This is a genomic window from Stenotrophomonas sp. PAMC25021 (assembly GCF_004795795.1).
GTDB classification, from domain to species: domain Bacteria; phylum Pseudomonadota; class Gammaproteobacteria; order Xanthomonadales; family Xanthomonadaceae; genus Stenotrophomonas; species Stenotrophomonas muris.
In genome coordinates this window covers 2,483,292-2,539,995 of sequence record NZ_CP039255.1, presented here as the reverse complement: position 1 = coordinate 2,539,995, position 56,704 = coordinate 2,483,292, and the positions used below count along the sequence as shown (strand labels likewise).

The 56,704-nt window shown below is 66.7% G+C and carries 54 protein-coding genes and 2 tRNA genes (2 of these 56 only partly in view); 26 read left to right on the top strand and 30 right to left on the bottom strand.

What is annotated here, in order from left to right; all coding sequences use genetic code 11:
- From E5790_RS11930 to queF, 5 genes are all read right to left on the bottom strand, one after another.
- Positions 1–1,821, bottom strand: the 5' portion of a protein-coding gene (locus E5790_RS11930; protein WP_046432822.1) for an NADP-dependent isocitrate dehydrogenase. Its footprint begins 402 nt before the window's first position; the window shows 1,821 of its 2,223 coding nt (coding positions 1–1,821); its start codon is at positions 1,819–1,821; its stop codon lies off the left edge, out of view.
- An 806-nt stretch (positions 1,822–2,627) separates the two neighbouring features.
- Entirely contained in the window at positions 2,628–3,497 is an 870-nt protein-coding gene (locus E5790_RS11920; protein ID WP_111205610.1) for an RHS repeat-associated core domain-containing protein, read from the bottom strand.
- A gap of 134 nt (positions 3,498–3,631) precedes the next feature.
- Positions 3,632–4,144, bottom strand: a complete 513-nt coding sequence (locus tag E5790_RS11915) for a hypothetical protein (RefSeq protein WP_014648644.1) — start codon at positions 4,142–4,144, stop codon at positions 3,632–3,634.
- 45 nt (positions 4,145–4,189) lie between these two features.
- Positions 4,190–4,483 (bottom strand): LysM peptidoglycan-binding domain-containing protein, encoded by a 294-nt coding sequence (locus tag E5790_RS11910; protein ID WP_005419771.1) that lies wholly within the window; start codon positions 4,481–4,483, stop codon positions 4,190–4,192.
- Between the two features lie 285 nt (positions 4,484–4,768).
- On the bottom strand, positions 4,769–5,587 hold the full coding sequence (gene queF, locus E5790_RS11905) for an NADPH-dependent 7-cyano-7-deazaguanine reductase QueF (RefSeq protein WP_049439336.1): 819 nt from the start codon (positions 5,585–5,587) through the stop codon (positions 4,769–4,771).
- A 220-nt stretch (positions 5,588–5,807) separates the two neighbouring features.
- Here queF and E5790_RS11900 point away from each other — a divergent pair, with 220 nt between their 5' ends.
- Positions 5,808–6,656: a hypothetical protein gene (locus E5790_RS11900; RefSeq protein ID WP_136191755.1), complete on the top strand. Its 849-nt coding sequence runs from the start codon at positions 5,808–5,810 to the stop codon at positions 6,654–6,656.
- Between the two features lie 330 nt (positions 6,657–6,986).
- Here E5790_RS11900 and E5790_RS11895 read toward each other — a convergent pair whose 3' ends face one another.
- Positions 6,987–8,306: a M20 family metallopeptidase gene (locus tag E5790_RS11895; protein WP_046432850.1), complete on the bottom strand. Its 1,320-nt coding sequence runs from the start codon at positions 8,304–8,306 to the stop codon at positions 6,987–6,989.
- 186 nt (positions 8,307–8,492) lie between these two features.
- Between E5790_RS11895 and E5790_RS11890 the strand changes: the two genes are divergently transcribed.
- The 9 genes from E5790_RS11890 to E5790_RS11850 all read left to right on the top strand — a co-directional run bounded on the left by E5790_RS11890 (position 8,493) and on the right by E5790_RS11850 (position 22,766).
- Entirely contained in the window at positions 8,493–9,737 is a 1,245-nt protein-coding gene (locus E5790_RS11890; protein WP_014648647.1) for an efflux RND transporter periplasmic adaptor subunit, read from the top strand.
- A 74-nt stretch (positions 9,738–9,811) separates the two neighbouring features.
- Positions 9,812–13,045 (top strand): efflux RND transporter permease subunit, encoded by a 3,234-nt coding sequence (locus E5790_RS11885; protein ID WP_046432840.1) that lies wholly within the window; start codon positions 9,812–9,814, stop codon positions 13,043–13,045.
- 31 nt (positions 13,046–13,076) lie between these two features.
- Positions 13,077–16,199, top strand: a complete 3,123-nt coding sequence (locus tag E5790_RS11880) for an efflux RND transporter permease subunit (RefSeq protein WP_049403847.1) — start codon at positions 13,077–13,079, stop codon at positions 16,197–16,199.
- Between the two features lie 170 nt (positions 16,200–16,369).
- Positions 16,370–18,547 (top strand): YccS family putative transporter, encoded by a 2,178-nt coding sequence (gene yccS / locus E5790_RS11875; RefSeq protein ID WP_111205613.1) that lies wholly within the window; start codon positions 16,370–16,372, stop codon positions 18,545–18,547.
- Positions 18,548–18,690: 143 nt separating this feature from the next.
- Positions 18,691–19,485 carry an SDR family oxidoreductase gene (locus tag E5790_RS11870; protein WP_111205614.1) on the top strand — a complete coding sequence of 265 codons (795 nt, stop codon included), beginning with the start codon at positions 18,691–18,693 and terminating at the stop codon, positions 19,483–19,485.
- Between the two features lie 98 nt (positions 19,486–19,583).
- Entirely contained in the window at positions 19,584–21,473 is a 1,890-nt protein-coding gene (locus tag E5790_RS11865) for an MFS transporter (protein ID WP_111205615.1), read from the top strand.
- Positions 21,474–21,695: 222 nt separating this feature from the next.
- The gene (locus E5790_RS11860) at positions 21,696–21,983 is read left to right on the top strand and encodes a CD225/dispanin family protein (protein ID WP_005419784.1); all 288 of its coding nucleotides are present in this window, start codon (positions 21,696–21,698) and stop codon (positions 21,981–21,983) included.
- 34 nt (positions 21,984–22,017) lie between these two features.
- Entirely contained in the window at positions 22,018–22,296 is a 279-nt protein-coding gene (locus tag E5790_RS11855) for a CD225/dispanin family protein (protein ID WP_014648653.1), read from the top strand.
- A 44-nt stretch (positions 22,297–22,340) separates the two neighbouring features.
- Positions 22,341–22,766 carry a DUF2752 domain-containing protein gene (locus tag E5790_RS11850; RefSeq protein WP_014038725.1) on the top strand — a complete coding sequence of 142 codons (426 nt, stop codon included), beginning with the start codon at positions 22,341–22,343 and terminating at the stop codon, positions 22,764–22,766.
- Between the two features lie 478 nt (positions 22,767–23,244).
- Here the strand turns inward: E5790_RS11850 and ampE are convergent, their stop codons facing one another.
- The 5 genes from ampE to E5790_RS11825 form a co-directional block, all read right to left on the bottom strand.
- The gene (gene ampE / locus E5790_RS11845; protein WP_014648654.1) at positions 23,245–24,132 is read right to left on the bottom strand and encodes a regulatory signaling modulator protein AmpE; all 888 of its coding nucleotides are present in this window, start codon (positions 24,130–24,132) and stop codon (positions 23,245–23,247) included.
- A gap of 134 nt (positions 24,133–24,266) precedes the next feature.
- Positions 24,267–25,172 (bottom strand): NAD(+) diphosphatase, encoded by a 906-nt coding sequence (nudC, locus tag E5790_RS11840; RefSeq protein WP_014648655.1) that lies wholly within the window; start codon positions 25,170–25,172, stop codon positions 24,267–24,269.
- Between the two features lie 153 nt (positions 25,173–25,325).
- Positions 25,326–25,718, bottom strand: coding sequence for an iron-sulfur cluster insertion protein ErpA (gene erpA / locus E5790_RS11835; RefSeq protein ID WP_005419789.1), 393 nt, complete (start codon positions 25,716–25,718; stop codon positions 25,326–25,328).
- A gap of 31 nt (positions 25,719–25,749) precedes the next feature.
- Positions 25,750–26,214 carry a polymer-forming cytoskeletal protein gene (locus E5790_RS11830; protein WP_049440055.1) on the bottom strand — a complete coding sequence of 155 codons (465 nt, stop codon included), beginning with the start codon at positions 26,212–26,214 and terminating at the stop codon, positions 25,750–25,752.
- Between the two features lie 4 nt (positions 26,215–26,218).
- The gene (locus E5790_RS11825; RefSeq protein WP_032956752.1) at positions 26,219–26,962 is read right to left on the bottom strand and encodes a DUF6776 family protein; all 744 of its coding nucleotides are present in this window, start codon (positions 26,960–26,962) and stop codon (positions 26,219–26,221) included.
- Positions 26,963–27,141: 179 nt separating this feature from the next.
- Here E5790_RS11825 and E5790_RS11820 point away from each other — a divergent pair, with 179 nt between their 5' ends.
- Genes E5790_RS11820 through E5790_RS11810 form a run of 3 tightly spaced genes read left to right on the top strand, consistent with a single transcriptional unit; the run spans position 27,142 to position 31,935 of the window.
- Positions 27,142–27,759 carry a DUF4126 domain-containing protein gene (locus E5790_RS11820; RefSeq protein ID WP_014648657.1) on the top strand — a complete coding sequence of 206 codons (618 nt, stop codon included), beginning with the start codon at positions 27,142–27,144 and terminating at the stop codon, positions 27,757–27,759.
- A gap of 44 nt (positions 27,760–27,803) precedes the next feature.
- Complete coding sequence (locus tag E5790_RS11815) at positions 27,804–29,693, top strand: EAL domain-containing protein (RefSeq protein WP_111205888.1); 1,890 nt, start codon at positions 27,804–27,806, stop codon at positions 29,691–29,693.
- 1 nt (position 29,694) lies between these two features.
- A complete protein-coding gene (locus E5790_RS11810) occupies positions 29,695–31,935 on the top strand; it encodes an ATP-binding protein (RefSeq protein ID WP_111205887.1) in 2,241 nt (746 codons plus the stop codon).
- A gap of 1 nt (position 31,936) precedes the next feature.
- Here the strand turns inward: E5790_RS11810 and bfr are convergent, their stop codons facing one another.
- The 3 genes from bfr to E5790_RS11795 form a co-directional block, all read right to left on the bottom strand.
- Positions 31,937–32,407 (bottom strand): bacterioferritin, encoded by a 471-nt coding sequence (gene bfr, locus E5790_RS11805; protein WP_005419804.1) that lies wholly within the window; start codon positions 32,405–32,407, stop codon positions 31,937–31,939.
- A 150-nt stretch (positions 32,408–32,557) separates the two neighbouring features.
- The gene (locus E5790_RS11800) at positions 32,558–32,767 is read right to left on the bottom strand and encodes a bacterioferritin-associated ferredoxin (RefSeq protein WP_005411309.1); all 210 of its coding nucleotides are present in this window, start codon (positions 32,765–32,767) and stop codon (positions 32,558–32,560) included.
- A 108-nt stretch (positions 32,768–32,875) separates the two neighbouring features.
- Entirely contained in the window at positions 32,876–33,496 is a 621-nt protein-coding gene (locus tag E5790_RS11795) for an RNA pyrophosphohydrolase (RefSeq protein WP_014648660.1), read from the bottom strand.
- Between the two features lie 121 nt (positions 33,497–33,617).
- Here E5790_RS11795 and E5790_RS11790 point away from each other — a divergent pair.
- Positions 33,618–33,694: transfer RNA gene (locus E5790_RS11790), tRNA-Met, on the top strand.
- Between the two features lie 55 nt (positions 33,695–33,749).
- Positions 33,750–33,824: transfer RNA gene (locus tag E5790_RS11785), tRNA-Gln, on the top strand.
- Positions 33,825–34,147: 323 nt separating this feature from the next.
- Here the strand turns inward: E5790_RS11785 and rpsI are convergent.
- Positions 34,148–34,540, bottom strand: coding sequence for a 30S ribosomal protein S9 (gene rpsI, locus E5790_RS11780; RefSeq protein WP_005411311.1), 393 nt, complete (start codon positions 34,538–34,540; stop codon positions 34,148–34,150).
- Between the two features lie 2 nt (positions 34,541–34,542).
- Positions 34,543–34,971 (bottom strand): 50S ribosomal protein L13, encoded by a 429-nt coding sequence (gene rplM / locus E5790_RS11775; protein WP_005414692.1) that lies wholly within the window; start codon positions 34,969–34,971, stop codon positions 34,543–34,545.
- A gap of 196 nt (positions 34,972–35,167) precedes the next feature.
- On the opposite strand from rplM, the gene coq7 reads away from it, so the two are divergent.
- Positions 35,168–35,812, top strand: a complete 645-nt coding sequence (coq7, locus tag E5790_RS11770; protein ID WP_049440046.1) for a 2-polyprenyl-3-methyl-6-methoxy-1,4-benzoquinone monooxygenase — start codon at positions 35,168–35,170, stop codon at positions 35,810–35,812.
- 82 nt (positions 35,813–35,894) lie between these two features.
- On the opposite strand, the gene sugE is transcribed toward coq7, so the two are convergent.
- Positions 35,895–36,215, bottom strand: a complete 321-nt coding sequence (gene sugE / locus E5790_RS11765) for a quaternary ammonium compound efflux SMR transporter SugE (RefSeq protein ID WP_005419816.1) — start codon at positions 36,213–36,215, stop codon at positions 35,895–35,897.
- Between the two features lie 167 nt (positions 36,216–36,382).
- Positions 36,383–37,177 (bottom strand): adenosylmethionine decarboxylase, encoded by a 795-nt coding sequence (gene speD / locus E5790_RS11760; protein ID WP_014648662.1) that lies wholly within the window; start codon positions 37,175–37,177, stop codon positions 36,383–36,385.
- 149 nt (positions 37,178–37,326) lie between these two features.
- On the opposite strand from speD, the gene crp reads away from it, so the two are divergent.
- On the top strand, positions 37,327–38,016 hold the full coding sequence (gene crp / locus E5790_RS11755) for a cAMP-activated global transcriptional regulator CRP (protein ID WP_010482649.1): 690 nt from the start codon (positions 37,327–37,329) through the stop codon (positions 38,014–38,016).
- Positions 38,017–38,078: 62 nt separating this feature from the next.
- Positions 38,079–38,840, top strand: coding sequence for a sulfite exporter TauE/SafE family protein (locus tag E5790_RS11750; RefSeq protein ID WP_111205886.1), 762 nt, complete (start codon positions 38,079–38,081; stop codon positions 38,838–38,840).
- Positions 38,841–38,952: 112 nt separating this feature from the next.
- On the opposite strand, the gene E5790_RS11745 is transcribed toward E5790_RS11750, so the two are convergent.
- The 10 genes from E5790_RS11745 to E5790_RS11700 form a co-directional block, all read right to left on the bottom strand.
- Positions 38,953–39,669 carry a haloacid dehalogenase-like hydrolase gene (locus tag E5790_RS11745; protein WP_005419826.1) on the bottom strand — a complete coding sequence of 239 codons (717 nt, stop codon included), beginning with the start codon at positions 39,667–39,669 and terminating at the stop codon, positions 38,953–38,955.
- The gene (gene trpC / locus E5790_RS11740; RefSeq protein WP_032960709.1) at positions 39,666–40,460 is read right to left on the bottom strand and encodes an indole-3-glycerol phosphate synthase TrpC; all 795 of its coding nucleotides are present in this window, start codon (positions 40,458–40,460) and stop codon (positions 39,666–39,668) included. Before trpC ends, E5790_RS11745 begins: the two co-directional genes overlap by 4 nt.
- A 74-nt stretch (positions 40,461–40,534) precedes the next feature.
- The gene (gene trpD / locus E5790_RS11735; RefSeq protein ID WP_111205885.1) at positions 40,535–41,566 is read right to left on the bottom strand and encodes an anthranilate phosphoribosyltransferase; all 1,032 of its coding nucleotides are present in this window, start codon (positions 41,564–41,566) and stop codon (positions 40,535–40,537) included.
- A 16-nt stretch (positions 41,567–41,582) separates the two neighbouring features.
- Complete coding sequence (locus E5790_RS11730) at positions 41,583–42,170, bottom strand: aminodeoxychorismate/anthranilate synthase component II (protein WP_014038739.1); 588 nt, start codon at positions 42,168–42,170, stop codon at positions 41,583–41,585.
- Between the two features lie 2 nt (positions 42,171–42,172).
- On the bottom strand, positions 42,173–42,952 hold the full coding sequence (locus E5790_RS11725) for an SIMPL domain-containing protein (protein ID WP_111205884.1): 780 nt from the start codon (positions 42,950–42,952) through the stop codon (positions 42,173–42,175).
- A 67-nt stretch (positions 42,953–43,019) separates the two neighbouring features.
- On the bottom strand, positions 43,020–44,495 hold the full coding sequence (gene trpE / locus E5790_RS11720; RefSeq protein ID WP_014648670.1) for an anthranilate synthase component I: 1,476 nt from the start codon (positions 44,493–44,495) through the stop codon (positions 43,020–43,022).
- A 299-nt stretch (positions 44,496–44,794) separates the two neighbouring features.
- Positions 44,795–45,724 carry a lipid kinase YegS gene (gene yegS, locus E5790_RS11715; protein WP_075076640.1) on the bottom strand — a complete coding sequence of 310 codons (930 nt, stop codon included), beginning with the start codon at positions 45,722–45,724 and terminating at the stop codon, positions 44,795–44,797.
- 223 nt (positions 45,725–45,947) lie between these two features.
- The gene (locus E5790_RS11710) at positions 45,948–46,430 is read right to left on the bottom strand and encodes a GNAT family N-acetyltransferase (protein WP_014648672.1); all 483 of its coding nucleotides are present in this window, start codon (positions 46,428–46,430) and stop codon (positions 45,948–45,950) included.
- Positions 46,431–46,442: 12 nt separating this feature from the next.
- Entirely contained in the window at positions 46,443–47,120 is a 678-nt protein-coding gene (gene rpe / locus E5790_RS11705; RefSeq protein ID WP_006474082.1) for a ribulose-phosphate 3-epimerase, read from the bottom strand.
- A gap of 57 nt (positions 47,121–47,177) precedes the next feature.
- A complete protein-coding gene (locus E5790_RS11700; RefSeq protein WP_005411327.1) occupies positions 47,178–47,507 on the bottom strand; it encodes a DnaJ domain-containing protein in 330 nt (109 codons plus the stop codon).
- Between the two features lie 144 nt (positions 47,508–47,651).
- On the opposite strand from E5790_RS11700, the gene E5790_RS11695 reads away from it, so the two are divergent.
- The 8 genes from E5790_RS11695 to E5790_RS11660 all read left to right on the top strand — a co-directional run bounded on the left by E5790_RS11695 (position 47,652) and on the right by E5790_RS11660 (position 55,466).
- Positions 47,652–48,578: a phosphoribosylaminoimidazolesuccinocarboxamide synthase gene (locus E5790_RS11695; RefSeq protein WP_014648673.1), complete on the top strand. Its 927-nt coding sequence runs from the start codon at positions 47,652–47,654 to the stop codon at positions 48,576–48,578.
- A gap of 146 nt (positions 48,579–48,724) precedes the next feature.
- A complete protein-coding gene (locus E5790_RS11690) occupies positions 48,725–49,210 on the top strand; it encodes an Mpo1-like protein (protein WP_014648674.1) in 486 nt (161 codons plus the stop codon).
- A gap of 333 nt (positions 49,211–49,543) precedes the next feature.
- Complete coding sequence (locus E5790_RS11685; RefSeq protein ID WP_049440037.1) at positions 49,544–52,372, top strand: monovalent cation/H+ antiporter subunit A; 2,829 nt, start codon at positions 49,544–49,546, stop codon at positions 52,370–52,372.
- Complete coding sequence (locus tag E5790_RS11680) at positions 52,372–52,764, top strand: Na+/H+ antiporter subunit C (protein WP_005419863.1); 393 nt, start codon at positions 52,372–52,374, stop codon at positions 52,762–52,764. Before E5790_RS11685 ends, E5790_RS11680 begins: the two co-directional genes overlap by 1 nt.
- Positions 52,761–54,296 carry a monovalent cation/H+ antiporter subunit D gene (locus E5790_RS11675; protein ID WP_111205882.1) on the top strand — a complete coding sequence of 512 codons (1,536 nt, stop codon included), beginning with the start codon at positions 52,761–52,763 and terminating at the stop codon, positions 54,294–54,296. Before E5790_RS11680 ends, E5790_RS11675 begins: the two co-directional genes overlap by 4 nt.
- The gene (locus tag E5790_RS11670; protein WP_032957141.1) at positions 54,293–54,799 is read left to right on the top strand and encodes a Na+/H+ antiporter subunit E; all 507 of its coding nucleotides are present in this window, start codon (positions 54,293–54,295) and stop codon (positions 54,797–54,799) included. Before E5790_RS11675 ends, E5790_RS11670 begins: the two co-directional genes overlap by 4 nt.
- Positions 54,796–55,080, top strand: coding sequence for a K+/H+ antiporter subunit F (locus tag E5790_RS11665; RefSeq protein ID WP_006399171.1), 285 nt, complete (start codon positions 54,796–54,798; stop codon positions 55,078–55,080). The genes E5790_RS11670 and E5790_RS11665 overlap by 4 nt, the downstream gene beginning before the upstream one ends.
- Positions 55,077–55,466, top strand: coding sequence for a Na+/H+ antiporter subunit G (locus tag E5790_RS11660; RefSeq protein WP_014648679.1), 390 nt, complete (start codon positions 55,077–55,079; stop codon positions 55,464–55,466). Before E5790_RS11665 ends, E5790_RS11660 begins: the two co-directional genes overlap by 4 nt.
- Before the next feature lie 74 nt (positions 55,467–55,540).
- Here the strand turns inward: E5790_RS11660 and E5790_RS11655 are convergent, their stop codons facing one another.
- Together E5790_RS11655 and E5790_RS11650 are read right to left on the bottom strand one after the other, a co-directional pair.
- On the bottom strand, positions 55,541–56,500 hold the full coding sequence (locus tag E5790_RS11655) for a sodium:calcium antiporter (RefSeq protein WP_014648680.1): 960 nt from the start codon (positions 56,498–56,500) through the stop codon (positions 55,541–55,543).
- Positions 56,501–56,572: 72 nt separating this feature from the next.
- Positions 56,573–56,704 carry the end of a hypothetical protein gene (locus E5790_RS11650; protein WP_032957138.1) on the bottom strand. The gene runs 525 nt beyond the window's last position, so only the last 132 of its 657 coding nucleotides appear in the window; its start codon lies beyond the right edge, outside the window — the gene reads right to left on this strand; it ends in the stop codon at positions 56,573–56,575.

Here is a 56,704-nt window from a genome sequence, read left to right as displayed (position 1 = left end):
GGCCAGGAACTCACCCAGCGAATCCCAACGCAGGTAGTCCTCTTCAACGAACTGCTGCACGTGCTTCGGGGCCGATCCACCGGCACCGGTCTCGAACAGGCCGCCACCGGCCATCAGCGGCACGATCGACAGCATCTTGGCGCTGGTGCCCAGTTCCATGATCGGGAACAGGTCGGTCAGGTAGTCACGCAGCACGTTGCCGGTCACCGAGATGGTGTCCTCGCCCTTGCGGATGCGGTCCAGCGAGAACGCGGTGGCTTCCACCGGCGGCAGGATGCGGATATCCAAGCCGGTGGTGTCGTGGTCCTTCAGGTACTGCTCGACCTTGGCGATGACCTGCGCGTCGTGGGCGCGGGCGGCGTCCAGCCAGAACACGGCCGGGGTGCTGCTCAGGCGGGCGCGCTCGACGGCCAGCTTGACCCAGTCCTGGATCGGCGCGTCCTTGGTCTGGCACATGCGCCAGATGTCACCGGCTTCCACGGCATGCTCGAACACCACGGCGCCGGCATCATCGGTGACCTTGACCACGCCATCGGCGGCGATCTGGAAGGTCTTGTCGTGCGAGCCGTACTCCTCGGCCTTCTGCGCCATCAGGCCGACGTTCGGCACCGAGCCCATGGTGGCCGGGTCGAAGGCACCGTGCGCCTTGCAGTCGTCGATGACGGCCTGGTACACGCCGGCGTAGCAGCGGTCCGGAATGACCGCCTTGGTGTCCTGCAGCTTGCCTTCGGCATTCCACATCTTGCCCGAGTCGCGGATCATCGCCGGCATCGAGGCGTCGACGATCACGTCGCTCGGCACGTGCAGGTTGGTGATGCCCTTGTCCGAATTGACCATGGCCACGCCCGGGCGCTGCGCGTACTCGGCGGCCAGGTCGGCCTCGATCGCGGCGCGGGTGGCTTCAGGCAGCGACGGCAGGCGCGCAGCCAGGTCACCAATGCCGTTGTTGGCATCGAAACCGGCCTGCTTCAGCACGTCGGCGTGCTTGGTCAGTACGTCCTTGTAGAACTCGTTCACCGCCACGCCGAACATGATCGGGTCGGAGACCTTCATCATGGTCGCCTTCAGGTGCAGCGAGAACAGCACGCCCTGGGCCTTGGCATCGGCAATCTGCTCGCCGATGAACGCGGCCAGTGCCTTGCGGCTCATGACGGCGGCATCGACGATCTCGCCCGCCTTCACTGCGGTCTTTTCCTTCAGCACGACGGCGCTGCCGTCCTTGCCGTGGAAGGTGATCTTCAGCGAACCGGCGTTGGCCAGGGTGGCCGACTTCTCGCTGCCGTAGAAGTCACCGGCGGCCATGTGCGCGACGTGCGACTTCGAATCCGACGCCCAGGCGCCCATGCGGTGCGGATGCTTGCGCGCGTAGTTCTTCACCGACAGCGGTGCACGGCGGTCGGAGTTGCCTTCGCGCAGCACCGGGTTCACCGCACTGCCCTTGACCTTGTCGTAGCGCGCCTTGTAGTCGCGCTGCTGGTCGTCGGCCGGGGTTTCCGGGTAATCCGGCAGCGGATAGCCCTGGTCCTGCAGTTCCTTGATGGCCGCCTTCAGCTGCGGCACCGAGGCGGAGATGTTCGGCAGCTTGATGATGTTGGCGTCCGGGGTGGTCGCCAGCTGGCCCAGCTCGGCCAGGTCGTCGCTGACCTTCTGCGCGTCGCTGAGCAGTTCAGGGAACAGCGACAGGATGCGGCCGGACAGCGAGATGTCACGGGTTTCCACCACGATGCCTGCGGTGGCGGTGTAGGCGCCGACGATCGGCAGCAGCGACTGGGTGGCCAGGAACGGTGCTTCGTCGGTCAGCGTGTAGAGAATCTTGGACATGGGGGACTTGGACTCTGTAGCAGTGCTCAGGGGAAGGCCGGCGCCAGCGCCGGGCCACGTGCAACCGTGTCGCGCGCGGGGCCGGGCCCCACGCTTTCCCCCGTCGCCGTCAGGGTGGGCGCGCGGCGGGGAAACCCCTGCATTGTCGCGTTTTCAGCCGCGCGGGGCAAAGCTGTGCCATACGCGGCGGTACTGGACCGCTGTGTTTCGTCGTTGGCTCGCTTCCGGTCAGGAAGCTGAGGCTTGACGGCTAATTCGACTTCTCGCTCGTTGAGGCACGCATGACCCACTCCGACAATCGCTGCCCCCACTCGGCACGCCTTGGACAGATCAATGTCTGCGAGCGCTTGCTTTGCTGGAAGTTGCAGATTCGGAATCCCCCAACGACGGCGGCCAGGCTGGCGAGTTCATCAGCCGTCGCTGCAGAGCCTCGGATGTGCAGCGAACCGGCACCAGATGATCCGGGTCGAACGTAGACGTCGTACCGGGTGGAAGGTCCTTCCGCCCTTGCATACCCCGACACGACATATCCGCCATCCGTGATGCGCAGATCCGGCGTGCTTCCTGGCACAGGCTTTTCGGGGGCATCTCCCTCGTAGATCAAGGCGACTTCCCTACCATCACGCCTGATGCGGTGCAGACCAAAGTCAACAGGTGCCTCGTAGGTCACGGACATGTCTGTCGGCACCCGCACACAGGCGCCGTATAGGAAGTGGTCGCAACTGTAGCTCCACAGGCTAGATTCCTGGGCCCACGAAGTGAGCGGGAATAAGAAAGCGAAGAAAACCAAAATGCGTGCAAGCATCTCAACGCTCCCGTCTCTGGACTGCCGAATCGCCATCCACAATTCCACCGATGGCATGGCTGTCAACCAAACCGGGAACCCTATTCATGATTCCGTCGCCGCGTGCAGGATTGGGCAGCCCCGTTGTCTTGTCATAGAGATCATCCACACCGCCAAGATGTGACACTTCATGAGGAACAACACCCTTGTCAAATCTATCCAGGACATTGATCTCGCCCTTCTTTCCGCCCAACTCCGCAAAACTCCGCCCGCTGCGGCGGGAGGTTTCCCCGTTGACAAGCTTTATCTCATTACGGGCGGCCCGCGGGGTACTTTTTTCAATGTCAGTGACCTCGACCGTCACGCGCGTCTCCTTCCCGCCAATATCATAGGTTCCTGACATTGAAGCCACCTGCTCTTTGAAGGTCGCTATGTTCTTGGGTGTCGCACCATCCCCTGAAAACTTTGTTGGGAAGCTGATTTTCACCGAACCGTCCTTCATACGCGTAACTACAGGAACTCTGCCGTCCGGATCGACAAAGTTGTAAGGACTGCTATTGGCGTATCGGTACCTGTTGAAGAGGGAAGACTTCCCACCATAGGCAGCGACGGGATCTACACTGAGAAAGGCACCTATTTCGGGAGAGTAATATCGTTGCTGCATGTAATTGAGACCTGTCGTGGAATCAAACACATGGCCTGAGTAACCAGGACCATCTGCCGCGGCGATTCCAACGACAGAGCCATAAGGCTCGTATGCGAATCTCTCGATCACCTTCCCGTTTGAGTCCGTAATAGCCACCGGACTCCCGAGTGCATCCGTATGAACATAGGTGACTACTTCACCGTCCGTCGACGCCATTGCCAGCGTGAGAACAATCCAGTTGAGCATCCCATCTCTCCCACCTTTCCATATCCCGTTCAGCGTACCCGAGTTCCCCCTCGATTGAGTATCGCCCAATAAAAAAGGACGCAGCCTCGCGGCTGCGTCCATCGTGAGCCCTGCCGGGAGAGAGTCGGCAGGACTTACTTGACCTCGAACTCCTGCGGCGTTCCGGCCGCCTTGCCATCGACGGTGACCTCGGCGCGGTACTTGCCGGCCGGCCAGCCCTTTGCATTCTTGAACGTGACGTTGGTGGTTTCCGCACCACTGGTGTTCAGGGTGGCGTTCTGTTCGCCGGCTACCTGGCCGTCCTGATAGGTCAGCTTGGCGCCAACGGTGACGTTGTTGGCAGCGCCGTCGGTCTTGACCGAGACGATGATGTCATCCTTCGGTGCGAACAAAGCCGTCGTCGCAACCGACTTGTCGGCGGCGGCGGTCTTGCCGACGGTGACCGACGAGACGTTGACCGCAGCGGCTTCGGCCATCGGCGGCGGTGCGCCGGTCATCGGCGCGGGAGCTGCGGGTTCGGCCGGGGCGGTCGCTGCCGGAGCGGCGTTGCTGTCGGTCGACTCTTCCTTCTTCTTGCAACCGACCAGGGCAACGCTGCCCAGCAGGGCGGCGATCAGGGCGGTCTGTAGCGGGGTGGTCTTGATCATTCGGGGTTCCTCCCAGGGATTGTCGGACGGCGTTCGATGGCCGGCTTACTTCGGCGGCAGTTTCAGGGTCTGGCCCGGGAAGATCTTGTCCGGGTCATCAAGCACATCGCGGTTGGCTTCGAAGATCTTTTTCCAGGCATTGGCGTCGCCCAGATGCTGCTTGGCGATCTTCGACAGCGAGTCACCCTTCTGCACGGTATAGGTGCCGCCGCTGACAACGTCTGCGGTGCTGTCCACCGAAGCGCTGACGCCGGAGAAGTCCGCCTTCGGCACCTGCTCGGCGGTACTGTCGACACTGCCACTGACGCCGGAGAAATCGGCTTTCTTCTCGGTACTCATCCACAACTCCCGTCTGCATGACTACGTGATTCGCACGGTGCCATGGAGGTTGTTAAATGGGGATGGTGCAGATGTGAAGCCGCCCCCCGGGGCGGCTGAACAATCGGGGGAATGGACGCCCGGTAGTGCCGGCCGCTGGCCGGCTGTGCCAGGGGGATCCGGCCTTGGCCGATTGCCGGCCAGCGGCCGGCTCTACCCGTAACCACCTGCGAATCATGGTAGTGCCGGCCGCTGGCCGGCGCTCGCCGGGCATGGCCCGGCGCAACGGGCAACCGCCTGTGGCGGTTACTGCCGCAGTTCGCGGTAGGTCGCAGCCGGGGCGGCGATGCCCGGGCTGGCACGCCAGGGGTTGATATCCAGGCCGCCACGACGGGTGTAGCGGGCCTCCACTTCCAGCCACTGCGGCTGGCAGCGCGCAGACACCTCGCTGAAGATCCGTTCAACACACTGCTCGTGGAACTCGGCGTGCTCGCGGTAGCTGACCAGGTAACGCAGCAGGCCGGCGCGGTCGATCTTCGGCCCGCGGTAGCGCAGGCTGACCGTGGCCCAGTCCGGCTGGCCGGTAACCGGGCAGTTGGACTTCAGCAGCGCCGAGACCAGGGTTTCCTCCACCACCTCGCCGGCATCAGCGGCGAGGAAGTCTGCCTGCGGCGGGCCGTAGCAGTCGATCTCCAGATCCAGCCCATCGATGGATTCGCCGAGCGGCGTCTCACGCAGGCCCGGCAGGCCGAATTCGACCTCCACCGGCGCACCGGCGCAGGCCGACAGATCCGCCACGATGCGCGCGCGCAGTGCCTCGGCGCTGTCGATACGGGTGCTGTTGAGGGAGTTCAGGTACAGCTTGAACGACTTCGATTCGATCAACCGCGGCGAGGTGCACGGCACCTGCACGGTGGCGACGGCGACCTGCGGCTTGCCACGCGCGTCGAGCCAGCTCAGCTCGAAGGCATGCCAGCGGTCGTGGCCAACGAACGGCAGCGCGGCGTCATCGAGGCCGATCTCGGCGCGGGCGCCGCTGCGGGGGATGGGAAACAGCAGGCCGGGATCGTACTGCGACGGGTAACTGACCTCGCGACCGAGGCTGGAATCCTGTGGGGTGTTCATGGGCGCCATTGTATCGCGTGAGTACTCCTGTCCGGGCTCCCATTTCGGGTCAGCGGCCACATCAATTTCTTTTCGGAACAGACACTTGCAACTTTTGTCGCAAATAACTCTACCTCTCTACATTTGGGCGGAGGAAGCTTCGGACCTTTTGGGGGACTCTATGGTCGGCAGCTCATTCAGGAATCTGCAGCGCAAAGTCTCGACCTGGGCTGCCTGGAGCATGACGGATGCATTGAAACGGGAACTCATCCTCGAAGACGCAGAAGGCAAACTTGAACGGATTGCGATCCAGGCCAGCGAAGACTCTTTGCCTTATCTCTGCCAGAGCCTGGAGGATCTGACTCATTGGCACCTGGTCGATTACCAGCATCGCTCGCTCAACCAGCGCGAGCGGCACCCCGAGTTGCTCGTCGCCGCAGCTGCCCACGCCCGTGCACAGGTGGATGTGGCCAGCCTACTGATTGGAAAGGGTCTAGGGGCCCAGTTCAGCTGCATGATGCTTCCAGACACTGCCGCCGTCTCGCTGGGTCTGTGTCTTCTGGCGGCCCGGCGTGCGGAGGTGAGGGTTCTGTTCCATCAATTGCGCGCAGGGCTGGACACGCAGCTTCTTGATCTGCGTAACGATGGCCGTCCCGGGGCAGGGACGATCTATCGCCACTTCTGGTTCCTGATGCTTCTTTGCGCTGCCGCGTTCAAAGAGCGGATTGATCTGCACAACTACTCGACCCCCACCACCATGGGGCCCTACGCTGATGCACTTGCGAGCTGGGATACCGAGAACGTGGGCCAGGTCGATGACCTGGTTTCGGCCTTGGCGGAGTTTCACGTTCAGCAGGCCCGCAATAGATCCGCGAATGACATCCGCGAGTTCGATAGGGAGGATCGGATGATCTTTCCCTACGAAATCCTTGGATGGCTCCGCCTGCGCGAATGGGCCGGCCGGGCAAATCCATCTGCCTTCTCCCATCCCTTAATGAACCAGCCCTTGGCCTGGCTGCCCGCCGAACCAGTACCAGCCTGGACAACCCCGATGCTTGATCAAGCGCTGGCCGCTGCCAAGGGCTTCTGAAATCGCATCATCAGCGCATCAATCCATACCGATCTTCGATTTCTTCAGACGTTCATGACGTCCGCCGTGTCGACCAAGGTCGACACCCACCAAAGCAGGATGTCGTTCCGACAGCTCGCGGGAAACCGTCGAAGGCGGGGTGGGTCCGGTGGCAGGGGCGTGAGCGCCATGGATGGCGCGACCGAGGCTACAGGGACGTACTTGCGCCGTCCCCTGCCACCGGACCCACCCCGCCATCCCACTGATCGCCCGCTTTTGACCTTGAGGTTGCCGGCCAGCGGCCGGCACTACCGCTTCAGCGGGTGCAGGGCGCAGCCCTGCCGGAAACCCTCACTCCGCCGGGGTGCCGGCACCGTGCAGGTAATCCAGGCTCACCTGCAGCAGCGCGCGGAACCCGACATCCAGCGCCTTCTCATCCAGCAGGAACTTCGGCGAATGGTTGGCCGGCGCCGTTGCCGGATCGATGCCCGCGCTGGTGGAGCCGACGAAGAAGAACATGCCCGGCACTTCCTTGGCGTACAGCGAGAAATCTTCCGCACCCATCTGCAGCGGTGGCTCGTATACGTTGTCCTTGCCCACCACCGCCTGCAGGCTCGGCAGCATCTTCGCGGTCAGTGCCGGGTTGTTCACCGTGGCCGGGTTGCCATCGGCTTCGTAGATCTCGGTCACCGCCTTGGCACCATGCGCGGCGGCGGTGTGCTCGGCCACGTTGCGCAGGTCGGCGAAGATCTGCTGGCGCATGCCTTCGTCGAAGGTGCGGATGGTGCCGACCATCTCCACTTCATCGGGAATGATGTTGTAGCGGATGCCGCCGTTGATCGCGCCGAAGGTCAGCACTGCCGGCTGCTTGGACAGGTTGGCGCGGCGGCTGACGATGGTCTGCGCGGTGCCCACCAGGTCGGCGGTGGCGACGATCGGATCAACCCCGTTCCACGGCGCCGAACCATGCGTCTGGCGGCCGATCACCTTGATCCCGAACCGGTCCGAGGCCGCCATCAACGGGCCACCGCGCACCGCGATCTGACCCACCTGCACGCTGGAGAACACATGCAGGCCGAACACCGCTTCCGGCTTGAAATCGGCGAACAGGCCTTCCTTCAGCATGAGTGCCGCACCACCCTCTTCCGGCGGCGGTGCGCCCTCCTCGGCCGGCTGGAAGATCAGCATCACCTGGCCCGGCAGGTCCTTCTTCATCGACACCAGTGCTTCGGCCACGCCGAGCAGGGTCGCGGTGTGCGCGTCATGGCCACAGGCATGCATCACGCCCACGGTCTGCCCGCGGTACTGGTCAGTGGCCTTGGAGGCGAACGGCAGGCCGGTCTGCTCGGTCACCGGCAGCGCGTCCATGTCGGCGCGCAGGGCGATCTTCGGCCCCGGCTTGCCGCCCTCGATGATCGCAACCACGCCGTGGTGGGCGATGCCGGTCTTCGGCTTCAGGCCCATCGCACGCAGGCGCTTGGCGACCTCGGCCGAGGTGCGCGCCTCGCGGTTGGACAACTCCGGATGCTGGTGGAAATCGCGGCGCCATTCGACCACCTTGGCCTGCAGCCGCTGCGCGGCGGCGGTCACTTCCGGGCGCTGCCCGTCCTGGGCGTGGGCAAGGGCCGGCAGGGCCAGCAGCAGGGCGGACAGCAGCAGCGAACGGCGCATCGCAATCTCCACAGCAGAAGGGTTCCAGCTGAATGTAGGGCAACACCGCCGCCACGGGAACCTCCGGCGCTCGATCCGGTCTTAGCGCCCGTCCCATCCGTCATGCAGGAAACGTGATGTGGCACAGGTATGCTTTGCGCATTGCCCCGGCGTCCCGCCTGGTCCAGCCCTCTCGGAGTCCTCGTAATGTCACGTGTTTGGAAGATCGTGCTGCTGGTCGTGGCAGTGCTGGTGCTGGCCGTGGTCGGCCTGCGCGTCATGGGCGGGGGCAAGGACAAGGCCGGTGGTGCAGCTGCGGGGGCGCGCCAGGGCGGCGAGGATCCGAATGCCGGTCCAGTACCGGTGACCGTGGTGGAGGCCACGCGCCAGGACGTGCCGGTGTATGCCAGCGCGCTGGGCACGGTGACTGCGATGAACACCGTTACCGTCAGCCCGCAGGTCGGCGGCCAGTTGATGAGCCTGAATTTCCGCGAAGGCCAGGAAGTGAAGCAGGGTGACGTGCTGGCGGTGATCGATCCGCGCACGGCCCAGGCCAGCTATGACCAGGCCGCCGCAGCCAAGCGCCAGAACGAAGCCCTGCTGGCCACTGCGCGCTCCAACTTCCAGCGCTCGAACGCGCCTGAGTATCGCCAGTACGTCGCCAAGACCGATCTGGATACACAGCGAAACCAAGTGGCACAGTACGAAAGCGCCGTGGCCGCCAACGAGGCCAGCATGCGTTCGGCGCAGGTGCAGCTGCAGTACACCAAGGTCACCGCACCGATCTCCGGCATCGCCGGCATCCGCGCGGTCGACGCGGGCAACGTGGTCAACGCCGGCACCGCGCTGGTCACGCTGACCCAGATCCATCCGATCCACGTGCTGTTCAACCTGCCCGAGCGCCAGCTCGGCGACGTGCGCCAGGCGCAGGCCGCCGGCACGGTGCCGGTGGCCGCGCTGGACCGTGCCGATTCGCATGTGTTGTCCGGCGACGGCAAGCTCGACGTGGTCGACAACCTGATCAGTGCCGACAGCGGCACGTTCAAGGCGCGCGCGATTTTCGACAACACCGACAACGGCCTGTGGCCGGGCCAGTTCGTCAACGTGCGCATGCAGCTGCGCACGATCGCCGGTGGTGTGGTCATCCCCACCCAGGCGGTGCTGCGTGGCCCGGATGGCGAGTACGTCTACATCGTGCAGGGCGACAACACGGTAAAGATGCAGACCGTGCGCAGCGGCGTGGAAGTGGGCGACAGCCAGGTGCAGATCGCCGAAGGCCTGAAGGGCGGCGAGCGGGTGGTCAGTGAAGGCCAGTTCCGCTTGAAGCCGGGCAGCAAGGTCACCGCGCTGAAGCCGGGGGAGACCCCGGCCGCACCGACCGAGGCCGAACTGAAGGCGGCCGAGCAGAAGAACGCAGGCGGCGGTGGCCGTCGCGGTGGTGGCCCGCGCTGAGCGCAGGCCACTGATCTCCCTCGCGCCGGCATACCCGCCGGCGCCGACATTGAAGTGCCAGCAAGGATCAGTCCGTGGGCTTTTCGACGATCTTCATCCGCCGCCCGATCGCCACCTCGCTGTTGATGGCGGGCCTGTTGCTGCTGGGCATCCTCGGTTACCGCAAGCTGCCGGTGTCGGCGCTGCCGGAAATCGATGCGCCCAGCCTGGTGGTCACCACCCAGTACCCCGGTGCCAACGCCACCACCATGGCTTCGCTGGTCACTACCCCGCTGGAGCGCCAGTTCGGGCAGATTTCCGGGTTGGAGCTGATGACCTCCGACTCGTCGGCCGGGTTGTCGACGATCATCCTGCAGTTCTCGATGGACCGCGACATCGACATCGCCGCGCAGGACGTGCAGGCGGCGATCCGCCAGGCCACCCTGCCCTCGTCGCTTCCCTACCAGCCGGTCTACAACCGGGTGAATCCGGCCGACGCGGCCATCGTCACCCTGAAGCTGACCTCCGACACGCGCCCGCTGCGCGACGTCAACAATTACGCCGACTCGATCCTGGCCCAGCGCCTGTCGCAGGTGCAGGGCGTGGGACTGGTGTCGATCGCCGGCAACGTGCGCCCTGCCGTGCGCATCCAGGTCAATCCGGCGCAGTTGTCGAACATGGGCCTGACCCTGGAGCAGCTGCGCAGCGCACTGACCCAGGCCAACGTCAATGCGCCCAAGGGCTCGTTGAACGGCAAGACGCAGTCCTACAGCATCGGCACCAACGACCAGCTGGCCAGCGCCGCCGAGTACCGCGACACCATCATCAGCTACAAGAACGGCCGCCCGGTGCGGCTGTCGGACGTGGCCGAGGTGATCGATGGCGTGGAGAACGACCAGCTGGCCGCCTGGGCCGATGGAAAGCCGGCGGTGCTGCTGGAAGTCCGGCGCCAGCCTGGTGCCAACATCGTGCAGACCGTCGAGCGCATCCGCGCGATCCTGCCGCAGCTGCAGGGCGTGCTGCCGGCCGACGTGCACCTGGAGATCTTCAACGACCGTACCGAGACCATCCGCGCCTCGGTGCATGAAGTGCAGTTCACCCTGATCCTCACCATCGGCCTGGTGGTGGCGGTGATCTTCGTGTTCCTGCGCCGGTTGTGGGCCACGATCATCCCGTCGGTGGCAGTGCCGTTGTCGCTGGCCGGCACCTTCGCGGTGATGGCGTTCGCCGGCATGTCGCTGGACAACCTCTCGCTGATGGCGCTGGTGGTGGCCACCGGCTTCGTGGTCGACGATGCGATCGTGATGATCGAGAACATCGTGCGCTACATCGAGCAGGGCAAGAGTGGCAAGGAAGCGGCCGAGATCGGCGCGCGCCAGATCGGCTTCACCGTGCTGTCGCTGACCGTCTCGCTGGTGGCGGTGTTCCTGCCGCTGCTGCTGATGCCCGGCGTCACCGGACGCCTGTTCCACGAGTTCGCGTGGGTGCTGAGCATCGCGGTGGTGCTGTCGATGCTGATCTCGCTGACGCTCACCCCGATGATGTGTGCCTACCTGCTCAAGCCCGACGCCCTGCCCGAGGGCGAAGACGCGCATGAGCGCGCGGCAGCGGCCGGCAAGCAGAACCTGTGGACGCGCACCGTCGGCCTGTACGAGCACAGCCTGGACTGGGTGCTGGGCCACCAGCGCCTGACCCTGGCCGTGGCCGGTGGTGCACTGGTGCTGACCGTGCTGCTGTATGTGCTGATTCCCAAGGGCCTGCTGCCCGAACAGGACACCGGCCTGATCACCGGCGTGGTGCAGGCCGACCAGAACATCGCCTTCCCGCAGATGGAACAGCGCACCAAGCAGGTCGCCGAAGCACTGCGCCACGACCCGGATGTGACCGGCGTGTCGGCGTTCATCGGTGCCGGCAGCATGAACCCCACGCTCAACCAGGGCCAGCTGTCGATCGTGCTGAAGGAGCGCAGCCAGCGCGATGGCCTGGAGCAGATCCTGCCGCGCCTGCAGAAGGCGGTGGCCGGAATCCCGGGCGTGGCGCTGTACCTGAAGCCGGTGCAGGACGTGACCCTGGATACCCGCGTGGCCGCCACCGAGTACCAGTACTCGCTGTCGGACGTCGATTCGGCAACGGTGGCGACCCAGGCCACGCGCCTGACCGAAGCGCTGCGCAAGCGCCCGGAACTGGCTGACGTGGACAACAACCTGTCCAACCAGGGCCGCGCCCTGGAGCTGAACATCGACCGCGACAAGGCCAGCGTGCTGGGCGTGCCGATGCAGACCATCGACGACACGCTCTACGATGCGTTCGGCCAGCGCCAGATCTCCACCATCTTCACCGAGCTCAACCAGTATCGCGTGGTGCTGGAAGTGGCGCCGGAGTTCCGCACCAGCACCGCGTTGATGGAGCAGCTGGCGGTGGCCTCCAATGGCGCCGGCGCGCTGACCGGCACCAACGCCACCAGCTTCGGCCAGGTCACCTCGTCCAACTCGTCGACCGCCACCGGCATCGGCGCGCAGAACACCGGCATCACCGTCGGCGCCGGCAACATCATCCCGCTGTCGGCGCTGGCCGAAGGCAAGGTGAGCAGCGCGCCACTGGTGGTCAGCCACCAGCAGCAGCTGCCGGCGGTGACGGTCTCGTTCAACGTGGCGCCGGGCTATTCGCTGTCCGAAGCGGTGCGTGCAATCCAGGAGACCAAGGACAGCCTGGACATGCCCACCCACCTGCATGCCGAGTTCATCGGCAAGGCCGCCGAGTTCACTGGCAGCCAGACGGACGTGGTGTGGCTGCTGCTGGCCTCGCTGGTGGTGATCTACATCGTGCTGGGCGTGCTGTACGAGAGCTACATCCACCCGATCACGATCATCTCCACGCTCCCGCCGGCCGGTGTCGGCGCGCTGCTGGCGCTGATGCTGTGCGGCCTGAGCCTGTCGGTGGATGGCATCGTCGGCATCGTGCTGCTGATCGGCATCGTCAAGAAGAACGGCATCATGATGGTGGACTTCGCGATCGAGGCCCGCCGCGCCGGTGCCAACGCGCACGAAGCAATCCGCCGTGCCTGCCTGCTGCGCTTCCGCCCGATCATGATGACCACCGCCGCGGCCATGCTGGGCGCGCTGCCGCTGGCCCTGGGCACCGGGATCGGCTCGGAGCTGCGCCGCCCGCTGGGCATCGCCATCGTCGGCGGCCTGCTGCTGTCGCAGCTGGTCACGCTGTACACCACGCCGGTGATCTACCTGTACATGGAGCGCTTCTCCGAGTGGCTTGCCCGCCGCCGCGAGCAGCGTGCGTTGCGCGACGGGTCGCTGCAGGAGCCGCAGGCATGATCCACGCCCCGCTGCTGCGGGGGGCCGCGCGATGAACCTGTCCGGCCCCTTCATCCGCCGCCCGATCGGCACCGCGCTGCTGGCCATCGGCCTGTTCATGGTCGGCCTGATCTGCTACCTGCGCCTGGGCGTATCGGCACTGCCGAACATCGAGATCCCGGTGATCTTCGTGCATGCCAGCCAGTCCGGCGCCGATGCGGCGACCATGGCCTCCACGGTTACCGCGCCGCTGGAACGCCATCTCGGCCAGCTGCCGGGCATCGACCGCATGCGCTCGTCGAGCTCGGAAGGCAGCTCGCTGGTGTTCATGATCTTCCAGAGCGGCCACAACATCGATTCGGCCGCGCTGGACGTGCAGACGGCGATCAACTCGGCCCAGGCCGACCTGCCCTCGGGCATGGGGTCGCCGATGTACCAGAAGGCGAACCCGAACGATGACCCGGTGATCGCCATCGCGCTGACCTCGCAGACGCAGTCGGCCGACGAACTGTACAACGTCGCCGATTCACTGCTGGCGCAGCGCATCCGCCAGATCAGCGGCGTTGCCTCGGTCGACATCGCCGGCGCGTCGACGCCAGCGGTGCGCGTGGACGTCAACCTGCGCCTGATGAACGCGCTGGGCCTGACCGCCGATGACCTGCGCAATGCGGTGCGCGCGGCCAACGTGACCTCGCCCACCGGCTTCCTCAGCGACGGCAACACCACCACCGCGATCATCGCCAACGATTCGGTGGCGCGTGCGGCCGACTTCGCCGATCTGGTGGTCAAGACCCAGGGCGATGGCCGGGTGATCCGCCTGAAGGACATCGCCAACGTCTACGACGGCCAGCAGGATGCCTACCAGGCCGCGTGGTTCGACCACAAGCCGGCGGTGGTGATGTACGTGTTCACCCGTGCCGGCGCCAACATCGTGGAGACCGTGGACCGGGTCAAGGCGCAGATCCCGACCCTGCGCGACTACCTGCAGCCCGGCACCACGATGACGCCGTACTTCGACCGTACGCCGACCATCCGCTCGTCGCTGCATGAAGTGCAGATCACGTTGCTGATCAGCCTGGCGATGGTGGTGCTGACCATGGCGCTGTTCCTGCGCCGGCTGGCACCGACGCTGATCGCCGCAGTGACCGTACCGCTGTCGCTGGCCGGTGCCGCGTTGGTGATGTACGTGATGGGCTTCACCCTGAACAACCTGAGCCTGCTGGCGCTGGTGATCGCGATCGGCTTCGTCGTGGACGATGCGATCGTGGTGATCGAGAACATCATGCGCCACCTCGATGAGGGCATGCCGCGCATGCAGGCGGCGCTGACCGGTGCGCGCGAGATCGGCTTCACCATCGTCTCGATCACCGCCTCGCTGGTCGCGGTGTTCATCCCGCTGCTGTTCGCCAGCGGCATGATGGGCGCGTTCTTCCGCGAGTTCACCGTCACCCTGGTGGCGGCCATCGTGGTCTCGATGATCGTTTCGCTGACGTTGACCCCGGCGCTGTGCAGCCGCTTCCTCAGCGCCCATGACCACAGCGCGCCGCCGTCGCGCTTCGGACGCTGGCTGGATGCCGGCCACGAGCGCATGCTGCGCATCTACACCGTGTTCCTGGACTTCTCGCTGCGCCACGCGCTGCTGCTGTCGCTGACGCCGCTGATCCTGATCGGCGTCACCATCTTCCTGTTCGGGGCGGTGAAGAAGGGCGCGTTCCCGCCGCAGGACACCGGCCTGATCTGGGGCCGCGCCAATTCCAGCGCCACCGTCTCCTTCGAGGACATGGTCGCCCGCCAGCGTCGCATCACCGACATGCTGATGGCCGACCCGGCAGTGAAAACCGTGGGTGTGCGCCTCGGCAGCGGCCGTCAGGGCTCCAGTGCACAGTTCAACATCGAGCTGAAGTCACGCAGCGACGGTCGCCGCGAAACCACCGCACATGCGTTGGCGCGACTCAGTGCCAAGGCCGATCGCTACCCCGACCTGCAGTTGCGCCTGCGCGCGATCCAGGACCTGCCCAGCAACGATGGCGGCGGTTCCAGCCAGGGCGCGCAGTACCGCATTTCCCTGCAGGGCAACGACCTGGCTGCTTTGCAGGAATGGCTGCCCAAGCTGCAGGCGGAACTGAAGAAGAACCCGAAGCTGCGTGACGTCGGCACCGACGTGGACAATGCCGGACTGCGCCAGAACATCCAGATCGACCGCGCCAAGGCCGCGCGCCTGGGCATCACTGTCGGCGCCATCGACGGCGCGCTGTACGGTGCGTTCGGCCAGCGCCAGATCTCCACCATCTATTCGGACATCAACCAGTACAGCGTGGTGGTCAACGCCCTGCCCTCGCAGACCGCCACCCCGGCGGCGCTGGATGAGGTGTACGTGCGTGCGCGCAACGGCGACATGGTGCCGATCACCGCGGTGGCCACGCAGATGCCCGGCCTGGCCCCCTCGCAGATCACCCACGAGAACCAGTACACGACGATGGACCTCAGCTACAACCTGGCTCCGAACGTGAGCATGGGTGAGGCCAAGGCGATCATCGATGCCACCGTCGCCGGCATGCGCATGCCTGGCGACATCCGCCTGGCCGACGATGCGGGCTTCGGCTTCAATTCAGATCCCAGCGACATGCTGATCCTGGTGTTTGCCGCGATCCTGACCGTCTACCTGGTGCTGGGCATGCTCTACGAGAGCCTGATCCACCCGGTCACCATCCTGTCCACGCTGCCGGCGGCGGGCGTCGGTGCGCTGCTGGCGTTGTTCGGCACCAACACCGAACTGTCGGTGATCTCGATGATCGCGCTGGTTCTGCTGATCGGCATCGTCAAGAAGAACGCGATCATGATGATCGACTTCGCCCTGGTGGCGCAGCGCGAGCATGGGCTGGCGCCGCGCGACGCCGCACGCGAGGCCAGCATCGTGCGCTTCCGCCCGATCATGATGACCACGATGGTCGCGATCCTGGCCGCCGTGCCGCTGGCGATCGGCCTGGGTGAAGGGTCCGAGCTGCGCCGCCCGCTGGGCATCGCGATGATCGGCGGCCTGCTGTTCTCGCAGAGCCTGACCCTTCTCAGCACGCCGGCGCTGTACGTGATCTTCTCGTGCCTGGCCGAGCGTTGGCGCGCACGCCGCGCACGCAGGCGCGAAGCCAAGCTGCTCAAGCGCGCGCAGCGGGCGTAGAAGGGCCCATCCACGCGCGGCGTGGATCTATGGGTAGAGCCGGCCGCTGGCCGGCTTTCTCCGTACCGCAAATCTGCCGGCCAGCGGCCGGCACTACCGGATTCCTGCGCGGGCTGTCCCCTTCACCCCACACCCGCAATAATGGTCGGAGACCCTTCCGCCGAGCCTGCATGTCCGCCCGACAATCCCGCCTCAGCCGCCTGTGGGCCCACGAGAAGGCCAGTTACGGCCTGCGGGTGTTCATCGCCCTGACCGCGGCGCTGGCGGTGTGCTGGCAGCTGGATGCGCTGACCGCCTTGCCCGGCGTGTTCCTCGGCATCATCGCCAGTGCCATCGCCGAAACCGATGACAACTGGTGGGGCCGGACCAAGGCGGTGGCGCTGTCGCTGTTGTGCTTCTGCATCGCCGCAGCATCGGTCATCTGGCTGTTCCCGTGGCCGTGGATCTTCATCGGCGCGCTGGCGCTGTCCACCTTCGGCCTGACCCTGCTCGGCGCGCTCGGCGAGCGCTATGCGTCCATTGCCCAGGCCACGGTGACGCTGGCGATCTACACCATGATCGGCCTGGAACAGCACGGTGCCAGCGACCTGCACAGTGCGCTGGAAGCGGTCAGCCACCTGCTGGCCGGTGCGGTCTGGTACGGCCTGCTGTCGATCCTGTGGACCGCGCTGTTCGCCAACCGGCCGGTCCGCGAGCGGGTGGCGCGACTGTACGTTGAGCTGGGCCGCTACCTGCAGCTGAAGGCCGCGCTGTTCGAGCCGGTGCGCGAAGCCGACCTGCAACGTCGCCAGCTCGACCTGGCCGAACAGAACCGCCGCGTGGTCGGCGCGCTGAACGAGGCCAAGACCGCGATCCTGGCCCGCTTCGGCCGCTCCGGCCGACCCGGCGTGAACTCCGGCCTTTACCTGCGCCTGTACTACATGGCGCAGGATTTCCACGAGCGCGCCAGTTCCTCGCATTACCCGTACGGCGCGCTGGTGGACGCGTTCTTCCACAGCGACGTGCTGTACCGCTGCCAGCGCCTGCTTGACCTGCAGGGACAGGCCTGTGCCCGCCTGGGCGAGGCAATCCGGCTGCGCCGTCCGTTCGTGTACGGCGAAGGCAACCAGCAGGCCGGGCGCGACCTGGCCGATGCGCTGGCCTACCTGCGCGACCAGCAGCGGCCGCAATGGCAGCGCCTGCTGGGCTCGCTGGACCTGCTGGTGCACAACCTGCGCAGCATCGAACGGCGCCTGCTGGATGCCGAGCGCTCCGAAGCCAGCCTGGACAACGTCGATACCCGCCTGCGCGACAGCAACCCACACACCCTGCGCGAGATGGGCGTGCGCATCCGCCAGCAGCTTACGCCCGGCTCGGTGCTGTTCCGGCATGGGCTGCGCATGGCGCTGGCGCTGATTGTCGGCTTTGCAGCGATCCGCCTGTTCAATGCGCAGAACGGTTCGTGGGTACTGCTGACCATCGTGTTCGTGTGCCGGCCCAACTTCGGCGCCACCCGCCAACGCCTGGCCCAGCGCATCGTCGGCACCCTGGCCGGACTGGTGCTGACCTGGGCGCTGCTGCAGCTGTTCCCGCAGCTGCACGTGCAGCTGCTGATCGCCTTGCTCTCTGCACTTCTGTTCTTCTTCACCCGCACCGACCGCTACCTGGTGGCGTCGGCGGCGATCACGGTGATGGCACTGACCTGCTTCAACCTGATCGGCGACGGCTTCGTGCTGATCGTGCCGCGCATGGTCGATACGGTGCTGGGTTGCGCGATCGCAGCGGCGGCCGCGTTCCTGGTCCTGCCCGACTGGCAGGGCCGGCAGCTGCATCTCGTCCTGGCACGCGTGCTGGACACTGCGGCTCGCTACCTGGATTCGGTGCTGGGCCAGTACCGCAGCGGCATGCGCGACGACCTGGCCTACCGCATCGCGCGGCGCGACATGCACAATGCCGATGCCGCGCTGTCCACCGCACTGTCGAACATGCTGCGTGAGCCCGGCCATGTGCGCCGCAATCTGGATGCCGGCTTCCGCTTCCTGGCGCTGTCCAACACGCTGCTGGGACACCTGTCGGCGCTGGGCGCGCATCGCGACCAGGTGGACAGCTATGCGGGCGACCCGCTGGCATTGGCGGCCGGCGAGCGCGTGCGCAAGGCACTGCAGCAACTGGCCTCGGCGCTGACCGCACGGCAACCGGTCGCCGACGATGACAACGACGCCGACCGCGCGGTGGCCGCCGAGCTGGAGCAGATCGACGAGGCGATGCCGCCGAAACTGCAGCTGATCCGCACGCAGATGGCGCTGGTACTGCGAATGCTGCCGAAGGTGCGGGCAGCGGCCAATGAAGCGGTGACCAGCCTGACCTGACTCCTCATCGCTGATCGGAGATCCCACCCACGCGTGGCATGGGTCAATTGCGCCGTGTGCAACGGCGCGTTGCGCGTGGCGCTGCGGTTCGATCACGCGGCCGCGCGGATACTGGGCAATTCCCCCCGCTCCGGACTATCGCCATGAAAATCGAGCTCAGTGGCCGCACCGCGCTGGTCACCGCCTCCACCGCCGGCATCGGCCGGGCCATCGCCCAAGGACTGGCCAGCGCTGGTGCGCGTGTCATTCTCAATGGCCGCAGCACCGACAGCGTCGAGCGCGCCCGCCGGCACCTGCTCGCCACCGTGCCGGGAGCCGACGTGCTCGGCGTCGCCGCCGATCTCTCTGATGCAGCCGGTGTCGAAACACTGTTGGCCGGCCTGCCCAAGGTCGACATTCTGGTCAACAACGCCGGCATCTTCGGCCCACAGGACTTCTTCGAGACCGATGACGCGACCTGGGAGCGCTACTGGCATACCAACGTGATGTCCGGCGTGCGCCTGTCGCGTGCGCTGCTACCGGCAATGGTCGATGCCGGCTGGGGCCGCGTGCTGTTCATTTCCTCCGAATCAGCGCGCAACATTCCCGCCGACATGATCCATTACGGGGTCAGCAAGACCGCGCAGCTGTCGTTGTCGCGCGGCCTGGCCAAGCGCGTGGCCGGCAGTGGCGTCACCGTCAACGCGGTGCTGCCCGGCCCGACCCTCTCCGATGGTTTTGCGGCGATGTTCGAGGATGAACGCCAGCGCAGCGGCAAGCCGCTGGAGCAGATCGGCCGTGAGTTCGTGATGGCGCACCGGCCGTCCTCGGTGATCCAGCGCACCGCCACGGTCGAGGAAGTGGCCAACATGGTGGTGTACCTGGCCTCGCCGCAGGCATCGGCAACCTCGGGTGCGGCGCTGCGCGTGGATGGCGGCGTGGTCGACGATATCGTCTGAGAGTGCTGGCAGGTGTGCGGACCAACGGTCCGCACCCACAGGTCCGCACCCACAGCAGAGGGGAAGGAATGCTAGGCTGCGCCGGTCAAGGAGGTTCCATGTCCGGTCACAACCAGTTCGCCCTGCTGCGCCAGCGCCGTTTCCTGCCGTTCTTCGTGGTCCAGGCGCTCGGTGCGTTCAACGACAACGTGTACCGGCAGGCGATCATCAGCATGTTGCTGTTCATGGCTGTGCCGGAGGAAGAACTGGGGTTGTACGCCACCCTGGCACCGGCCATCTTCATCCTGCCATATTTCCTGTTCTCGGCGCTGGCCGGGCAGATCGCCGACAAACTGGAAAAATCGCGACTGATCGTGATCACCACCACCATGGAGATCGTGATCATGTCGCTGGCGGCCACCGGCTTCCTCACCCAGAGCCTGCCGGTGCTGCTGGTCGCGCTGTTCTGCACCGGCATGCAGTCCACCCTGTTCGGCCCGGTGAAGTACTCAGTGCTGCCGTCGGTGCTCAGGCCAGAAGAGCTGACCGGCGGCAACGGCCTGGTCGAGATGGGCACCTCGATGTCGATCCTCTCCGGCATGATCGTCGGCGGCCTGGTGTTCACCGTGGCTGGCAGTCACGGCACGGTGGTGGCCGCGTGCGCGATCATCGCCCTGGCGATCTGCGGCAACATCGCCGCCCGCCTGATTCCCAAGGTCGATGCCGGCGACCCGAATCTGAAGATCAACTGGAACCCGTTGCCGGAATCGCTGGCGGTGCTGCGCATGGCGCGCCAGCAGAAAGCCGTACGCAACTCGATCCTGGGCGTGTCCTGGTTCTGGTTCGTCGGCACCGTGCTGACCTCGCAGTTGCCGGCCTATGCGGTGACCAACCTGGGCGGCCAGCCGACCCTGTACATCTTCGCGCTGGCCCTGTTCTCGGTGGGCACCGGCGTCGGCTCGCTGCTGTGCGAGAAGCTGTCAGCACGTACGGTGGAAATCGGCCTGGTACCACTGGGCGCGTTCGGCATGACCGCGTTCCTGCTCGACCTGTACTTCGCCCGCAGCGGCGAAGCGACAGTGCACGGGCTGACCATCGGGCCGTTCCTGCAGCAGCCCGGCAGCATCCGCATCGTCATCGACCTGGTCGGCATCGGCCTGTTCACCGGCATCTTCGTGGTGCCGCTGTTCGCACTGATCCAGAGCCGCACGCCGAAGGCGCAGATGTCGCGCGTGTTCGCCGCACTGAACATCCAGAACTCGGGCTTCATCGTCGCTGCGGCGCTGCTGTCGCTGGCCGCCCACAAGCTGCTGCACTGGACCATTCCGCAGCAGTTCCTGGCGCTGGCCATCGCCAACGCGCTGGTGGCGATCTACATCTTCACCATCGTCCCCGAGTTCCTGATGCGCTTCCTCAGCTGGCTGATGGTGCGCACCCTGTACCGGCTGCGCCCGCACGGCATCGAGGCCAACGTGCCGGACGAAGGCGCCGCACTGCTGGTCTGCAACCACGTCAGCTACATGGACGCGCTGATCCTGTCGGCGACCATCCCGCGCCCGGTGCGCTTCGTCATGTACTACAGGATCTTCAACATCCCGGTGATGCGCTGGATCTTCCGGACCGCCAAGGCGATCCCGATTGCCGGGGCGCGCGAAGACCCGGCGCTGATGCAGCGTGCGTTCGATGAGATCGACGCGGCGCTGGCCGAAGGCGAACTGGTCTGCATCTTCCCCGAGGGCGCGCTGACCCGCGACGGGCAGATGGCGCCGTTCAAGTCCGGCGTCGAGAAGATCCTCGAGCGGCGGCCGGTGCCGGTGGTGCCGATGGCGCTGCGCGGCATGTGGTCGAGCATGTGGAGCCGCCGCGACAGCCGCCTTGGCCGCATGCGGGTGCCGCGTCGTTTCCGCGCCACGGTCGAGGTGGTGGCGGCACCGGCCGTGGATGGCCGCACCACCAGCGCCCCGGTGCTGGAGGCCCAGGTGCGGGCCCTGCGTGGTGATCACGCCTGATCGACCGCACGGACACGGGTAGACCGTCCCAGCGACAAGCCCCCCATCCTCGCCCTCCGATGCATCGCAGAGGTCCGTCAGATGCGTCAGATCAAGGGCCATACCGGCCAGTATCTGACTGTAACCGCATACATGCAGCGCGGGTTGAGGTAGATTACGCACCCACAGGGGGGAGGTTCGGCCGTTTCATCATGGCCGGCCACCAAGGAATGGAGTCTTGCTTTGAATCAACCGCCACCGCTCAGCCGTCCGGTCTACATCCCCAACCATCTGGTCTGGGCGATCCTGACGACGCTGTTCTGCTGCCTGCCGTTGGGCGTGGTGTCGATCGTCTATGCCTCCCAGGTCGATGGCCGCCGCGCCGCCGGCGACCTGCCGGGGGCCTACAGTGCGTCGCGCAAGGCGGGCTGGTGGGCGGTGGCTTCGGCCGTGGCCCTGCCGGTCCTGTTGCTGTTGTGGTTCGGGCTGTTCGGCGGCTTGGCCGTACTGGGCGCTCTTTCCGACCAATGATTCACCACCACCACCCATCAAGGAGCTTGAACCCATGAACACCGCCACTCCGCAGGTCCCGAACAATCTGGTCTGGGCCATCCTGAGCACCCTGTTCTGCTGCCTGCCGGCCGGCATCGTGTCGATCGTCTACGCCGCGCAGGTCAACGGCAAGCTGGCAGCTGGCGACATCGCCGGTGCCCAGGACTCCGCCGCCAAGGCCAAGAAGTGGGCGATCTGGTCGGCCATCGCCGCCGTCGTGGTCGGCGTGCTGTACGGCATCCTGATCGTCGCTGTCGGCGGCATGGGTGCAATGAACAACAGCGGCTACTGATCCGCGTGGACGGATCCGGCGCCTGCGCCGGATCCGTTGCTGCAATGTCCGCACTTCCCGCCCGCTCCCGATTCGCCCGCTGGGCACCGCTGCTGGCCGCCACCGGCCTGGCCGCCGGTGCCGCGGTGGTGCTGCGCAACGTCAATCCGTATGTCGCCGGCAATCCTTTGCCGAGCTGCCCGCTGTACGCGCTGACAGGCCTGTACTGCCCGGGCTGTGGCAGCACCCGCTGCCTGTATTCACTGGTCCATTTCGACCTGCCCGGCGCGATGGCGATGAACCCGCTGCTGGTCATCAGCCTGCCGTTCCTGCTGCTGATGCTGCTGAACGTCGCCGGCATCCGTCCGCGCGTGCTCGACCCGCTGATGCGGGTACTGGCCAATCCCACGTTCTGGCTCTGGGTGCTGCCCGGGTATGCGCTGCTGCGCAACCTGCCGTGGGCACCGTTCACCGCACTGGCACCGATCTAGGTTTTCCAGCCAACGGCGCAGCCCCTCGCGGTGGGCGACGTTTGAAGGCAGAAGCCCTGGGGTTGGCCGGACGGGATGGGTTTGCGGGGGACGCCGTGAATCCGTCCATGGAGTCTTGGCCGCGACATCCATGCCGCGGACACCCCCGCAAACCCATCCCGCCCGGCCACGGACAGTTTCCGTGTGCGTCCACCACGGAAAAGAAAGAGAAGATCAAAAGCAGAAGCGGATCGCTTCGCTGCGCTCGCTCGGAGCCGAGCATGGCTCGGCTCTACAGAACGTCAGTGCGCGGAAAACTGTCGAAGGCGGGGTGGGTCGGATGGCGGGGGTGTGAGCCGCATGGATGCGGCGACCAAGCCTCCATGGACGGATTCACGGCGTCCCCCGCCATCCGACCCACCCCGCCGACCCGCTGCAATCCTGCCGTTGCAGTTGCTGTCGACTCTGCAGGTGCAGGGCTGCAAGCCCTGCAAAGCAACTACGTCACCCAGCCTGCAATCACCAGCAGGGCGAGGACCGCCAGCCACAGCAGCAGCATCCGCCACACCAAGCTCATCGCATCACGCAGGTCCGGCAACCGCTGCCACACCGGCAGCAACCCTGCCTCGGTGTAATCGTGCGCATCCTCACGCAGCTCGGCGTTGACGCTGGCCCGCGCCACCGCGCCAAGGAACCCGATGTTGCCGGCCAGGCGTTCGCCATGGGCCTGGCGCCAGGCCTTCCACGCCGTATCGAAATTGCCCACCAGCGCCATCGAGAAGGCCATCAGCTGCGCCACCGGCCACTCGATCCAGCCCAGCAGGCGCTGCGCCAGCGCCAGCGGCTCCACCGGCACGCGTGCGCGCATCGGGCTCTCCGCCATCAGCGCCAGCAGCCGGTACCCGAGCGCGCCAGCCGGGCCCAGCAACAGGAACCAGAACAGCACCGCGAACCAGCGCCGCAGTGCGTTGAGCACCGTCGCCTCGACCAGTGACGGAATGTCCTCGCGCAGGCTGCCGCCGGCCGACTGCAGGTTGCGCACTGCAGCCTGCCGCGTCGCCGCATCATCGGCATCGATAATGGCCTCGATATCGCGGTCCAGGTCACGCGGGCCCCAGCACCAGGCCAGCACCGCCACGCCCAGCAGCAGCGACGGCAGGCCGAACAGCACCCCGCGCAACAGCCACGCCAGCAGCACCATCAGCAACAGCGGCGGCAGCAGTGCCAAGGCAACGCCGGCCGGTCCCTGCCAGGCCTTGCCACCACGCGCATCCAGCCAGCCCAGCCAACGCCGGAAACCGTCGAAACGGCGCAGCGAGGCAGCAGCGGCCGGAGCAACATGGCCCAGGGCCAGTGCCACCAGCACGGCGGCCAGAGTGGTGAACATGGCAGGTCTCCCTACGAAACAGAACGCTCGGCGCCGCTACCTTACCTGTCGCAGCGGCGCCCTCCGCGATGACCCGCACTGTAACCCGGGCCGTGTTCAGGTGGCGGCAATGCAATCGCCCCAGCCGGCCCGGCTCAGCCCTTCTGCTGCCGGTACCAATGCTCGATCAGGCCGCGCGAAATCGAGATCGGCGGCGACAGGCGGATACCCTGGCCATCGTCCTCCACGTCGCGCGCCAGTGCCGCGCCGACCTCGTCGGCACTGAACCAGCGCGCGTCTTCCAGCTCACCGTCCACGGTCGGCAGGTCATCCTGCGCCTGTGCGCGGAAGCCAACCATCAGCGCACCCGGGAACGGCCAGGGCTGCGAACCGAGGTACTGGCAGGCCGTCACCCGCACCTTGCTCTCTTCATGGACTTCGCGCACCACGGTCTGCTCGAAGGTCTCGCCGGGTTCGACGAAGCCGGCCAGCACCGAGTAGCGACGCGGGGCCCAGTTCGACTGCCGGCCCAGCAGCAGCCGGCCCTGGTTTTCCACGGCGACGATCACCGCCGGGTCGACACGCGGGTAGTGTTCGGTGGAACACTGCCCGCAGCGGCCGACGAAGCCACCACGGGCAAACGCCACGGCGCCGCCGCACACGCCGCAGAAGCGGGTGCGCGAGTGCCAGTACGACATGCCGCGGGCATAGCTGAAGGCGGTCGCATCGGCCATCGACCACAGCAGCGCGGCCTGGCGCAGATCAAGCCGGCGTGGTGCGCTGATGGTGACGTTGGTGGCTTCAACCGAGAACCACGCCTGCTCTCCGCGCAGGCCGAGGAAGATCGCGGCACCCGGGCCGCCGCCGATGTCGGCGCCGGTCAGCGCCAGTGGCTGATCGTCATCGCCGGTGAAGGCGCTGCCGTCCTGATCGAGCACGAGGATGCGCGCGCCCGGCCACAGGCGCGCCAGTGCATCGGCATCTTCGCGCAGGGCATCGGCGCGCTCCAGCGGTTCACCCACGAAGGCGAAACCGGAAAGCGGCGAAGGAGTATTGGGCATCCTGCAAGCGTGCCGCCAATCGATGCGGGTGGCAAGGTCGGCGCTGTGCGCAATCTGCCGTTGTGGATGCAGGAAGGATCATCCACGCATGGCGTGGATCTACCCGCTCTGGCAGGTGCCAACCCTGGTTGGCACATTCCGGCCACAGGCCTCTTACATGCTGAAGCTGCTGCCGCAGCCGCAGGTGGTCTTTGCGTTCGGGTTGCGGATCACGAACTGGGCACCGGTCAGGCTCTCGGTGTAGTCCACCTCGGCGCCCATCAGGTACTGCAGGCTCAGCGGGTCGACCAGCAGGGTCACCCCGCTGGTCTGTACCGCCAGGTCATCCTCGGCACGGTTCTCGTCGAACTCGAACCCGTACTGGAAGCCCGAACAGCCGCCGCCCTCGATGTACACACGCAGGGCCAGGTCGGGGTTGCCCTCTTCCTGGATCAGGGATTTGACCTTGGCGGCCGCCGACTCGGTGAAGTTCAGCGGGCGCTCCAGCGATTGGTAATCGGGCGCGGCAACCGGGGTGGCGCCGGGCAGGGAGACTAGCGTGCTCATGGTGCCAGCATGGGGGTGCCGGGGATGGCTTTCAAGCCATCGCCTCGGCCAGCTTGCGGCGTGCGGCGGTGTCGCCCTTGCTGCCATTGGCCTCATCGCCTTCCGGCGCCGGCAGGGCCGCCATCGGGGCGCTGGCATGGATCAGGCGGCCGTTCAGCTGGGCGCCCGCATTCATCTCCACCACCTGGTAATGGACGTTGCCATTGACCCGTGCGCTGGGGGTCAGCTCGACCTTCTCGGTGGCGTGTACATCGCCGTCCAGACGGCCGCTGATGACCACCACCTGGGCCCGGATCTCACCCTCGATCACGCCATGCTCGGCGACCGTCAGGGTCGCGCCGCTGGCGCCTTCGGTGGCGATCACCTTGCCGTGGATGCGACCTTCCACATACAGGCCACCACTGAATTCCACATCACCGCGGATCACCACCTGGTTGCCGATCAGGGCATCCACCACCAGCTGGCCTTCACGGTTGGATTTGCTGCTTCCGAACATCTGCCTACTCCCCTTTGCTGGCCGGCGCACCGGCTTGTTTCCAGTCGAATACCTGGGTGGTACCCCCCGTACCACTCCCCAATGTCACCCGCACGCGTTGCGGGGTGAAGTCAGCCGGCAGCATCACGCTGCCGGTGAGCTGCTGGAAGTACCGGAACGAGTAATCCTGTCCCGGCACCTTGCTGCGCTGGTGCAGATCATCCCAGCTGATCGTGGCCAGCTTGCCGTTCTTCACGCCTTCCACGGTGAAGCGCATCTGCCCCTGGCTGATGGCGCCGCGGTTGAGGTTCTGGGTCAGCACGGCGGTGTACTGCCAGGTGCCGGCCGCTTCCGGGCTGAACTCGATCGAATGGGTGTTCAGGCCCTTGCGCTGGCTGGTCGAACCCACCAGGCGCTCATAGAAGGCAACGTCGGCGCGCAGGCCGGCGATTTCCTCATCGCGCTCGGCCAGCGAGGACTGCACCTCGTTATTGGCGGCGCGGCTGATGCGGTCGGAGGCTTCCAGCGTGGCCTGCTTCTGGCGCAGCTCGGTCAGCTGCGCCTGCAGCGTCTCGGCGCGCTTCTCGGCAGCCTGCAGGCGCTGGCCCTGGGCATCGCGTGGCGTGGCCATCCAGCAGCCACCCAGCACCGCCAGCACCAGGCTGAGCAGCCAGATGCCGCCGATCACCAGCAGGCGGCGACGGTCGGCCGGCGGTTGCGGCGCGCCGGGCAGGCGTACCTGCACGCGCATGGGAGGACGGTTGGTCATGGGTGGTTTCCGGGGTATCGCGAGGGCGACACCGGTACGGCCCCTGTGGCAAACGACGGGCTAGTGTATGACAGGACGGGTGGGTTTCCTGCGCCGTGGCCGGCCACGGTCTGTGGCGTTCAGGCATGCCATCGTCGATAGTGTGGTCCCCTGCACAGTTCCGTCGCCGGAGCATCGCCATGACCGAAGCCCACCTGTTCGTGATCGGCATCCTGCTGGCCTGGCTGGCCGGCATCCGCGTCTACCTCACCGTGTTCGGCGTCGGCCTTGCCGGCCTGCTCGGCTGGGTCGACCTGCCGCCCGCTCTGCAGGCCACCGAATCCTGGTGGGTGCTGGGCACGTCGGCGGCGCTGGCCATCGCCGAGTTCTTCGCCGACAAGATTCCCGGCGTGGACTCGGTCTGGGACCTGGTGCAGACGCTCGCACGCGTGCCGGCCGGCGCGTTCCTCGCAGCGGCTACCCTGTCGCCGGACGGTCAGCTCGGCGCCGGCGCACTCGCCGCCGGTGCCGGCGTCGCCCTCGCCAGCCACGGCCTGAAGGCCGGTACCCGCGCGCTGCTCAATACCTCGCCGGAACCGGCCAGCAACTGGGTCGCCTCCGCCGCCGAGGACACCGTGGTAGTCGGTGGCCTGGCGCTGGCCCTGGCACACCCGTGGATCGCGCTGGTGGTGGTGCTGGCCTGCAGCCTGGCCGGCGCGCTGCTGGTGTGGCTGGTCTGGCGCGCGCTGTGGAAGGGCGTGCGCTGGCTGGCGCGCGGTGCATCGGCAGCACCGCCGGGGCACAGCAGTACCGGTTGAGCACCGGGCTTGTCGCATAATGGACGCGAACACCAGGAGCACCGATGGCCGCAAACGAATCCCCCGCGGGCGCCCGCCCGGGACGCGCTGAAACCCCTCCGGCCGATCATTGGCAGCGCTGGGCGCCCGAGGCGGCAGGCCCCGCTGTGGCCGCACCGACGGCTGCGACCCCGCCGCCCATCGCGACCGATACCCCGGCGCCGGTCAACAGCGCACCGCCGCCGCTGCCCGGCCCGATCGCACTGGCCGAAGCCGGCAACAACGATCTGGCCCCGCCGCCCTCGGACTCGCCCTACCGCGTGCTGATCGTTGAAGACGATCGCGCCCAGGCGCTGTTCGCGCAGAGCGTGCTGCACGGCGCCGGCATGCAGGCGATCGTGCACAGCGATGCCGATGCCGCGCTGCAGGCGATCAAGGAGCACCGCCCCGACCTGATCCTGATGGATCTGCACCTGCCCGGGCTGGACGGCATGCGCCTGACCGCGCTGATCCGCCAGCAGCCCGGCCTGCAGCTGCTGCCGATCGTGTTCCTCAGCGGCGATCCGGATCCAGAGCGCCAGTTCGAAGTGCTCGACAGCGGCGCCGACGACTACCTGAGCAAGCCGATCCGGCCGCGCCACCTGATCGCAGCGGTGGCCAACCGCATCCGCCGCGCACGTGCCCAGGCCGCGACCCTGCCGGGCGCCACCGGCGCACCGGCCACCAGCAATCCGGAAACCGGCCTGCCGACGCGCCACCATGTGCTGCAGCAGCTCAACACCGCACTCGCCCACCGCGACCGGGGCGGCGTGTTCTTCATCGAAGTGGCCAGTGCGCTGGGCCTGCGCGAACGCTATGGCTATGCCGCGTTTGAACGGCTGATGGTGCAGGCCGGGCAGCGCCTGGCCGAAGCCGGCCATCCGCACCTGCTGGCGCGGCTGAACGACAACAGCTTCCTGCTGCTGGCCCGCAACGCCGACGAGGACGCCCTCGAAGGCATCGCCGCGAGCCTGCGCGAGCAGCTGTCGGCCCGCGCCTTCGTGATCCGCGACGACGAATCCGTGCATCTGCGCGGCGTGGTCGGTTATGCGCCGCTGTCGCCGGGCTTCGAGGATGCCAGCAGTGCGCTGGAAGCGGTTGAGCGCACCACCCTGCAGGCGCGCCTGCTCAGCGCCGGCGTGGCAGGCCATGTGCATCGCCAGGCGGTCACCGAACAGGAACACCTGGCGCTGCTGGAGGGCCAGCTGGAACTGGCCTACCAGCCGATCGTCGCCGTGGCAGGCGGCAACACCGCGCAATACCAGTTGCTGCTGCGCCTGCGCCAGGCCGATGGCACGGTGCTGGCGGCCGGCCAGGTGATCCCCGCCGCGGAAGCCGCCGGGCGCATCGCCGACCTCGACCAGCAGGTGATGGACCACGCACTGGGCCTGCTGGATCTGTACCGGCACGCAACGCAGCCGCTGAGCCTGTTCGTCTCGCAGTCGCTGCGCACCCTGCAGCGCGATGCCTTCGCCGACTGGCTGCTGGAATCACTGCAGCAGCGTGACCTGCCTGGCAGTGCGCTGGTGATCGACGTGCGCCTGCCCGACGCACTGATCCACACCGTGCCGCTGCAGCAGTTCTGCCAGCGCATGGCCAGCGCAGGGGTGCGCTTCTGCCTGAGCCAGTTCGAACCCAGCGGCGAGGCCGATGCACTGCTGACCCAGCTGCCGCTGTCGTTCGTGCGCATGGCTGCGCGCTTCTCCAGCAGCCATTCCAATCCGGCCACGCGCGAGGCGCTGCGCAAGACGATCGAACAGGCCCATGCCGCCGGACTGCAGATCATCGGCCAGCAGATCGAGGATCCGCAGGCTGCAGCGGCGATGTGGGTAGGCGGCGTCGACTACATCCAAGGCAACATGGTGCAGTCGGCCGGCAGCGACCTGAACTTCGACTTCCACAACGCGGTGCTCTGACGTGCCGCTGTGGGGCGTGCTGCTGGTTGCCCTTGCTGCGGCCGCCATCGCGCTGCTGCTGTTGGGCCTGCGCCTGCGCGCGCGCAACCATGCGCTGGCCCAGCTGCAGCGCACGCACAGTGCGCTGGCCGCCGAACGCGACCAACTTCGCCATACCACCGAACGCCAGGGCCAGCTGGAGCAACAGCTGCTGCAGGCCAAGCAGGCCGCCGAGGCGGCCGTGCTGGCCAAGGGCGAGTTCCTGGCCACGATGAGCCACGAGATCCGCACCCCGCTCAACGGCATCCTGCCGATGCTGGAGCTGATCGCACGCGGGCCGCTGGGCGAAGACCAGCGGCAGATGCTGGCCACCGCCTCGGCCAGTTCGCAACAGCTGCTGCGCATCGTCGACGACATCCTCGACTACTCCCGGCTGGAAGCGCAGGCGCTGGAACTGGAGATCACCAGCTTCAACCTGCGCGACCTGCTCGATGGCGTGGTACAGCTGATGCAGCGGGCCGCCGACGCCAAGGGCCTGGCCCTGGGCCTGCAACTGGATCCATCGGTGCGCCTGCCGGTGCGCGGCGACCCGGTGCGCCTGCGCCAGGTGCTGAGCAACCTGCTGGCCAACGCCATCAAGTTCACCGCCCGCGGCCAGGTGCAGCTGCGCGTGCTGCGCCTGGGTGAAAGTGCCGCGCAGCACCAGCTGCGCTTCGAGATCATCGATACCGGCATCGGCATCGACGACGCGCTGCAGGCACGCCTGTTCCAGTCCTTCAGCCAGGCCGACGCATCCACCACCCGCATCTATGGCGGCACCGGCCTGGGCCTGGCCATCTGCAAGCGCATCATCGACCTGATGCACGGGCACATCGGCGTGCACTCCACGCCGGGCCAGGGCGCAACCTTCTGGTTCGAGATCCCGCTGCTGAAGGTCGCTGGCGACCTGCCGGCGATGGCGCGCGCACCGGCACCGCTGCTGCTGTTCAGTGCCGATGCAACGCTGCAGGCACGTATCGAGCGCATCGCCGCCCACCATGGGCTGCAGGTGCAGGTGCTGGCACAGCTGGATGCCGTGGTCGAGCGCCTGCGCGCTCCCGCGCGGCCCGGACAACCGGCACCGGCATGGCTGCTGGTCGATGCCCGCGCACGCCGCAACGGTGAGGCCACGCTGCAGCTGGCGCTGAGTGAACGTGGTGACGACGATGCGCTGCAGGTGCTGTGGCTGCAGGAGGGCGCACTTCCACAACGCCAGCGCCAGCGCCAGCTGCCCCCGCACTTCGACGATGCGGCCCTGCATGCACTGCTGGCTGCACCGGTCGCCCCCGCCCGCCCCGCTGCGCTGCTGGCCAGCGCGGACAACGAGCAACCGGCTGCCACGCTGCCGCCGTTGCATCTGCGTGTGCTGCTGGTGGAGGACAATACCGTCAACCGGATGGTCGCCGAACAACTGCTGCGCGTGTTCCAGTGCGAAGTGCGCAACGCCGCCGATGGCGAGCAGGCGCTGGCCGCCCTCCGCGAAGGCGGCGTGGACATCGTGTTGATGGATTGCCAGATGCCGGTGCTGGACGGCTACGCCGCCACGCGCCGCTGGCGCGCCGAAGAAGTGGAGACCGGGCGCGCGCGCCTGCCGATCATCGCCATGACCGCCAACGCCATGGCCGGTGACCGCGAGCGCTGCCTGCAGGCGGGCATGGACGATTACCTGTCCAAGCCGATCGCGCGCGCCACGCTGCATGCGCTGCTGCTGCGTTGGGGTGGCGGCAAAGCTGCATCACCTGGACAATTTTCTGTGGAGCCGTCTGTAGAGCCGAGCCATGCTCGGCTGACGGCCAGTGGCACTCCCACACCATCAGCCGAGCATGGCTCGGCTCTACAGGAGACGACAAGCCAAGCCGCGCCGAAACCGGTGATCGACCGCGACGTGCTGGATGAACTGCACACCGTGATCGGCGACGCTGCCACCCAGATCGTCTTGGTCTTTCTTGAAGATGCGCCGGTGATGGTGCAGCAGTTGCAGCTGGCCGCGCAGAACGGCGATGAGCTGCGCTTGCAGGCCACAGCGCACAGCCTGAAGTCATCGAGTGCAAACGTCGGCGCATTGTCGCTGTCGGCGATCGCGCAGCGGATCGAGCACGAAGCCCGTAGTGGCAGCCTGCAGCGCCCCGCGGTGGCGGTGGCGCTGCTGGTTGCGGAATTCGCCCGGGCGCGCGTTGCACTGACGGGCTACCTGGCACAGCACCGCGCCGGCCAGGGCAGCTGACTCACTCTTCCAGCTTGCTCAGCAGGTACTTCGGCTCGCCGATACGCTCGATCAGGTCCAGCTGGGTTTCCAGCCAGTCGATGTGCTCCTCTTCCGAATCGAGGATCTTCACGAACAGCTGGCGGCTGACGTAGTCGCCAACCGAATCGGAATAGGCCACGGCCTCGCGCAGGGTGACCACGCCATCGCGTTCCAGCGACAGGTCGCACTGCAGGATCTCGGTCGGGTTCTCGCCGATGCGCAGCTTGCCCAACGCCTGGAAATTCGGCAGTCCTTCAAGGAACAGGATGCGGTCGGCGAGCATGTCGGCATGCTTCATCTCGTCGATCGATTCCTTGTACTCGTGTTCGGCCAGTTCCTTGATGCCCCAGTTCTTCAGCATCTTGGCGTGCAGGAAGTACTGGTTGATCGCGGTCAGCTCGTTGTAGAGGACCTTGTTGAGGAATTCGATGACCTTGGTGTCGCCCTTCATGGGGGTGCTCCTGCACGCTGAAAACGCAGGCACTTTAACGCCTCGCGTGCGCTCGTGAAGGAACGCGAATCGTGCGCATTGGCCTGCGCGGCCGAAGGTGAAGGATGCGAAAGCGCGGCGTCAACGCGCCGCGAAAAGGCGATCAGGCGATCAGGCGACCTGCGCCAGGCCCAATACCGGCAGCGGCAGATCGTGGGTCGCACGTGCCTTGGCCAGCAGGTCGCCGGCCATGTCCAGGCAGGAACCGCAGGTGGCACCACAACCGGTACGCATGGTCAGTTCGGCCACCGTGCTGACGCCATGGCTGGCGGCTTCGCGGATCTGGTGGTCGGTGACTCCGTTGCAGATGCAGACGTACACAGGCGGGAACCGGGCTGACAGGCCACAAGCGGCCTGGTGGCTATTCCAATGGAAACGAGAATGGTTGTCAATCAGAGACCTGAACCATTCTCGATACCGTTCAGCCGGTCAGCTGGCCGGGCCGTCGCCCGTGACCTTCTTCGGCCAGTACCCTCGGGTCCGCGGGCGCTTGCGCGGGCGGTCGTGCCCGGCGGTGTGGCCCGGCATCCAGGCCTCGGCGGCGCTCTTGGGCATGGCGGTGACGCCCTGCCCGGCCACGCCGCGCGCCAGTGGCGCCAGGTGTCGCAGGGCACGCGCATAGACGCCGCGTTTGAACATCACCACGTGCTCTACCGGGTACCAGAAGTCGACCCAGCGCCAGTGGTCGAACTCGGGCGAGTCGGTGTGGTCCAGCGTCACGTGGGATTCGTCGCCGGTCAGGCGCAGCAGGAACCAGACCTGTTTCTGGCCGATGCAGACCTGCCGCTCGTTGCGGCGGATGGCCCGCGCCGGCAGCTTGTAGCGCAGCCAGCCGGGCGTGGCCCCGAGCACTTCCACATGCTCAGGCAGCAGGCCGGTCTCTTCCTGCAGTTCACGATACATGGCCTCGACAGGCGTCTCGTCGGTGTTCATGCCACCCTGCGGGAACTGCCAGCCATCCCGGCGCACGCGTCGTGCCCAGAACACCTGGCCGTCCTGCCGCATCAGCACGATGCCGACGTTCGGTCGATAGCCGTCCGGATCGATCACGATGCGGACTCCTAAGAAAATCTACTGGTCGGGACTATCCCATGCCCTCTGTCGGCCCACAAGCACGACACAAAAGTGTTGACAGGGTCGATACACATCCGCAGAATAGCGGGCTCACCAAGGCTATGTAGCTCAGCCGGTTAGAGCACAGCACTCATAATGCTGGGGTCGGTGGTTCGAGTCCACCCATAGCCACCACACTGAAAATCAAGTTGTTTTTCAGTGTGAAAAGTGAGAAAATAGTTGCACGTTTTGCCCCGTCGCCAAGCGGTAAGGCACCTGACTCTGACTCAGGCATTCGGTGGTTCGAATCCATCCGGGGCAGCCAAATTAAAAGCAAAAGGCCAGATCGAAAGATCTGGCCTTTTGCTTTTAATTTGGTCGCGCATCCCACCTTATCCCCGCGCCTGTCGGCGCGCCCCCTTGAACATCAAGGGGGCTCTTCTCCAGAGAGAGGCCCGGGGTCGGATCCTTTTCCAAAGGAAAAGGCTCTGACCCCACCCCTTCCGAGATGCGAAACCCCGGGTAGTGCCGGCCGCTGGCCGGCAACCACGAAATGCCTGACTCCAAAACGACAAAAGCCCGGCCGAAGCCGGGCTTTTGCCTTTCCAACCAGCGGGCTCCCGCAGGAGCCCAACCAGGCGCGGTAGATCAGCGCTTGGAGAACTGGGTGGCGCGGCGGGCCTTGTGCAGACCGACCTTCTTACGCTCGACTTCACGGGCGTCACGGGTCATGAAGCCGGCCTTGCGCAGCTCGGACTTCAGGGTTTCGTCGTACTCGACCAGCGCACGGGCGATGCCCAGGCGGATCGCACCGGCCTGGCCGGTGGTGCCGCCGCCAGCGGCGGTGACCAGGATGTCGAAGCTTTCGGTGTTCTTGGTCAGCTCGAGCGGCTGGCGCACGATCATGCGCGCGGTCTCACGACCGAAGAACTCGTCCAGCGGACGACCATTGACGGTGATGTTGCCCGAACCCTTGCGCAGGAACACGCGAGCGGTGGAGGACTTGCGGCGGCCAGTGCCGTAGTTTTGAGTGATAGCCATGATTAGATATCCAGAACCTGCGGCTGCTGTGCGGCGTGCGGATGCTCAGTGCCGGCGTAGACCTTGAGCTTGCGGTACATCTGGCGACCCAGCGGGCCCTTCGGCAGCATGCCCTTCACGGCGATCTCGATCACGCGCTCCGGGTGGCGCTCCAGCGCCTGGGCCAGGGACTCGGTCTTCAGGTTGCCGATGTAGCCGGTGAAACGGTGATACATCTTGTCCTGCAGCTTCTTGCCGGTGACGGCAATCTTTTCTGCATTGATGACGACCAGGTAGTCGCCGGTATCAACGTGGGGGGTGTAGACCGGCTTGTGCTTGCCGCGCAGACGGCGGGCCAGCTCGGTGGCGAGACGGCCCAGGGTCTTGCCCTCGGCGTCGACGAGGTACCAGTCGCGCTGGACGGTCTCGTTCTTGGCAGTGAAAGTGCTCATGAAGAACTCTAGGTTAGGTCGGGCTCATTGCGGCGAAGGACTCGCCGGAACTCTGCCACGCGTTGTGAAAGGTGAAGCGCAAGAGGCGGGATTGTACGCAGGTCACGCCCTCGGTGCAAGCTGGCCCTGCCCCGGGTTGGCAGGGGAGCGGGGGCGGGCGAGAATCGGCGGGTCTCCCGCCCCACCGCGTGCCGCCATGACCGTGCTCCGCCAGACCACCCCGCTGGACCACCTGCTGACCGAGGCGCAGCGCGCCCTGGACACGGTGTTCGGCAACCCTCCGGCGGCCCGCCCCTACCCGGCCGCAGGCACCGGCGAGCCGGGCATGGGCCGCGCCGAGCGCCGCCACGCCGCGGGGCTGATGCGGATCAACCATGTCGGCGAGGTCTGCGCACAGGGCCTGTACTTCGGCCAGGCGGCCGTGGCCCGCGACCCGGCCACCCGTGAACACCTGCTGGAAGCGGCCCAGGAAGAGACCGATCACCTGGCCTGGTGCGCGACCCGGCTGGATGAACTGGACAGCCGCCCGAGCCTGTTCAATCCGCTGTGGTACGCCGGCAGCTACACCATCGGCACCCTGGCGGGTCTGCGCGGCGACGGCTGGAACCTGGGCTTCGTGGTTGAAACCGAGCGCCAGGTGGAAGCCCATCTGGACGAGCACCTGGTCGACCTGCCGGCCGGCGATCTGCGCAGCCGCGCGGTCATCCAGGTGATGAAGGAGGACGAGGCCCGCCATGCGGAGCACGCCGAACAGGCCGGCGCACGCCGCCTGCCGTTCCCGATCCCGGGCGCGATGGCGCTGGCTTCCAGGGTGATGAAGACCATCGCCTACCGCATTTGAAGGGTCGCCCGCACCAACGGTGCGGGCCTACCAGGAGGTGCGGGGGGCGACGGTGGGGCCCGACCGTTGGTCGGGCCATCAATCAGTTGGGCGAGACCAGCTTCAGGCCGATCACACCGGCTACGATCAGGCCCACGCAGGCCAGGCGGGCCGGCGACGCACTGTCGTTGAACAGATAGATGCCCAGCACCGCCACGCCCATGGCGCCGATGCCGGTCCAGATCGCGTAGGCGGTGCCGACCGGGATGCTCTTCATCGCCTGGCTCATCAGGTACAGGCTGATCAGGGCGGACACCACCGTGGCAACGGTGGGCAGGGGTTTGCTGAAGCCTTCGGAGTACTTCATTCCGAGGGCGAAACCGATCTCGAACAGGCCGGCCAGCAGCAGATAGATCCAGGGCATGGGTGGGGGCTCCTTACCTTTTTGGGAAAAACGAAACGGCCCGGTGTTTTCACACCGGGCCGTGGGTCGGTACATCACCGTGGAACTGTAACGCGTGCGAGGCACTGGTTCCACGGGGCGGGTCGTCCCGCCTGGGCGGCGATGCCTGCGGGCATCGCACATGGGGCTTACTCGGACAGGTTCCGGCCGTGGAACAGCTCTTCGATCTCGCGCTTGAGCAGCGCTTCGATCTTCATGCGTTCCTTGAACGACAGGTTCTTGGCCTTTTCCTCGAACAGGTACTGGTCCAGGTCGAAGTCCTTCAGGTGCATCTTCGTGTGGAAGATGTTTTCCTGGTAGACGTTGACGTCGAACATCTCGTAACGCGACTTGATGTTCTTGGCCAGGAAGTTCTGGATCGAGTTGATCTTGTGATCGATGTAATGCTTCTTGCCCTTCACATCGCGGGTGAAGCCACGGACACGGTAGTCCATGATCACGATGTCCGATTCCAGGCTCTCGATCAGGTAGTTCAGGGCCTTCAGCGGCGAAATGACGCCACAGGTGGCCACGTCGATGTCCGCGCGGAACGTCGCGATGCCTTCCTGCGGATGGGTTTCCGGGTAGGTATGGACAGTGATGTGGCTTTTGTCCATGTGCGCGACCACGGCGTCGGGAATCAGCTCCTTGCCGGCCTGCTTCTTGTCGATCACCGGCTCTTCGGAGATCAGGATGGTCACCGAGGCACCCTGCGGGTCGTAGTCCTGGCGGGCCACGTTCAGGATGTTGGCGCCGATGATCTCGGCGACATCGGTCAAGATTTGAGTCAGCCTGTCGGCGTTGTACTCTTCATCGATGTATTCAATGTAACGCTGACGCTCCTCTTCGGTGCGCGCGTAACACACGTCATAGATGTTGAAGCTCAGCGCCTTGGTGAGGTTGTTGAAACCCTGCAGCCTCAGGCGAGGCAACGGCTTGACCACGGCGGTCGATTCCTGTGTAAGAAGGGAAAGGGGGAATTATGGGGCAAACTGCCCCCGGGGGGAACGTGAAGACGCAAGAGTTCTGGCACACTGTTTGCCCTTAACAATTGCGCTGGTTAAGCTCCGCTATCGACCCCGTGAATCCGTTCATGCGCAGAGGGAGCGCCCCTATCGTGTCAACCGTGCGCCTAGCTAGCAGTCCACTGGCCCTGGATATCGCCACAATCGATCGTTTCCTGGCGCACAGCCACAGGCGGCGATATCCCACCCGTACCGACGTCTTCCGACCCGGTGACCCGGCGGGAACCCTGTATTACGTCATCAGCGGCTCGGTTTCGATCATGGCCGAGGAAGATGACGATCGCGAGCTTGTGCTGGGCTACTTCGGTGCCGGCGAGTTCGTCGGCGAGATGGGCCTGTTCGTCGAATCGGACCGCCGCGAGGTGATCCTGCGGACCCGTACCGCCTGCGAGCTGGCTGAAATCAGCTACGAGCGCCTGCATCAGCTGTTCCTCGGCCCGCTGTCGGCCGACGCCCCGCGCCTGCTGTACGCGCTGGGCCAGCAGATCTCCAAGCGCCTGCTCGACACCAGCCGCAAGGCCAGCCGCCTGGCATTCCTGGACGTTACCGACCGGATCGTGCGCACCCTGCACGACCTGGCGCAGGAACCGGAGGCGATGAGCCATCCGCAGGGCAGCCAGCTGCGCGTCTCCCGCCAGGAGCTGGCACGCCTGGTCGGCTGCTCGCGGGAAATGGCCGGCCGCGTGCTGAAGAAGCTGCAGACCGACGGCCTGCTGCATGCCCGTGGCAAGACCGTGGTGCTGTACGGCACCCGTTGACCGTTGAGCACCCGGTGGGTGCGGACCTTGGTCCGCACTCCTTCGCGCGCTAGGCTCGGGGCATGGAACTGAGCAGCGAATTCTGGTGGTTCATCCTCATCGGCCTGGGCGCACAGCTGGTCGACGGCGCGCTGGGCATGGCGTTCGGCCTGGTGTCTTCGTCGGTGATGCTGAGCATGGGCCTGCCCCCGGCGCAGGTCAGCGCCAGCATCCACACCGCTGAAGTGTTCACCACTGGCGCCTCGGGTGTGTCGCACCTCGCAGCCGGGAATGTCGATAAGCGCCTGTTCCTGCGCCTGGCCCTGCCTGGCGCGGTGGGCGGTGCCGTGGGCGCGTACGTGCTCACGCAGATCCCGGGCGAGATCATCCGGCCACTGATCTACCTGTACCTGCTGGTGCTGGCGATCATCATCCTCGCCCGCGCGGCCGGACGCTGGATGCCCAAGGCCGAGATCCGCCGGGTACCGGTGCTGGGCTTCTTCGCGGGCCTGCTCGACGCCAGCGGTGGCGGCGGCTGGGGGCCGATCGCCACGTCCACCCTGCTCGCCCGGGGTGGCCAGGCGCGCACCACGATCGGCACGGTCAATGCGGCGGAGTTCGTGGTCACGCTGACGGTGTCGGCGACCTTCCTGCTGTCGATGGGGGTGCAGCACCTGCAGATCGTCGCCGGCCTGCTGATCGGCGGCATGATGGCCGCGCCGGTAGCCGCCATCCTGGTCAAGCGGGTGAAGGAGCGCTGGGTGCTGGTGGCCGTCGGCGTGCTGGTGCTGGGGATCAGCCTGTTCCAGATTGGCCACGCGGTGTACGGGCACCTGTACCGCTGAGCGTTTGCCGGCCAGCGGCCGGCACTACCGGGACAGAGAAGCGCCGGCACAACCGCGACGGAGAGGGGTAGTGCCGGCCGCTGGCCGGCAGATCCATCACCGTGCGGCGGGATCAGGCCTTGTCGCCGCCCCGGTCCACGCAACCCCAGTTGAGGATGCGGGTACCCGCCGGCAGCACGCGGCGGAAGAACGCCACCCGGCCCGGCTTCGGGTTCACCACTACCGGCGCCTTGGCCGCCAGCAGCAGCGGCAGGTCGGCGGTGCTGTCGGAATAGGCGATATCGATGTCGCCGTAGCCGCGCTCGCGCAGCATGCGCATCTTCTCTTCATTGTGGCAGTGGCGGGTCGGGCCGACGCCGCCCAGCCGTGGGCCGACCTCGGTGCCGATCACCGGTACGTCCTGGTGGGCCACGAAAGCCAGGATCGCGCGCGCCAGCTCCGGCGGCGCACCTGTGGCAACCACCACGCGGTCGCCCTTGGCGCGGTGCGCGGCGAACACTTCCAGCGCCTGCGGCAGCAGCTTGGCGCGCATCTGCGCCTGGTTGCGCAGCACATAGGCGTCGATCACCTTGTTGAAGTCACGCGCACGGTGCAGGCCGAAGCTGCCGATCCACACATAGACCGAGATGCCCGCGCGACGGGTCGGCAGCATCGCCACCATCGGCCCGGCGATCGGCGTGACCAGCAGCGCCGCCAGCATGCGCAGCGGGTTGCGCTTGATCAGCGAGGCGAACAGGTGGGTGCCCGAATCGCCGTCGTACAGGGTGTGGTCGAAGTCGAAGACCACCAGCGGCGCATCCTCGCGCGGCGTTGGATAGTGCGTTGTCATGCCGCGAAGAATAGCTGACGCAGGCCCTCGCCCGGCTCTTCCACGCGCATGAAGGCTTCGCCGACGAGGAAGGCATGGATGCCGGCGTCACGCATCAGCGCCACGTCCTGCGGGCCAAGGATGCCGCTCTCGGTGACCAGCAGGCGGTCACGCGGCACCGCGTTCTGCATGTCCAGCGTGGTCTGCAGCGACACTTCGAACGTGCGCAGGTTGCGGTTGTTGATGCCGATCATCGGCGCCGGCACCTGCAGCGCACGCTCCAGCTCGTCGATGTCGTGCACTTCCACCAGCACGTCCATGCCCAGCGACAGCGCCAGTTCGGACAGCGTGGCCAGCTGGGTGTCGTCCAGCGCGGCGACGATCAGCAGGATGCAGTCGGCGCCCAGCACGCGTGCCTCGTACACCTGGTAGGCGTCGATGACGAAGTCCTTGCGCAGCACCGGCAGCGTGCACGCCTCGCGCGCCTGCTGCAGGTAGGCGTCGGCGCCCTGGAAGAAGTCCACGTCGGTCAGCACCGACAGGCAGCTGGCGCCGCCGAACTCGTAGCTGACGGCGATGTCGGCCGGGCGGAAGTCCGGGCGGATGACGCCCTTGGACGGGCTGGCCTTCTTCACCTCGGCGATCACCGCTGGATCGCCGTTGGCCACCGCCGCCTGCAAGGCGCGCACAAAGCCACGTACCGGCGGGGCGCCGGCCACGGCGGCCTGCAGCGCCTCGAGCGGGCGCTGGGCGCGGCGCTGGGCCACTTCTTCGGCCTTGCGGGCCAGGATCGTCTGCAGGATGTCGCTCATCGTCTTCGGTTCGGTGCGGGGGCGGTGAGGACGGCCATTATCGGCCATCGACGGGGTCAGGCTGAACCGCGCGCTCAGGCAACCAGCGCGCGGGTGGTCTCAACATACTGCTGCAGGCGCTGGCGGGCACTGCCGTTGGCGATGGCGGCACGGGCGCGGGCCAGGCCGTCGCCGATGTCGCTGGCCACGCCGGCAACGTACAGCGCGGCGCCGGCATTCAACGCAACGATGTCCAGCGCCGGGCCGGGCTCATTGTCCAGTACCGCGCGCAGCATCTGGATGGACTGCTCCGGGCTGTCCACGCGCAGGTTGCGGCTGGCCGACATGGCGATGCCGAAGTCCTCCGGGTGGATCTCGTACTCGCGCACCTTGCCGTCGCGCAGTTCGCCCACCAGCGTGCCGGCACCCAGCGAGATCTCGTCCATGTTGTCGCGGCCCCAGACCACCATGGCGCGCTCGGTGCCCAGCTCGCGCAGCACGCGGGCCTGGATGCCCACCAGATCGGGATGGAACACGCCCATCAGCACCGACGGCGCGCTGGCCGGATTGGTCAGCGGGCCGAGGATGTTGAAGATGGTGCGCACGCCCATCTCGCGGCGTACCGGCGCAACGACCTTCATCGAAGGATGGTGGATCGGCGCGAACATGAAACCGATGCCGGTCTGCTCGATGGCGGCGGCCACCTGATCCGGCTGCAGTTCGATCACCGCGCCCAGCGCTTCCAGCGCGTCGGCACTGCCGGACTTGGAAGACACGCTGCGGTTGCCATGCTTGGCCACGCGCGCGCCGGCGGCGGCCGCGACGAACATCGAGCAGGTGGAGATGTTGAAGGTGTGCGAGCCATCGCCACCGGTACCGACGATATCAACCAGGTTGGAGGTATCGGCCACCGGCACTGGCCGGGCGAATTCACGCATCACGGCGGCCGCCGCGGCGATTTCGTCCACGGTCTCCTTCTTCACGCGCAGCCCGGTCAGGATCGCCGCGGTCATCATCGGCGAGACGTCGCCGCGCATGATCTGCCGCATCAGGTCGACCATTTCGTCGAAAAAGATTTCGCGGTGTTCGATGGTGCGATGCAGGGCTTCCTGGGGGGAGAAGCTCATGGGAATGCTCCTTGGATCAGGCCGCCGGACGCTGCAGGAAATTGCGCAGCAGGGCGTGGCCGTGTTCGGTGAGGATGGATTCGGGATGGAACTGCACGCCTTCCACCGGGAACTGGCGGTGGCGCAGGCCCATGATTTCTTCGATCGAGCCGTCGTCGTTCTCGGTCCAGGCGGTCACTTCCAGCACATCGGGCAGGCTGTTCTTGTCCACCACCAGCGAGTGGTAGCGGGTGGCCTGGTAGCGGTCCGGCAGGCCGGCGAACACGCCCTTGCCTTCATGGCGGATCGGCGAGGTCTTGCCGTGCATGATGTTGCCGGCACGGATGACCGTGCCGCCGTAGACCTGGCCGATGCCCTGGTGGCCCAGGCAGACGCCGAGGATCGGCGTGGTCGGGCCCAGGCGCTGGATCAGCTCCAGCGACACGCCTGCTTCGTTGGGCGTGCACGGGCCGGGCGAGATGACGATGCGCTCGGGCTTCTGCGCGGCGATCTCGTCCACGCTCATCGCATCGTTGCGCACCACCTTCACCTCGGCGCCCAGCGTCTGCAGGTACTGCACGAGGTTGTAGGTGAAGCTGTCGTAGTTGTCGATCATCCACAACATGGTCAGGTTCCGTCGCTTATGAGGAAAATGGCGTACACGTTTTCGGTGTAGGTGATGGGGCCGGCTTCCACCGACTCGCGCAGGCGCGAGCCCGTGGTCTCGATGCTGTTCATCGGTGCCTCGGGCGCAGGCGGCGAGGGCGGCGTCACCAGATCCCCACTGCTGGGCCAATTGCCCGCCTGCACGCCATAGGCGAAGTTCGGCGCCACATCGGAGATGCTGTACAGGCCACGCACTCTTGTTCCATAGGCCTTGGCCAGGCCCAGCGCGGACTCGCGGGTCTGGGCCGCTGCCTCGCCCTTGAGTTCGCGGCGCAGCGCCACTTCGCCCGAATAGGTCGGCGCCAGGCTGCTCACCTGTACGTTCTCGTTGGCCTTCAACGCCCCCAGCACATCCTGCATCGCCTTCACGCTGGCGAAGCTGGCACGCAGCTGGCGCGATACGCGGGTACCGATGAAGACCTGCCGGTTCTGCTCATAGCGCGTGGCCGGGCCGATCCGCAGGTTGTCCGCACGCACGCTGCCCTCCACCGCCTTGTGCTGCTTGAACAGTGCCAGCACGCGGGCAACGTTGTCCTGCACGCGGCGGCGCGCGGCGTCGGCGTCCATGTCGGTCTCTTCGATGTTCAACTGCAGGCCGAACCGGTCCGGCATCACCGTGCGGCTGCCCTGCCCCTTCACCAGCAGGTGCGGCTGCGGGGGAATCGTGTTGGCCTGCGCCCACGCAGACGGGGCCATCGTGGCCAGCAGTGACGACCACAGCAATGCGCTCAGCAGCTTCATGCGGTACTCCTTGTCTTGAATGGGAACAGCGGAAGGTGCCGCGGCGCAGGCCACGGCACGGGGAGGATCACAGGCCCTTGGCGGCCTGGGCGACGGCGCGGAACAGCGCGCGGCCCTTGTTCATCGTCTCGTCCCATTCCTTGTCCGGGTCCGAGTCGTAGACGATGCCGGCACCGGCCTGCACGTACAGGCGGCCATCCTTGATCACCGCGGTGCGGATCGCGATCGCGGTATCGGCATCGCCATGCCAGCCGATGTAGCCGATGCTGCCGGCGTAGACATTGCGCTTGATCGGTTCCAGCTCGCGGATCACTTCCAGCGCGCGGATCTTCGGCGCGCCGCTGACCGTGCCGGCCGGGAAGGTGGCACGCAGCACGTCGGCATAGCTCAGGCCCGGCTGCAGCTGCCCGGTCACTTCGCTGACGATGTGCATCACGTGGCTGTAGCGTTCGATCACGAACTGCTCGCCCACCTCCACGGTACCTGCCTTCGAGACGCGGCCGGCATCGTTGCGGCCCAGGTCGATCAGCATCAGGTGCTCGGCGCGTTCCTTCGGATCTGCCAGCAGCTCGGCTTCCAGCGCCAGGTCCAGCTCGGGCGTGGCGCCACGCGGGCGGGTGCCGGCGATCGGGCGCACGGTGACTTCGCCATCCTGAAGGCGTACCAGGATTTCCGGCGATGAACCGACCACCTGCAGGTCGCCGACATCCAGGAAGTACATGTACGGCGACGGGTTCAGTGCACGCAACGCGCGGTACACATCCACCGGGCGCGCCTTGAACGGCACGCTCAGGCGCTGGCTGAGCACCACCTGGAAGATGTCGCCGGCGCGGATGTATTCCTTGCTGCGCTGGACCGCATCGACGAACCCTTCGCGGGTGAAACCGGAGACGAAATCCGATTCGTCCAGCACGTCGCTGTTGAGCGGCGCCGGATAGCCGGCGCCCGGTGCACGCAGCTTGGCGGTCAGTGCATCCAGGCGCGCCTGCGCCTGCTCGAAGGCGCCCTCGACGCGCGGGTCGGCGTGCACGATCAGGTACAGCCGGCCCTTGAGATTGTCGAACACCGCCAGCTCGTTGGAGTCCAGCAGCAGGATGTCCGGCGTGCCCAGCTCATCGCGGCCGGCCGGCGGGGCCAGGCGCGGCTCGATGTAGCCGATGCACTCGAAACCGAACCAGCCGACCAGGCCACCGGTGAAGCCCGGCAGGCCTTCCAGCTTCGGCACCGAGTGGGCGCTGCGCAGCGCCTCGACCTCGGCGAACGGGTCGGCCACTTCGCGGGTGTCCACCACCTGGCCGTCTTCGCGCACGGTCAGCGTGTGGCCATGGAAGGCGTACACGCGACGCGCCGGCAGGCCGATGATCGAGTAACGACCAAAGCGCTCGCCGCCTTCGACGGATTCAAACAGGTAGGTATTGGGGCCGTCGGCGAGCTTCAGATAGACCGAAAGCGGCGTGTCCAGGTCGGACAGCACTTCACGGACGACGGGAATATGGGTGTGGCCTTCAGCGGCCTGCTGCTGAAACTGAGCGTGCGAGTTCAAGACGACTTTCCTTCCGGGACACAGCGTTATGGGGGCGGACGACGGCAACGGGCCACCATCGCCACCAACGGCGTGCGGAAGAAAGGGTATGCGGGGTCGTCAGGCTGGACACCCCCTGACTGTATCGCAGCCGGGGCGGGAGGGGAACCCTGGGAAACTGAACCACGGGACGGGAGGGGCCGGCCACGGGAACCGACGACGCGGACCGGTAGAGTCGACTGTAAGTCGACTTGCGCGCGTAGCGCGGGGTTTTACGCCGTCGGAACGAAAAGCAGTCGACCAACAGTCGACTCTACCCCCTACCCAGCCAGCAACGGGCATCCGGTCGGCAGGTGCATCCGCACCCTGCCCGGCACGCACGCGATGCGGAACTGGCGGGCCTGGACTGGTTCGCCGTCCAGGTTGAGGGTCAACGGGCGCTCGGACTCCACCTGCAGCCACGGCAGCCGCGCGCGCGTGGCCAGCTGTTCGAGCGCCGCCTGGGTGCCCGACTTCAGCATCTGGCCGAGCGTGGCGGTGACCTCACCTTCCAGTTCCGGAAGCACGGTGACATCCAGCAGCCCATCGTCGATCACGGCCTGCGGGCACAACTGCTGGCCACCGCCGGCCTGCCGGCCATTGCCGATCCCCAGGGCGATGAAGTCGCCTTCCCACGCGAAATCCGGGCCGGACAGCCGCGCGGTGATCGGCTCGATGCGGCCCAGCTTGGCGATGCCGGTGATCACATAGGCCAGCCCGCCCAGCATCTTCTTCAGGCCGGCATCGGTCTCCACCGTCACCTGCGTGCCGAAGCCACCGCTGGCGAGGTTGGCGCACCACCAGGGCGTGCCATCGGCATCCACGCGCAGCAGATCGATGGCACGCGGCGTGGTTTGTCCGATCAACGCAAACGCGCCCTCAGGCTCGGTCGGAATACCCGCAGCCGTGGCGAAATCGTTGGCGGTCCCCATCGGGATCAGCGCCAGCGAGGGCAGCGCATCCGCCGCTTCCTCACGATGCGCCAGGGTTTCGGCCACCGCGCTGAGCGTGCCATCGCCACCGGCGGCAACGATCACGTCCACGCCATGATCGATGGCCTCGGCCACGTAGCGTTCGGCGTCACCGTCCTCCCAGGTCACCCGCACGTCCAGCTGCACGCCCTGCCCGCGCCAATGGCCGACAGCCTCGCGCAGTTCCTCGTTGCCTGCGGATTTGCCATTGAGGATCAGGCGCCAGCGCGGGGTGGTCATGCGGTACTTCCAGGAGGGGGTGGCACAGGCTAGCAATGCGCTGTTTGCCCGCGGTGAATGTCACGCAGGTGTCATTCAGTTGCTGGAGAATGGAAGGCCATAGCAGGGACGATGGATGGAGGCAGGATCAGCCTCCCACGCATGCAGCGAGGCCACGCCAGTGATTGGCGTGGCTTTTTTTTGCCCAGCAGTAGATCCACGCCAAGCGTGGATGCACGTCATCTCACCCGTTGGCGAAATCGTGCAGCGCCTGGCCCTGCAACCGGTACACGGTCCACTCGTCCTGCGGTTTGGCACCGGCAGCGGTGTAGAACTCGATGGCCGGGGTGTTCCAGTCCAGCACCGACCATTCGAAACGGCCGCAGCCCTCGGCCACGGCCTGGCGCGCGATGTACTTCAGCAGTGCCTTGCCGGCGCCCGCACCGCGCTTTTCCTGGCTGACGTAGAGGTCTTCCAGGTAGATGCCCTTGCGGCCCAGCCAGGTGGAATAGTTGTAGAAATACACCGCATAGCCGATGGCCTCGCCGTCGGCTTCGCAGATCAGTGCGCGTGCCGTGGCATCGGGACCAAACAGGCTCTCGGCGATGCCGATCTCATCGGTCTGCACCGAATGCTCGGCCTTCTCGTAGATGGCCAGCTCGCGGATGAAATGCAGGATCAGTCCCGCATCGGCGACGGTGGCCGGGCGGATGTTCAACACGGCCACCGTACTCATGGCTCAGCCCCGTGCCGCAGCGACGTTGGCGCGCATCTGCGCGATCACATCCTGGTAGCTGGTCCTGGCGTTGAAGATGGCCGAACCGGCGACGAAGGTGTCGGCGCCGGCAGCGGCGATCTCGCCGATGTTGTCGGCCTTCACGCCGCCATCGATCTCCAGGCGGATGTCCTTGCCGCTGGCATCGATCATCTTGCGCACCACGCGCAGCTTGTCCAGCGCCGAGGGGATGAAGGCCTGGCCGCCGAAGCCCGGGTTGACCGACATCAGCAGCACCAGGTCCAGGTCATCCAGCACCCAGTCGAGGATGTCCACCGGAGTGGCCGGATTGAGCACGATGCCCGGCTTGCAGCCCAGCGAGCGGATCAGCTGGATGGTGCGGTGCACGTGGCGGCTCGCCTCCGGGTGGAAGCTGATGTAGGTGGCACCGGCCTCGGCGAAGTCCGGGATGATGCGATCCACCGGCTCGACCATCAGGTGCACGTCGATCGGCGCGGTGACGCCGTGCTTGCGCAGCGCCTGGCAGACCATCGGGCCGATGGTCAGGTTCGGCACGTAGTGGTTGTCCATCACGTCGAAGTGGACCCAGTCCGCGCCAGCGGCGAGGACGTTGTCGACTTCCTCGCCGAGGCGGGCGAAGTTGGCGGACAGGATGGAGGGGGCGATGAGGCAGTTGGACATGGCCGGGGCCTTCGGAACGGGGAAAAGGTTCTCCCGCCCGCAGGCGGGACTCTGGAATCAGCGCTTGCGCAGGGTCTTGATGCGGTCGTAGGCGGCATTGATCCGCCGCGACTTCTGCTCGGCCTGCTGCTGCAGCTCGGGGGCGGCACCGCCCAGCTTGTCGGGGTGGTACTGCGAGATCAGCTTGCGGTAGGCGCGCTCGACCTCGGCATCGGTGGCCTCGGAGGTCAGCCCCAGCTCCCGGTACGGGTTCTCCTTGTTCAGGCGGAACCAGTCCGAATCGAAGGCGTGGCCGATCAACAGGCCGACCACCGCGCCGAACAGCGGATTGGGCCGGAACAGCAGGGCGCCGGCGATGAATCCGAGCAGTTTTCCGTACCAGCGCATGGCGCTCCGGGGTCGACCGACGAAATGGACGCTCATTTTACGTCACAGCGGGCCCGGACCGCTTTACACTAGGCCGCCCGCTGGTCAGCGGGCCCGCCGGGTCCGTTGGGCAGCAGCCGTATCGACAACGCCCCAGGAGTGCCCGTGCCAACCACGCTGTTGCAATCCGATCTCCCCGGCCTGCCCTTGCGCCATCGCGGCAAGGTGCGTGATGTGTTCGATATCCCGCGCGAGCGGCTGCCAGCCGGAACCCCGCCGGGCGAGTACCTGCTGATGGTCGCCACCGATCGCCTGTCGGCGTTCGACGTGGTCCTGCCTGACCCGATTCCGGGCAAGGGCGAGATGCTCTGCCAGGTCTCCAACTTCTGGTTCGCCAAGACCGCGCACCTGATGCCCAACCACCTGACCGGCATCGACGTGGCCAGCGTGCTGCCCGAAGGCGTGGACCCAGCCCTGTACGCCAAGCGTGCGGTGGTCACCCGCAAGCTGAAGCCGGTGCCGGTGGAAGCGATCGCCCGCGGCTACCTGATCGGCAGCGGCTGGAAGGACTACCAGCGCACCGGCAAGGTCAGCGGCATCGACCTGCCCGACGGCCTGCGCCAGGCCGAGCAGCTGCCGGAGCCGATCTTTACCCCCTCGACCAAGGCCGCCGTCGGCGACCATGACGAGAACATCGATTTCGATGCGATGGTGAAGCAGGTCGGTGCGGAACTGGCCGAGCGCGTGCGCGACGCCACCCTGCGCATCTACAAGTTCGCGGCCGATTACGCCCGCGAGCGCGGCATCATCCTGGCCGATACCAAGTTCGAGTTCGGTACCGACGCCGATGGCCGCCTGTACATCATGGACGAGATGCTGACGCCGGATTCCTCCCGTTACTGGCCGGCCGACGAATACGAAGTGGGCACCAGCCCGCCGAGCTACGACAAGCAGTTCGTGCGCGATTACCTGGAGACGCTGGACTGGGGCAAGACCGCCCCGGGCCCGAGCATCCCGGCCGAGATCATCGAGCGCACCCGCGCCAAGTACGCCGAGGCGCTGCAGCGCCTGGCCGGGATCAGCGTCGACTGATCCCCCCGCGTCCCCCCGGCCGGAAAGGCGGGGGGCGCTCTGATCGCGGTAGTGCCGGCCGCTGGCCGGCAACCTCGCGAACTCGGCTATGCTCTGGAGTGCCGGCCAGCGGCCGGCACTACCGTTGCCCGAGGAAGCGACGCAGCATGCAGACATCCACCCAGCTTGCGCGGCCGATCGACCGCTATTTCGCCAGCTACTCCGACGACCACCGCAATGTGATCAACCAGCGCATCCACGTGGTGGCGGTCCCGGCGATCCTGTGGTCGGTGGTGGCCCTGCTGTGGTGCCTGCCGCCGCTGATCACCTGGTTCCAGTACGGCATCTGGTCGGCGTTGGCGATGTTCAGCGCGTGGTGCTTCTACAACAAGCTGTCGCGCCCGCTGGGCATCGGCATGCTCATCCAGTTCTTCGTGTTCGGCTGCCTGTGCCGGCTGCTGGAGGCCGAGATCGGCCTGCAGGCCCTGCGCTGGCTGGCGGTGGGCGTGTTCGTGGTGGCCTGGATCGCGCAGTTCATCGGCCACAAATTCGAGGGCCGCAAGCCCAGCTTCCTGACCGACCTGACCTACCTGCTGATCGGCCCGGCCTGGGTGATGGCCAAGTTCTACCGCAAGCTGGACTGGCGCTACTGACCTGGCGGCGGCCGACAGCGGCCGTCGTTTCCTGAACGGGCGGATTCCGTCACCCGTAGTCCACGGGAGCCCTGCCAGCCTGCGCCGGTGATCCGCTCCCCATTGCCCGCCCGTCGACGGCAGCCCCTGTGCGACAGGGCCTGCGGTCTCCCTGCGTGGGCGTAGGGTGTCCCCCGAGGGCAGCCAGGGAAGGGATGCAGGAATGTGATGTTGCATCGCAGAAAAAATGAATCAGCGAACGTTACATGCAATTGATCGCTGTTCGATGGGTTTCGGCGACATTTCGCAGCCTGTTATCCTCCCTGACCTGCTCGTGAATCATGGATTCCCTGCATGCTCCCCAGCCTGCCCCTGCTGCTGGCCCTGCCGTTCCTGATGGCAGCGGCTGTTGCGGCCTTCCCCCGTAGTTCGCGCTCGACTGCTGCCTGGCTGGCGGCACTGGCGCCGTTGGGCGGGCTGGCCATCCTCGGCTGGCTGACCCCGTCGGTGCTCGATGGCCAGGTGGTCCGCACCCTGGTGCCCTGGCTGCCGCAGATCGGGCTGGACTTCACCCTGCGACTGGACGGGCTGGCCTGGATGTTCGCCGGGCTGGTGCTCGGCATCGGCGCGCTGGTGGTGCTGTATGCGCGCTACTACCTGAGCCAGCAGGACAACGCGCACCGCTTCTACTGCTACCTGCTGCTGTTCATGGGCGCCATGCTGGGCATGGTGCTGTCGGGCAACCTGCTGTTGCTGATGATCTTCTGGGAAATGACCAGCATCAGTTCGTTCCTGCTGATCGGCTTCTGGTCGCACCGCCAGGACGCCCGCGAAGGCGCACGCATGGCGCTGGTGATCACCGGTGGCGGTGGCCTGGCCCTGCTCGGTGGCGTGCTGCTGATCGGCCGCATCGTCGGCAGCTTCGACCTGGACGTGGTGCTGGCCGCTGGCGAGCAGATCCGCGCCAGCGCGCTGTACCCCTACGCCCTGTTCCTGGTACTGGCCGGCATCTTCACCAAGAGCGCGCAGTTCCCGTTCCACTTCTGGCTGCCGCACGCGATGGCGGCGCCGACCCCGGTCTCGGCCTACCTGCACTCGGCCACCATGGTGAAGGCCGGCGTGTTCCTGCTGGCGCGCCTGCATCCGGCACTGGCCGGCAGCGACCTGTTCTTCTACACGGTCAGCGGCATCGGCGCACTGACCCTGCTGATCGGCGCCTGGAATGCGATCTTCCAGCATGACCTGAAGGGCCTGCTGGCGTACTCGACCATTTCCCACCTGGGCCTGATCACCCTGCTGTTCGGCCTGTCCACGCCGATGGCGGTGGTGGCCGGCGTGTTCCACATCCTCAACCACGCCACCTTCAAGGCCTCGCTGTTCATGGCCGCCGGCATCATCGACCACGAGACCGGTACCCGAGACATGCGCAAGCTGGGAGGCCTGCGCAGGCTGATGCCGTTCACCAGCGCGCTGGCGATCATCGCCTCGCTGGCGATGGCTGGCATCCCCCTGCTCAATGGCTTCCTGTCCAAGGAAATGCTGTTCGCCGAAGCGATCACGGCCGGCGGCCCGGGAATCATGCGCACGGCGGTGTCGATCGCAGCGTTGCTGGCGGGCGTATTCGGGGTGGCGTACAGCCTGCGCTTCGTGCACGACACCTTCTTCGGCCCCGGCCCGCACGACCTGGACCGCGTGCCCCACGAACCGCCGCGCTGGATGAAGGTGCCGGTGGAACTGCTGGTGGTGATCTGCGTGGCGGTGGGCGTGGCACCGGCACTGACCGTAGCGCCGGTGCTGCACGCCGCTGCGGCCTCGATCCTCGGCGACGCCATGCCCGAGTACAGCCTGGCGGTATGGCACGGCTTCAACCTGCCGCTGGCGATGAGCGCGATCGGCGTGATCGGCGGCGTGGCGCTGTACTTCGGCCTGCGCAAGCTGATCAACCTGCACGCCGTGACCAACGTCAGCACTGGCCGCAATGTGTTCCATGCGCAGCTGGACGCGATCTCCGCACTGGCCATGCGCCTGACCAACGGCATCGCCAACGGCAGCCTTCAGCGCATGCTGCTGGGCCTGGTGCTGGTGGCGATCGTGGCCGCCGCCGCGCCGTTCGTGGCCAACCCCGCCTCGCCGAACTGGACCAGGCCACAGCCGATCCCGCTGCTGGGCTGGGCGCTGTGGCTGGTGATGATGGCCTGCGCGGTGGCTACCCTGCGTATCTACAAGCAGCGCCTGCTGGCGGTGCTGCTGGTCGGCGGCGTCGGCCTGATGGTGGCGCTGACCTTCGTGTTCCTGTCCGCGCCGGACCTGGCCCTGACCCAGCTGCTGGTGGAGATGGTGACCCTGGTGCTGATGCTGCTGGGCATGAACTACCTGCCTGCGCAGTCCGGGCCGGAGCGGCCGCGCTGGCGCAAGCGCCGTGACGCGGTGATCGCGATCATCGCCGGTGCCGGACTTGGCGCCTTGGCCTATTCCGCGATGACCCTGCCGCCGAACACCATGGCCGGCGAGCTGCTCGCCCGTGCCCTGCCCGAGGCCTATGGCCAGAACGTGGTCAACGTGATCCTGGTCGACTTCCGCGGCTTCGATACCTTCGGCGAGATCACCGTGTTCGGCATCGCCGCGCTGGTGGTGCATGCCCTGCTGCGGCGCACGCGGATGGCGCCGGAGCAGATCATGCCCGGCCCGCCGATCAAGCTGCCGGTGCCGGCCGACCTGGCCCAGATCATGTTCCCGCTGACCCTGACCGTGTCGATCTTCCTGTTCCTGCGCGGCCACAACGCGCCGGGTGGCGGCTTCATCGCCGGCCTGGTGCTGGCGGTGCCGCTGCTGATCCAGTACGTGATCCAGGGCACCGCGTCGGTGGAGTCGCGCTTCGGCTTCGACTACATCCGCTGCATCGGCATGGGCCTGCTGATCGCCCTGCTCAGCGGCAGCGCGTCGATGCTGTTCGGCGTGCCGTTCCTGACCAGCGGCCACCTCGACCTGCACCTGCCGCTGATCGGCGACGTGCCGCTGGCCAGTGCGATTGGTTTTGACATCGGCGTCTATCTGGTGGTGTTCGGCGGTGCCATGCTGATGCTGTCGATGATGGGCACGATCAAGCCATCGCGTACCCGTACCGCCCGCAAGGGTGAGATCGACCTGCAACGCCGCTCGGCACGCACCGGGGAGATGCACTGATGGAACTGGCCCTGGCTACCGCGATCGGCGTGCTGACCGCCATCGGCATCTACCTGCTGCTGCGTGCGCGCAGCTTCGATGTGATCCTCGGCATGACCTTCCTGTCCTATGCGACCAACCTGCTGATCTTCGCCGGTGGCCGCGTGGTGCTGGGCAAGGCGCCGGTACTGCAGGAAGGCGTGGACAGCCACCTGGGCAACTACACCGACCCGCTGCCGCAGGCGCTGGTGTTGACCGCGATCGTGATCGCCTTCGCGATGACCGCGGTGAGCATCGTGCTGGCCATGCGCAGCCGCAGCGACAACCACAGCGACCATGTGGACGCCCACGAGCCGGATGACGACCTGCAGGATGAGCGCGTGCCGCCACGCCAGGGCGAGGACCGCGCATGAACCATCTGGTGATCCTGCCGATCCTGATTCCGCTGCTGGGTGCGGCACTGTCGCTGTTCGTCGAACACCGCCGCTATGGCCCCAGGGTGCAGCGCGCGGTGGCCTGGACCGCGCTGTCGGCGCTGGCGCTGGCGGTGGGCCTGCTGTTTACCACCACCGCCAGTGGTGAGATCAGCGTCTACCTGCTGGGCGACTGGCCGTCGCGGCTGGGCATCGCGCTGGTGGCCGACCGGCTGTCGGCGTGGATGCTGCTGACCACCCTGCTGCTGGCCATTCCCTGCCTGCTGCACGCCTGTTCGGGCTGGGACCGCCGCGCACCGCACTTCCATGCGCTGTTCCAGTTCCAGCTGGTCGGCCTCAACGGTGCGTTCCTGACCGGCGACATCTTCAACCTGTTCGTGTTCTTCGAGGTGATGCTGATCGCCTCCTACGGCCTGCTGCTCAGTGGTGGCCGCGGCCTGCGCATGCGCATCGGCCTGCACTACGTGGTGTTCAACGTCACCGCCTCGACCCTGTTCCTGATCGCGCTGGGCCTGCTGTACGCCACGCTGGGTTCGCTGAACATGGCCGAGCTGTCGCAGCGCATCGCCGAGGTACCGCCGGCGCAGCTGACCCTGGTGAAGGCGACGATGGGCCTGTTGCTGCTGGTGTTCTGCGCCAAGGCCGCCCTGATGCCGCTGTACCTGTGGCTGCCGGAAGCTTATTCGCGCGCACCGGCGGCGGTGGCTGCGCTGTTCGCGATCATGACCAAGGTCGGCCTGTACTCGGTGCTGCGCATCCAGATGCTGTGGTTCGGCGACGATGCCGGCGCGATGGCCGGCTACGGCCGTGACTGGCTGCTGTGGGCCGGTGTGGCGACGCTGGTGCTGGGCGGCCTGGGCGCCCTCGCCGCGACCCGCCTGCGCGTGCTGATCTCCTACCTGGTGATCGTGTCGGCAGCCACGCTGTTCATCGCCTTCTCGGTGGGCACGCCGCAGGTGCTGTCGGCCGGCCTGTACTACCTGCCGCACAGCAGCTTCGTCGCCGCCGCGCTGTTCCTGATCGCCGACCTGATCCGCCGTCGTCGCGGCGGTGCCAGCGACCGCAAGGAAGTGGTCGCGCCGATGCCGGGCAAGGAGACACCCGCCGTGCTGTTCCTGATCGGCGCGGTGTCGGTGGCCGGCCTGCCACCGCTGTCCGGTTTCCTGGCCAAGGCCGCACTGCTGGCCGGCATGCCGGCGCAGTACACCGCTCCGGTCTGGACCGCGGTGCTGGTCAGCAGCCTGCTGGTGATCATGGGCCTGACCCGCGGCGGCATCCGCCTGTTCTGGCGCGTGCCGCCTGTCGATCCGGAGGCACCGAAGCCGCGCAAGGCTCCTCTGCGCCGGGTGGAGCTCTACGCCGCCTGCCTGTTGCTGGCCTACGGCATCGGGATGACGCTGGCCGCTGCACCGTTGATGCGCTACACCGACGCCACCGCCGCACAGCTGCTGCAACCCAGCGAGTACGTGCAGCAGCTGCGCGCGACCGCACCGGAGATCCGCCAGCCATGACCGCCCAGCGCTCCCTGTTCCGTCGCCTGATTCCCTCGCCGATGCTCAGCATCATGGTGGTGGCATTCTGGCTGCTGATGTCCGACAGCTTCACCCTCGGCCAGATCGTGCTGGGGCTGGTGCTGGGCGTGGTGGTGCCGCTGTTCGCCGCACGCCTGGACCGCGAGTTCGCGCGCATCGGCACGTTGCGGCCGCTGCCCAAGCTGGTATGCGTGACCCTGTGGGACATCCTGATGTCCAACATCCGCGTGGCCCTGCAGGTGCTGGGCCCGGAGAAGAAGATTCACCCCGGTTTCATCTGGCTGCCGCTGGACATCGCCAACATCCACGGCATCGCGGCGCTGACCAGCATGATCACGCTGACCCCGGGCACGGTCTCGGCCGCGCTCAGCGACGACCGCAAGTTCCTGCTGGTGCACGTGCTGCACCTGGAGGACCCACAGGACCTGATCGATACGATCAAGCGCCGCTACGAGGCGCCGTTGATGGAGATCTTCCCATGACTGGATTCCAGATCATCCAGACCACGCTGGTGGTGTGCATGCACGTGGTCGGCCTGGCCATGCTGCTGGCCACCTGGCGCCTGCTGCGCGGACCGACCGTGCCCGACCGCATCCTCGCACTGGACACGTTGTCGGTGACCGCCATTGCCGAGCTGATGCTGTTCGGCATGTACCTCAACTCCGCGATCTACTTCGAAGCCGCACTGGTCATCGCCATGCTCGGCTTCGGCAGCACCGTGGTGCTGAGCAAGTTCGTGCTGCGCCGGGACATCGTCGAATGATCACCGCGATCCAGATCGGCCTGTCGATCCTGCTGCTGTTCGGCTGCTTCTTCATCCTGGTCGGCGCACTGGGGCTGGTGAAGCTGTCCACGTTCTTCAAGCGCCTGCACGCGCCGACCAAGGCCAGCACGCTGGGCGTGGGCTGCGTGCTGGTGTGCTCGGTCTGCTACCACATCTTCCTGGGCCAGGACCCGCAGCCGCGCGAGCTGCTGATCACCGTATTCCTGTTCATCACCGCGCCGATCAGCGCCCACATGATGGCCAAGGCGGCGCTGTCGCTGCTGATGGAAACCCGTCCCAGCCTGCCGGGCAACGAGCCGGCTGCCGAGGAACAGCTTCCGCCGCCGGAACCGGCGCGGGAAGAGGAAGCCACACAGAACCGGTAGTGCCGGCCGCTGGCCGGCAGTGGCAAGGGTTCCGTCAGAGGCAGTGAGGTTGCCGGCCAGCGGCCGGAACTACCTCATGCCGCGCCGACCAGCAGCAGCTCCAGCACGAACCAGCCGGCGAACGCGACCAGCAGGATTCCGCCCTCACTGCGGCTGATCTTCAGATCGCCACGCAGCATCGGGTACAGCACCAGGGCGAACGCCAGCAGTGCCGGCAGTTCCAGGCGCACGAACGAGGCCGGCAACGCCAACGGCTGCAACACCGCCATCGCCCCGATCACCAGCAGCAGGTTGACCACGCTGGAGCCCAGCACGTGGCCAAGCACCATGTCGCCGTGGCCGCGACGCGCGGCAGCAATTGCGGTTGCCACCTCCGGCAGTGCGGTGCCGATCGCCACCGGCAGCAGGCCGACCAGCAGCGGTGTCCAGCCCAGCGCGGCACCGAAGTCAGCGGCGGCGCCCACGACCAGGCGCGCGCCCCAGTACAGCGTCAGCGCTGCGATCAGCACCCGCAGCACGTTCAACGGCAGGCTGGTGCGGCTCAGGGCGGACTCGGCGATGGCCGCCTGCACCTCGGCACGCTCAACGCGGCCGCGGCGCAGCAGCAGCACCTGCATGACGATGAAGCCTGCCACCAGCACGCCGCCTTCCCAGCGCGCCAGGCGACCATCCAGCCCGAACAGGACCAGCAGCACGCCGGCCACCAGCAGCGACCACCACAGCACCGTCTGCAGGCGCGCGCGCAGCAACAGGGGCGCGGCGATGGCTGCCACCGCCAGGGTGAAGCCCAGGTTGACGATGCTGCTGCCCACGGCATTGCCCAGTGCCAGCTCCGGTTGGCCGACCGCCAGCGCGCGCGCATTGACCGCCAGTTCCGGCAACGAGGTGGTCACCCCGAGCAGCAGCAGCCCGGCAGTGAACGGGCTGGCCCCGAAGCGCTGGGCCAGGCCGGACACGGCCTTGACGATGGAATCCCCGCCCAGCGCCAGCAACAGCAGGCCGAGCAGGAACCAGGCAATGGCAATGGCGATCATCGAGCACTCCCCAGCAGTGGTGGCGCGATTCTACGCTTGGCCCGAGCGCATGGCTGGGCGGTGGATCAAGGATCAGCCACAGCCTTCGGCGTAATCGACCTGCGGGGTCTGGCCGACGCGCCAGGCGCTGACCCGACCATCGGCGCCGAGCGCGAAGTCGATGACCGCCCCGCCTTCCTGCGCTGGCCGCACGCGCAGGTGCTG

Bases quoted from the DNA above. Each gene is read 5' to 3' on its own strand.
- E5790_RS11920 (WP_111205610.1), bottom strand. From the start codon at position 3,497: ATGCTCAACTGGATTGTTCTCACGCTGGCAATGGCGTCGACGGACGGT.
- E5790_RS11915 (WP_014648644.1), bottom strand. From the start codon at position 4,144: ATGATCAAGACCACCCCGCTACAGACCGCCCTGATCGCCGCCCTGCTG.
- E5790_RS11910 (WP_005419771.1), bottom strand. From the start codon at position 4,483: ATGAGTACCGAGAAGAAAGCCGATTTCTCCGGCGTCAGTGGCAGTGTC.
- queF (WP_049439336.1), bottom strand. From the start codon at position 5,587: ATGAACACCCCACAGGATTCCAGCCTCGGTCGCGAGGTCAGTTACCCG.
- E5790_RS11900 (WP_136191755.1), top strand. From the start codon at position 5,808: ATGACGGATGCATTGAAACGGGAACTCATCCTCGAAGACGCAGAAGGC.
- E5790_RS11895 (WP_046432850.1), bottom strand. From the start codon at position 8,306: ATGCGCCGTTCGCTGCTGCTGTCCGCCCTGCTGCTGGCCCTGCCGGCC.
- E5790_RS11890 (WP_014648647.1), top strand. From the start codon at position 8,493: ATGTCACGTGTTTGGAAGATCGTGCTGCTGGTCGTGGCAGTGCTGGTG.
- E5790_RS11880 (WP_049403847.1), top strand. From the start codon at position 13,077: ATGAACCTGTCCGGCCCCTTCATCCGCCGCCCGATCGGCACCGCGCTG.
- yccS (WP_111205613.1), top strand. From the start codon at position 16,370: ATGTCCGCCCGACAATCCCGCCTCAGCCGCCTGTGGGCCCACGAGAAG.
- E5790_RS11870 (WP_111205614.1), top strand. From the start codon at position 18,691: ATGAAAATCGAGCTCAGTGGCCGCACCGCGCTGGTCACCGCCTCCACC.
- E5790_RS11865 (WP_111205615.1), top strand. From the start codon at position 19,584: ATGTCCGGTCACAACCAGTTCGCCCTGCTGCGCCAGCGCCGTTTCCTG.
- E5790_RS11855 (WP_014648653.1), top strand. From the start codon at position 22,018: ATGAACACCGCCACTCCGCAGGTCCCGAACAATCTGGTCTGGGCCATC.
- E5790_RS11850 (WP_014038725.1), top strand. From the start codon at position 22,341: ATGTCCGCACTTCCCGCCCGCTCCCGATTCGCCCGCTGGGCACCGCTG.
- ampE (WP_014648654.1), bottom strand. From the start codon at position 24,132: ATGTTCACCACTCTGGCCGCCGTGCTGGTGGCACTGGCCCTGGGCCAT.
- nudC (WP_014648655.1), bottom strand. From the start codon at position 25,172: ATGCCCAATACTCCTTCGCCGCTTTCCGGTTTCGCCTTCGTGGGTGAA.
- erpA (WP_005419789.1), bottom strand. From the start codon at position 25,718: ATGAGCACGCTAGTCTCCCTGCCCGGCGCCACCCCGGTTGCCGCGCCC.
- E5790_RS11830 (WP_049440055.1), bottom strand. From the start codon at position 26,214: ATGTTCGGAAGCAGCAAATCCAACCGTGAAGGCCAGCTGGTGGTGGAT.
- E5790_RS11825 (WP_032956752.1), bottom strand. From the start codon at position 26,962: ATGACCAACCGTCCTCCCATGCGCGTGCAGGTACGCCTGCCCGGCGCG.
- E5790_RS11820 (WP_014648657.1), top strand. From the start codon at position 27,142: ATGACCGAAGCCCACCTGTTCGTGATCGGCATCCTGCTGGCCTGGCTG.
- E5790_RS11815 (WP_111205888.1), top strand. From the start codon at position 27,804: ATGGCCGCAAACGAATCCCCCGCGGGCGCCCGCCCGGGACGCGCTGAA.
- bfr (WP_005419804.1), bottom strand. From the start codon at position 32,407: ATGAAGGGCGACACCAAGGTCATCGAATTCCTCAACAAGGTCCTCTAC.
- rpsI (WP_005411311.1), bottom strand. From the start codon at position 34,540: ATGGCTATCACTCAAAACTACGGCACTGGCCGCCGCAAGTCCTCCACC.
- rplM (WP_005414692.1), bottom strand. From the start codon at position 34,971: ATGAGCACTTTCACTGCCAAGAACGAGACCGTCCAGCGCGACTGGTAC.
- coq7 (WP_049440046.1), top strand. From the start codon at position 35,168: ATGACCGTGCTCCGCCAGACCACCCCGCTGGACCACCTGCTGACCGAG.
- sugE (WP_005419816.1), bottom strand. From the start codon at position 36,215: ATGCCCTGGATCTATCTGCTGCTGGCCGGCCTGTTCGAGATCGGTTTC.
- crp (WP_010482649.1), top strand. From the start codon at position 37,327: ATGCGCAGAGGGAGCGCCCCTATCGTGTCAACCGTGCGCCTAGCTAGC.
- E5790_RS11750 (WP_111205886.1), top strand. From the start codon at position 38,079: ATGGAACTGAGCAGCGAATTCTGGTGGTTCATCCTCATCGGCCTGGGC.
- E5790_RS11745 (WP_005419826.1), bottom strand. From the start codon at position 39,669: ATGACAACGCACTATCCAACGCCGCGCGAGGATGCGCCGCTGGTGGTC.
- trpC (WP_032960709.1), bottom strand. From the start codon at position 40,460: ATGAGCGACATCCTGCAGACGATCCTGGCCCGCAAGGCCGAAGAAGTG.
- trpD (WP_111205885.1), bottom strand. From the start codon at position 41,566: ATGAGCTTCTCCCCCCAGGAAGCCCTGCATCGCACCATCGAACACCGC.
- E5790_RS11730 (WP_014038739.1), bottom strand. From the start codon at position 42,170: ATGTTGTGGATGATCGACAACTACGACAGCTTCACCTACAACCTCGTG.
- E5790_RS11725 (WP_111205884.1), bottom strand. From the start codon at position 42,952: ATGAAGCTGCTGAGCGCATTGCTGTGGTCGTCACTGCTGGCCACGATG.
- yegS (WP_075076640.1), bottom strand. From the start codon at position 45,724: ATGACCACCCCGCGCTGGCGCCTGATCCTCAATGGCAAATCCGCAGGC.
- rpe (WP_006474082.1), bottom strand. From the start codon at position 47,120: ATGTCCAACTGCCTCATCGCCCCCTCCATCCTGTCCGCCAACTTCGCC.
- E5790_RS11700 (WP_005411327.1), bottom strand. From the start codon at position 47,507: ATGCGCTGGTACGGAAAACTGCTCGGATTCATCGCCGGCGCCCTGCTG.
- E5790_RS11690 (WP_014648674.1), top strand. From the start codon at position 48,725: ATGCAGACATCCACCCAGCTTGCGCGGCCGATCGACCGCTATTTCGCC.
- E5790_RS11685 (WP_049440037.1), top strand. From the start codon at position 49,544: ATGCTCCCCAGCCTGCCCCTGCTGCTGGCCCTGCCGTTCCTGATGGCA.
- E5790_RS11680 (WP_005419863.1), top strand. From the start codon at position 52,372: ATGGAACTGGCCCTGGCTACCGCGATCGGCGTGCTGACCGCCATCGGC.
- E5790_RS11675 (WP_111205882.1), top strand. From the start codon at position 52,761: ATGAACCATCTGGTGATCCTGCCGATCCTGATTCCGCTGCTGGGTGCG.
- E5790_RS11670 (WP_032957141.1), top strand. From the start codon at position 54,293: ATGACCGCCCAGCGCTCCCTGTTCCGTCGCCTGATTCCCTCGCCGATG.
- E5790_RS11665 (WP_006399171.1), top strand. From the start codon at position 54,796: ATGACTGGATTCCAGATCATCCAGACCACGCTGGTGGTGTGCATGCAC.
- E5790_RS11660 (WP_014648679.1), top strand. From the start codon at position 55,077: ATGATCACCGCGATCCAGATCGGCCTGTCGATCCTGCTGCTGTTCGGC.
- E5790_RS11655 (WP_014648680.1), bottom strand. From the start codon at position 56,500: ATGATCGCCATTGCCATTGCCTGGTTCCTGCTCGGCCTGCTGTTGCTG.